This is a genomic window from Chloroflexus islandicus (assembly GCF_001650695.1).
GTDB lineage: Bacteria > Chloroflexota > Chloroflexia > Chloroflexales > Chloroflexaceae > Chloroflexus > Chloroflexus islandicus.
In genome coordinates, this window is the sequence record NZ_LWQS01000125.1 from 1 (window position 1) to 57,671 (window position 57,671).

At 60.4% G+C, this 57,671-nt stretch carries 42 protein-coding genes and 1 tRNA gene (1 of these 43 running past the window's edge); 23 read left to right on the top strand and 20 right to left on the bottom strand.

Features of this window, described 5'->3' with window-relative positions; all coding sequences use genetic code 11:
- Nucleotides 1–385 precede the first annotated feature (385 nt).
- The 6 genes from A6A03_RS19365 to A6A03_RS19390 all read left to right on the top strand — a co-directional run bounded on the left by A6A03_RS19365 (nucleotide 386) and on the right by A6A03_RS19390 (nucleotide 4,623).
- Nucleotides 386–1,033 carry a DedA family protein gene (locus A6A03_RS19365; protein WP_066791531.1) on the top strand — a complete coding sequence of 216 codons (648 nt, stop codon included), beginning with the start codon at nucleotides 386–388 and terminating at the stop codon, nucleotides 1,031–1,033.
- 22 nt (nucleotides 1,034–1,055) lie between these two features.
- Nucleotides 1,056–2,339, top strand: coding sequence for a sensor histidine kinase (locus A6A03_RS19370; protein ID WP_066791533.1), 1,284 nt, complete (start codon nucleotides 1,056–1,058; stop codon nucleotides 2,337–2,339).
- A gap of 4 nt (nucleotides 2,340–2,343) precedes the next feature.
- Nucleotides 2,344–2,892: an NUDIX hydrolase gene (locus A6A03_RS19375; protein ID WP_066791717.1), complete on the top strand. Its 549-nt coding sequence runs from the start codon at nucleotides 2,344–2,346 to the stop codon at nucleotides 2,890–2,892.
- Between the two features lie 73 nt (nucleotides 2,893–2,965).
- A complete protein-coding gene (trmB, locus tag A6A03_RS19380; RefSeq protein WP_066791719.1) occupies nucleotides 2,966–3,640 on the top strand; it encodes a tRNA (guanine(46)-N(7))-methyltransferase TrmB in 675 nt (224 codons plus the stop codon).
- A 45-nt stretch (nucleotides 3,641–3,685) separates the two neighbouring features.
- Complete coding sequence (locus A6A03_RS19385; protein WP_076798291.1) at nucleotides 3,686–3,946, top strand: YkgJ family cysteine cluster protein; 261 nt, start codon at nucleotides 3,686–3,688, stop codon at nucleotides 3,944–3,946.
- Between the two features lie 269 nt (nucleotides 3,947–4,215).
- On the top strand, nucleotides 4,216–4,623 hold the full coding sequence (locus A6A03_RS19390) for a hypothetical protein (protein ID WP_066791535.1): 408 nt from the start codon (nucleotides 4,216–4,218) through the stop codon (nucleotides 4,621–4,623).
- Nucleotides 4,624–4,720: 97 nt separating this feature from the next.
- Here the strand turns inward: A6A03_RS19390 and A6A03_RS19395 are convergent, their stop codons facing one another.
- Nucleotides 4,721–5,443 (bottom strand): LrgB family protein, encoded by a 723-nt coding sequence (locus A6A03_RS19395; RefSeq protein WP_066791536.1) that lies wholly within the window; start codon nucleotides 5,441–5,443, stop codon nucleotides 4,721–4,723.
- Complete coding sequence (locus A6A03_RS19400; protein ID WP_216636368.1) at nucleotides 5,436–5,792, bottom strand: CidA/LrgA family protein; 357 nt, start codon at nucleotides 5,790–5,792, stop codon at nucleotides 5,436–5,438. Before A6A03_RS19400 ends, A6A03_RS19395 begins: the two co-directional genes overlap by 8 nt.
- A gap of 713 nt (nucleotides 5,793–6,505) precedes the next feature.
- Between A6A03_RS19400 and der the strand changes: the two genes are divergently transcribed.
- From der to A6A03_RS19435, 7 genes are all read left to right on the top strand, one after another.
- Nucleotides 6,506–7,855 (top strand): ribosome biogenesis GTPase Der, encoded by a 1,350-nt coding sequence (der, locus tag A6A03_RS19405; protein WP_066791538.1) that lies wholly within the window; start codon nucleotides 6,506–6,508, stop codon nucleotides 7,853–7,855.
- Nucleotides 7,856–7,948: 93 nt separating this feature from the next.
- Complete coding sequence (gene glgX, locus A6A03_RS19410) at nucleotides 7,949–10,117, top strand: glycogen debranching protein GlgX (protein WP_066791540.1); 2,169 nt, start codon at nucleotides 7,949–7,951, stop codon at nucleotides 10,115–10,117.
- Nucleotides 10,118–10,223: 106 nt separating this feature from the next.
- On the top strand, nucleotides 10,224–10,511 hold the full coding sequence (locus A6A03_RS19415) for a hypothetical protein (RefSeq protein ID WP_245669067.1): 288 nt from the start codon (nucleotides 10,224–10,226) through the stop codon (nucleotides 10,509–10,511).
- A gap of 420 nt (nucleotides 10,512–10,931) precedes the next feature.
- Nucleotides 10,932–13,661, top strand: a complete 2,730-nt coding sequence (locus A6A03_RS19420) for a hybrid sensor histidine kinase/response regulator (protein WP_245669068.1) — start codon at nucleotides 10,932–10,934, stop codon at nucleotides 13,659–13,661.
- A gap of 96 nt (nucleotides 13,662–13,757) precedes the next feature.
- A complete protein-coding gene (locus tag A6A03_RS19425) occupies nucleotides 13,758–14,363 on the top strand; it encodes a DJ-1/PfpI family protein (RefSeq protein WP_066791543.1) in 606 nt (201 codons plus the stop codon).
- Between the two features lie 213 nt (nucleotides 14,364–14,576).
- The gene (locus A6A03_RS19430) at nucleotides 14,577–17,423 is read left to right on the top strand and encodes a VWA domain-containing protein (protein ID WP_066791544.1); all 2,847 of its coding nucleotides are present in this window, start codon (nucleotides 14,577–14,579) and stop codon (nucleotides 17,421–17,423) included.
- A gap of 5 nt (nucleotides 17,424–17,428) precedes the next feature.
- On the top strand, nucleotides 17,429–17,773 hold the full coding sequence (locus tag A6A03_RS19435; RefSeq protein ID WP_245669069.1) for a hypothetical protein: 345 nt from the start codon (nucleotides 17,429–17,431) through the stop codon (nucleotides 17,771–17,773).
- 54 nt (nucleotides 17,774–17,827) lie between these two features.
- Here the strand turns inward: A6A03_RS19435 and A6A03_RS19440 are convergent, their stop codons facing one another.
- From A6A03_RS19440 to A6A03_RS19465, 6 genes are all read right to left on the bottom strand, one after another.
- Nucleotides 17,828–19,879, bottom strand: coding sequence for a 3'-5' exonuclease (locus A6A03_RS19440; protein WP_066791547.1), 2,052 nt, complete (start codon nucleotides 19,877–19,879; stop codon nucleotides 17,828–17,830).
- Between the two features lie 299 nt (nucleotides 19,880–20,178).
- Nucleotides 20,179–21,339 (bottom strand): DUF5667 domain-containing protein, encoded by a 1,161-nt coding sequence (locus A6A03_RS19445; protein WP_066791549.1) that lies wholly within the window; start codon nucleotides 21,337–21,339, stop codon nucleotides 20,179–20,181.
- Nucleotides 21,339–21,878, bottom strand: coding sequence for an ECF subfamily RNA polymerase sigma factor, BldN family (locus A6A03_RS19450; protein ID WP_066791551.1), 540 nt, complete (start codon nucleotides 21,876–21,878; stop codon nucleotides 21,339–21,341). The genes A6A03_RS19445 and A6A03_RS19450 overlap by 1 nt, the downstream gene beginning before the upstream one ends.
- Before the next feature lie 122 nt (nucleotides 21,879–22,000).
- Nucleotides 22,001–22,966: a hypothetical protein gene (locus A6A03_RS19455; protein WP_066791552.1), complete on the bottom strand. Its 966-nt coding sequence runs from the start codon at nucleotides 22,964–22,966 to the stop codon at nucleotides 22,001–22,003.
- A gap of 281 nt (nucleotides 22,967–23,247) precedes the next feature.
- Nucleotides 23,248–24,390, bottom strand: a complete 1,143-nt coding sequence (locus A6A03_RS19460; RefSeq protein ID WP_066791553.1) for a DUF5667 domain-containing protein — start codon at nucleotides 24,388–24,390, stop codon at nucleotides 23,248–23,250.
- A 117-nt stretch (nucleotides 24,391–24,507) separates the two neighbouring features.
- Nucleotides 24,508–26,646, bottom strand: a complete 2,139-nt coding sequence (locus A6A03_RS19465; RefSeq protein ID WP_066791554.1) for a BMP family lipoprotein — start codon at nucleotides 26,644–26,646, stop codon at nucleotides 24,508–24,510.
- A gap of 316 nt (nucleotides 26,647–26,962) precedes the next feature.
- On the opposite strand from A6A03_RS19465, the gene A6A03_RS19470 reads away from it, so the two are divergent.
- Both A6A03_RS19470 and A6A03_RS19475 read left to right on the top strand, forming a co-directional pair.
- Entirely contained in the window at nucleotides 26,963–27,952 is a 990-nt protein-coding gene (locus A6A03_RS19470; protein ID WP_066791555.1) for an SPFH domain-containing protein, read from the top strand.
- Entirely contained in the window at nucleotides 27,949–28,860 is a 912-nt protein-coding gene (locus A6A03_RS19475) for an SPFH domain-containing protein (RefSeq protein ID WP_066791556.1), read from the top strand. The genes A6A03_RS19470 and A6A03_RS19475 overlap by 4 nt, the downstream gene beginning before the upstream one ends.
- Before the next feature lie 97 nt (nucleotides 28,861–28,957).
- Here the strand turns inward: A6A03_RS19475 and A6A03_RS19480 are convergent, their stop codons facing one another.
- Nucleotides 28,958–29,179, bottom strand: coding sequence for a type II toxin-antitoxin system prevent-host-death family antitoxin (locus A6A03_RS19480; RefSeq protein ID WP_066791558.1), 222 nt, complete (start codon nucleotides 29,177–29,179; stop codon nucleotides 28,958–28,960).
- Between the two features lie 332 nt (nucleotides 29,180–29,511).
- Between A6A03_RS19480 and A6A03_RS19485 the strand changes: the two genes are divergently transcribed.
- The 5 genes from A6A03_RS19485 (at nucleotide 29,512) to A6A03_RS19505 (ending at nucleotide 37,205) form a co-directional block, all read left to right on the top strand.
- A complete protein-coding gene (locus A6A03_RS19485) occupies nucleotides 29,512–29,943 on the top strand; it encodes an Hsp20/alpha crystallin family protein (RefSeq protein WP_066791560.1) in 432 nt (143 codons plus the stop codon).
- Nucleotides 29,944–30,117: 174 nt separating this feature from the next.
- Nucleotides 30,118–31,083: a thiamine pyrophosphate-dependent dehydrogenase E1 component subunit alpha gene (locus A6A03_RS19490; RefSeq protein WP_066791562.1), complete on the top strand. Its 966-nt coding sequence runs from the start codon at nucleotides 30,118–30,120 to the stop codon at nucleotides 31,081–31,083.
- Between the two features lie 20 nt (nucleotides 31,084–31,103).
- A complete protein-coding gene (locus A6A03_RS19495) occupies nucleotides 31,104–32,135 on the top strand; it encodes an alpha-ketoacid dehydrogenase subunit beta (protein WP_066791564.1) in 1,032 nt (343 codons plus the stop codon).
- Nucleotides 32,136–33,311: 1,176 nt separating this feature from the next.
- A complete protein-coding gene (gene mutS / locus A6A03_RS19500; protein ID WP_066791566.1) occupies nucleotides 33,312–36,251 on the top strand; it encodes a DNA mismatch repair protein MutS in 2,940 nt (979 codons plus the stop codon).
- Nucleotides 36,252–36,269: 18 nt separating this feature from the next.
- A complete protein-coding gene (locus tag A6A03_RS19505) occupies nucleotides 36,270–37,205 on the top strand; it encodes a bifunctional riboflavin kinase/FAD synthetase (RefSeq protein ID WP_066791568.1) in 936 nt (311 codons plus the stop codon).
- Nucleotides 37,206–37,294: 89 nt separating this feature from the next.
- Here the strand turns inward: A6A03_RS19505 and A6A03_RS19510 are convergent, their stop codons facing one another.
- The 5 genes from A6A03_RS19510 to A6A03_RS19530 all read right to left on the bottom strand — a co-directional run bounded on the left by A6A03_RS19510 (nucleotide 37,295) and on the right by A6A03_RS19530 (nucleotide 44,795).
- Nucleotides 37,295–38,053 carry a 3-hydroxybutyrate dehydrogenase gene (locus A6A03_RS19510; RefSeq protein ID WP_066791570.1) on the bottom strand — a complete coding sequence of 253 codons (759 nt, stop codon included), beginning with the start codon at nucleotides 38,051–38,053 and terminating at the stop codon, nucleotides 37,295–37,297.
- Nucleotides 38,054–38,135: 82 nt separating this feature from the next.
- The gene (locus A6A03_RS19515) at nucleotides 38,136–38,792 is read right to left on the bottom strand and encodes an adenylate kinase family protein (RefSeq protein WP_066791572.1); all 657 of its coding nucleotides are present in this window, start codon (nucleotides 38,790–38,792) and stop codon (nucleotides 38,136–38,138) included.
- 9 nt (nucleotides 38,793–38,801) lie between these two features.
- Nucleotides 38,802–41,366 (bottom strand): protein kinase domain-containing protein, encoded by a 2,565-nt coding sequence (locus A6A03_RS19520; protein ID WP_066791574.1) that lies wholly within the window; start codon nucleotides 41,364–41,366, stop codon nucleotides 38,802–38,804.
- A gap of 58 nt (nucleotides 41,367–41,424) precedes the next feature.
- Nucleotides 41,425–42,246 carry a lamin tail domain-containing protein gene (locus A6A03_RS19525; RefSeq protein ID WP_066791581.1) on the bottom strand — a complete coding sequence of 274 codons (822 nt, stop codon included), beginning with the start codon at nucleotides 42,244–42,246 and terminating at the stop codon, nucleotides 41,425–41,427.
- A 56-nt stretch (nucleotides 42,247–42,302) separates the two neighbouring features.
- Nucleotides 42,303–44,795, bottom strand: coding sequence for a mannose-1-phosphate guanyltransferase (locus A6A03_RS19530; protein WP_066791583.1), 2,493 nt, complete (start codon nucleotides 44,793–44,795; stop codon nucleotides 42,303–42,305).
- Between the two features lie 159 nt (nucleotides 44,796–44,954).
- Between A6A03_RS19530 and A6A03_RS19535 the strand changes: the two genes are divergently transcribed.
- Nucleotides 44,955–45,038, top strand: a tRNA-Leu gene (locus A6A03_RS19535).
- Nucleotides 45,039–45,051: 13 nt separating this feature from the next.
- Here the strand turns inward: A6A03_RS19535 and A6A03_RS19540 are convergent.
- The 4 genes from A6A03_RS19540 to A6A03_RS19560 all read right to left on the bottom strand — a co-directional run bounded on the left by A6A03_RS19540 (nucleotide 45,052) and on the right by A6A03_RS19560 (nucleotide 53,537).
- A complete protein-coding gene (locus tag A6A03_RS19540; protein ID WP_066791585.1) occupies nucleotides 45,052–46,701 on the bottom strand; it encodes a S1 RNA-binding domain-containing protein in 1,650 nt (549 codons plus the stop codon).
- The gene (locus A6A03_RS19545) at nucleotides 46,698–48,206 is read right to left on the bottom strand and encodes an acyl-CoA synthetase (RefSeq protein WP_066791588.1); all 1,509 of its coding nucleotides are present in this window, start codon (nucleotides 48,204–48,206) and stop codon (nucleotides 46,698–46,700) included. Before A6A03_RS19545 ends, A6A03_RS19540 begins: the two co-directional genes overlap by 4 nt.
- Before the next feature lie 307 nt (nucleotides 48,207–48,513).
- Nucleotides 48,514–52,404 carry a pyruvate, phosphate dikinase gene (locus tag A6A03_RS20210; RefSeq protein ID WP_082909020.1) on the bottom strand — a complete coding sequence of 1,297 codons (3,891 nt, stop codon included), beginning with the start codon at nucleotides 52,402–52,404 and terminating at the stop codon, nucleotides 48,514–48,516.
- A 293-nt stretch (nucleotides 52,405–52,697) separates the two neighbouring features.
- The gene (locus tag A6A03_RS19560) at nucleotides 52,698–53,537 is read right to left on the bottom strand and encodes a pyruvate, water dikinase regulatory protein (RefSeq protein WP_066791590.1); all 840 of its coding nucleotides are present in this window, start codon (nucleotides 53,535–53,537) and stop codon (nucleotides 52,698–52,700) included.
- Nucleotides 53,538–53,655: 118 nt separating this feature from the next.
- On the opposite strand from A6A03_RS19560, the gene A6A03_RS19565 reads away from it, so the two are divergent.
- Nucleotides 53,656–55,017 (top strand): alpha/beta fold hydrolase, encoded by a 1,362-nt coding sequence (locus A6A03_RS19565; protein ID WP_066791592.1) that lies wholly within the window; start codon nucleotides 53,656–53,658, stop codon nucleotides 55,015–55,017.
- A 94-nt stretch (nucleotides 55,018–55,111) separates the two neighbouring features.
- Complete coding sequence (locus A6A03_RS19570; RefSeq protein WP_066791594.1) at nucleotides 55,112–55,522, top strand: DUF3054 domain-containing protein; 411 nt, start codon at nucleotides 55,112–55,114, stop codon at nucleotides 55,520–55,522.
- A 152-nt stretch (nucleotides 55,523–55,674) separates the two neighbouring features.
- Here the strand turns inward: A6A03_RS19570 and A6A03_RS19575 are convergent, their stop codons facing one another.
- Together A6A03_RS19575 and aceB are read right to left on the bottom strand one after the other, a co-directional pair.
- Entirely contained in the window at nucleotides 55,675–56,598 is a 924-nt protein-coding gene (locus A6A03_RS19575; protein ID WP_066791596.1) for an NAD-dependent epimerase/dehydratase family protein, read from the bottom strand.
- A gap of 232 nt (nucleotides 56,599–56,830) precedes the next feature.
- Nucleotides 56,831–57,671, bottom strand: partial view of a malate synthase A gene (aceB, locus tag A6A03_RS19580; protein ID WP_066791598.1) — the 3' portion only. 758 nt of this gene lie beyond the right edge of the window; only the last 841 of its 1,599 coding nucleotides appear in the window; its start codon lies off the right edge, out of view; it ends in the stop codon at nucleotides 56,831–56,833.

Genomic DNA, 57,671 nt, shown 5'->3' on the forward strand with positions numbered 1-57,671 from the left:
CGAATCATGGTGGAATTGCTCTCTCCATACCATGATACGAGGTAGGCTGGCTCACCTCAAAAACCTACCCCCGAAAGACCCCCCGGCCCCCTCTCCCACCTTTCGGCGGGAGAGGGGGAGCTGCGTGGTTTGCGGGAAAGGCGTAGGAACGCGAGAGACAGCAGCGCCCCTCTCCCGCGCTAGCGCGGGAGAGGGGCTGGGGGTGAGGGCCGCCCCTCCCCTAGCGAGGGAGGGGTTGGGGGTGGGGGCAACCCAAAAACCCTCTGCGCCTTTGCCCCCTCTGCGTCTTTGCCTCGTTTCCTACTTGACGCCGGCCCAGCGATCCTCTACCATACCTGAAGCGCAGCTTGGCGCACTAGCACACAGCCATACGGAGAACGTCTGCATGGGTCGCATCCTCGAACAGCTTGGCCTTTGGATTGAAAGCATTATCATGGCCATCGGCTATCCCGGCATTACGCTGGTGATGCTAGCCGAAAACCTCTTCCCCCCAATCCCCTCTGAATTAGTCATGCCCTTCGCCGGCTTCTTGGTCGGGCGCGGCGAGATGAATCTCTTTTTGGCGATTGGCGCCGGCACGCTCGGTTCAGTCTTAGGCGCGATTGTGCTCTACTATATCGGGATGCTGGCCGGCGAGCCGCTCGTGCGGCCCTTCTTCCGCAATTATGGCCGGTTCTTCCTGCTGTCTGAGCAGGATCTTGATAAGGCGCTGCATGCCTTCACCACCCACGGCGATGTGATCGTGCTCGGCGGGCGCGTGATCCCGATCATTCGCAGCTTGATCTCGCTACCGGCAGGGATGAACCGCATGCCGATGGGGCGGTTTTTGCTCTTCACCACGATCGGTTCGACCATCTGGACGTCGCTGCTCACCATTGGCGGCGTGATCTTGGGCGCCAACTGGGAATTCGTGATCGAGATTGTTGACCAGTACCAGAAACTGGTGCTGGTGGTGTTGGCGATTGCCGCTGTGGTCTTTGTCGTGCAGCGGTTGCGCGGCTTGCGCGGCATGGCGCTCAGCCGCAGCGAATGATGAGGCTGATGAAGCTGCCTATATGACGCACGATGCTCACCTTTCAGTCACTGAGCCGTATATCGCCTTGAGCCAGTTCTCGCCGCTGACGGTGACTGAACGGGGATTGTGTGGCGTGCTCGCCCAATGGTTGCCCCCACCCACGTGGTTGATCATCGGGCCGGTGGCATGGCCGGTAGCAGGTGGGGCGGCGCGTCCGGCGCCGATCTGGCTATTGCCGGCGAGCCGGACGGCGCTAGCAGAGCTGCCAGTGTTAGGCGAATGGGTGGGGATGGACGGGTGCTGGGAACCGCTGATTGCGCGCGGCAGCGTGTGTGGCGGCCTCGTTGTGCCGGATGCGACGCCGGTCGCGCCAGCGTTGCTCGATCAACTGGCGCCATGGGTTGATGTCATCTATACCCGGCGGTGCGCAGCGCGACAGGTGATTTGGCAATCCATGCTCTTGCAGATCAAGGCCCGCTACGCTGCCGGCGAAGAGCGCAGCGCGTTGCTGGCTGAGGTGTTCAAGGCATGTCTTGGTCTTACCTTCCAACCGGCGACTGATGCGCAGGCATTGACCAGAGACGCGCTGAACATCATTGGCCGCTCACGCCCGCTCTGGCCCGATGAGGCCGCATTTATCGAGCTGGCGTTAGCTGTCACCCATCCGGCCATCCAGCAAGCACGGGTGCTCGGTTTGGCGGCAGCAGGCATTGCCCACGATATCAATAATCTCTTGACGGTCATTTTAGGACGCGCGCAATTGCTCGAACTTGATGTGGTCGGGGATCAAGTCGCCGATTTGTGGATGATCGAGAGCGCGGCCGAGATTGGCGCGGCTAGTGCGCGCCGGTTGCAACGCTTCGCGCAACTTGAGCAATTGCCGGCCCAGCCGGTGGATTTGGCCGCGATTGCGCGCGCGGCGGTCACGATCGCCGAACGTGACATACTACGGCGTGACAATATCGCGCTTATTGCTGAGATCGCTGAACAGCCGCTGGCTGCCGGCGAAGCGAGCTTGCTGCATACCGCGTTGATCCATCTGATCGCTGCCTCAGTGCAGGCAGTGCCGCATGGTGGGGTGATTCGCGTGACCAGCGGCGCCGATGAACGCTTCGTTTGGATCGAGATCGCCGATCCCGGTCTGCCACCCAATACCGATCTGCAAACCGTCTCAGCCCAAACGCAGCGCGCCCATACGATCGAGCTAGCCATTGCCCGCCAGACGGCGCGCGTTCACCACGGCCATCTGCGGATCATGGCCGATCCGGCTGGCGGGACTGTCACCCAGTTGTTGATACCTCGTCTACATGAAAGAGATGGATAGCTTTATGCCGGCGTGGCATGTGCGCGAACGAGAAGTCTTGCTCCATCATCCGCCGTTTCTCACCGTTGAGCGGCATCATGTGGTGTTGCCCGATGGCCGTGAGATCCCGAATTGGCAATGGGTGATGACGCCGGAATATGTGAATGTGGCGGCTATCACTGCCGACCATCGCTTTGTGCTCTTCCGCCAAGAGAAGTATGCTGTCGAGGGATTGTCGCTGGCGCCAGTGGGAGGTTATCTCGAACCGGGTGAGGATCCGTTGCTGGCGGCGCAGCGCGAATTGCGTGAAGAGAGCGGCTATGCTGCATCTGAGTGGGAACATCTGGGCCGTTATACCGTTGATGGCAACCGCGGCGCTGGTGTGGCCCATCTCTACCTTGCTTGGGGAGCGACCTTTGTCGGCAAGGGTGAGAGCGATGATCTCGAAGCGCAGGAATTGGTTTTGCTGACGGTGGATGAAGTGCGGCAGGCATTGGCTGCCGGTGAGTTTAAAGTGTTGGCGTGGGCGACTGTCATAGCGCTCGCCTTGTTGCGTTTGCAAGATCAGCTATGATGTGAAGGTAAACTGCGTATTGGAAGCGTATATTTCATATACGCCTGCGCAGTTTGCTATCTGCCAATCACCTATGGGTCGCGGTCGTTATCCTGCTCGGTTAAAAGTCACTGCGCCGCCGCCAGAGTTGGCGGAGCGGTATTATCGTTCGTGGCCGGCGCACGCGCTGTACCATACGCCGGAACGCTTTCCGCCGCTGAGCGCCGAAGGCTTGTTTGGGCGCAGCGCACCGTTGACGCTTGAGTTCGGGTGCGCTACCGGCGAGTATCTGTGCGCACTGGCGGCAGCGCAGCCGGACGCGTGTTTCGTTGGCGTCGATATTGTGGCCAAACCGCTCTACCGGGCGGTGGAACGGGCCACGATGCTGAATCTCGCCAATATTCTCTTTCTTCACGCCGATGCGCGGCTGCTCTACCAGCGCATTCCTGATGCGGCGTTGGCAACGATCATTCTCCATTTCCCGCCACCACTGCTGCGCAACCGGCAACGGAACCAGTTGCTCGTCTCGCCGCAGATGCTGGCATGCGCTGCCCGCGCGCTTGTACCCAGCGGCTATCTCAGCTTTCTTACCGACCACCCCGACCTGTTCGCACTGATGCAAGAGCTGCTGTCCAATTTCCCGGCGTTACGCGCGCGACCGGCCTCGCCAAGCGAGTTGGCCGTCTTTGAGTCGCACTATCACCGGCGTTGGGCAGCGCGCGGGCGTGAGATCAGCGGGTTCCGGATCGAACGGATCGCGGAGGGGTGACATTCTTGCCCTGAAACGATACGCTCTGGCTGAGGGGAGCATGCGATGGAATGTCGGGTTGGGTGCGGCGCCTGTTGCATCGCTCCTTCGATCTCGTCACCGATCCCGGGTATGCCGCATGGCAAACCGGCGGGAGTGCGCTGTGTCCAGTTAACGGCAGACAATCGCTGCGCGCTGTACGGCAAACCAGAACGTCCGGCAGTGTGCGTCCGGCTGCGACCGCACCCTGAGATGTGCGGCACAAGCGCTGATGAAGCGATGCGGTTGCTCAACGCGCTCGAACTCGCCACCCAACCTGAGAAATGACTGAAATGTAAGCTCGCAGTGGTGAAACCTGCAACTCTGCCGCGCCGATTTGCGTTATTATTGCAGGAACAAAAATCGCTGCGGCCCCCCCACATGGAAAGGATCTTGTAACAAAATTGGGGTATCATACATGTGGGGGACAGGCAGGCGATCAACGCACACCGCAGTGCGCGCTCCCACTCTCATGGACTCTGTTTAGGGGTGTCGAAGCGGGCCGGTCCCGTGCCAAGGGGCACATACCGGATCGACACTCGGGAAAGGAAGCCGCAGTGACTGACTTCGATCTAGACCGTTTGAGCATACCTGAGCTCGAACGACTGCGGGACGCGATTAACCAGCGCCTGCTGCAACTGCGCTACGGTACGCCGCGTTCGCTGCCCGAACTGTTGCGCATGTTGGAGGAGGTCAAGGTCGTCCTGAGCGATCAGGGCAAGGAGTGGCGCTCGCTTGAGCGTTGGCAATGGATGGATGGCCAGATTCGCTTCTGGCTGAACCCGGCCGATCAGGTGCATTACCGTGCCGGCTGGTATACAATTGACGAACTGATCCTCTGGTCGCAGGATCGTGGCCCGGTGCTCGTCCCGCAGGAGGAAGAGGAAGAAGATTTAGAGAGTTGGACGGAGATTAACGGCGTGCGCATCCGTTGGTTGCCCGACGGCACGATGGAGCGCCTGTAGCGGCAGGGTTCAAACCTGCCGCCACTTCGCCGCCAACATGCCGGTGAGCGCCAGCTCGCTGCATCAGGGTGCATGCTGCCGTTCGTCCGTCTTACCCTTATAAACCCAGCCAGCGCGCCAGCAACGGCGCGAGCAGTGAGGTCATTGCGCCGTTTAATCCCATCGCGAGACCAGCCAGCGCGCCGGCCTCGCTGCTGAATTGCAACGAGCGCGCGGTGCCAAGGCCGTGCGAAGCCAACCCCAGCGCAAAGCCGCGCTCGCTGTCGTCGCGCACGCCAACGAGGCCGAGTAACTCCCAGCCAAACAGCGCCCCCATCATGCCGGTAACGATCACGATCACTGCCGTTAGCGACGGCAGGCCGCCTAATTGCTCGGCGATGCCCATCGCGATCGGGGTGGTGATCGATTTCGGCGCCAGCGAGCGTAATGTTTGCTCGGAAAGCCCCACCAGTCTCCCGGCAAGCACCGCCGCTGTGATGCCGGTCGCCGAACCAACGACGAGACCGGCTAACGCCGGCCAGAAGATGCGGCGCAACGTGCGCTCTGACTCATACAATGGAATGGCCAGCGCCACCGTTGCTGGTCCCAACAGAAAATGCACAAATTGCGCGCCGTCGAAATAGGTAGCGTAAGGGGTGCCGGTCAGCAGCAAAATACTGACCAGCGCGATAATCGAGAGCAGCACCGGATTGAGTAGCGGCGGCGAACCAAACCGGCGGCTGATCAGTGTCATTGCCCGATAGACGGCGATGGTCGCCGTTAACCAGAGCAATGGCGTTTGGGCAAGGTAGACCCAGATCGAGAAAATGCGATCATCCATCGTGTGCCATCACTTTCTCCGGCGCAGCCAGTGGACGGTGAGACCGGTTATCAGTAACGTTATTGACGTCGAAACCACAATTGCCGCCAACAAAGGCGCTCCTTCGCGGGCCAGCAAGGGCAGGTGAACCATCACCCCCCACGCCTGCCGGCACAAACAGGAGCGGGAGGTTGGCTAAAATGCCGTGGGCCGTATTGCTGAGCGCTTCGGGCGGCCCGCCGCGCCAGCGCAAGATGGCAAAGAGCAGCAGCATGCCGACCACCGGCCCGGGCACCGGCAGGTTGAGGCCGCGGCTTACCACTTCGCCGATCAGTTGGAAGAGCAGAATGCCGAGGAGTGCGTCAATCATGAGATGTCCTCTCCACACAGCGCGATAGCCTCTATGCCACACCTTTGCTGTCATTGCTAAGTGTATCTGAAGTGGCGCAACTCTTTGTTGCTCCACCGAGACCGTCTAACAAAGACGCGCAGAAACGCAGAGGATGATCAACGCAACGACGCGCGGGGCGTAACGTGGTCAGAAATGATTATCGACCGCTGCGCCCTCGGCGGTCGATAGGCCTCCACCCCAGCCCTCCCACTCCGGGGTGAGGGGCGGACAGAACATCTGTCCGGTACCCGGCCCTAAAGGGCCGGGCTATGGTTACGAAGCCCGCTGCGCGGGCTGATGCCCCCACCCCTTGCCCCTCCCCCGCTGGGGGAGGGGTGATGGGAAGCGCAGAACCAGCTTTTGAGGCATCGCACTGCGATCAATCGTTGTGCTCAAACAAACGTTCTGTCCGTCCCTCAGCCCCGCTGGGGGCAGAGTTGTCCACCTCCCCCCAGCGCAGGGCGTAGGGAGGGGCCGTCCGGCTTATGCGCAAAGGGGGCCAAGCCGCAGCAGATGATCACCGCAAAGGGCGCAAAGGGGTGAAAAATGCTGATCATCCTCTGTGACCTCCGCGATCGCTGCGGTAAAAAACATAACCGCCCTGCTCAACCGCAACCTGCTGCCAGCCTGCGCCCAATACCTACTATAATAGAACCCAGAGGACGCATGACGTTCGGCGTCCGGGAGGAGTTATGACAAAACCGATTGTGGCCATCGTGGGCCGCCCGAATGTTGGTAAATCAACCTTCTTCAACCGCTTGATCGGCGAGCGGCGCGCGATCATTGAAGATATTCCCGGTACGACCCGTGACCGCTTGTACGGCGATACCTTTTGGAACGGGCGTGAGTTTACGGTGGTCGATACCGCCGGCATTCTGTTTGGCGATGACGATCCAACGCTGCCTGAAGCAGAGATCAATCGCCGCACGCGCGCGCAAGCCGAACACGCGATCGCCGAGGCCGACGCCATCATTTTTATGGTTGATGGCCGTGATGGTCTGACCGCGGCTGATGCTGAAGTTGCCGATATTTTGCGCACCACCGCCAAACCGGTGGTGTTGGCCGTGAATAAGTGCGATAGCCAAGAGCGTATGCTCGATGCGGTTGAGTTTTATGCGCTCAATCTCGGCGATCCAATCCCGATGAGCGCCTTTCACGGCTTAGGCACCGGCGATGTGCTCGACCGGCTGACCGAGCATTTCCCGCCGCAGACGTTTGATCAAGCGGAGGAGCGCCATCTGCGGGTGGCGATTGTGGGCCGGCCCAACGTCGGCAAGTCCTCGCTGCTCAACCGGTTGCTTGGCCAAGAGCGCAGTGTGGTCAGCCCCATCCCCGGCACTACCCGCGATCCGATTGACACTACGATCACCTATCACGGCGAGCCGATCACGCTGATTGACACCGCCGGCATTCGTCGCGCCGGCAAGATCGAACGCGGGATCGAGAAGTATAGCGTCCTGCGCACGCTGCGCGCGATCGAACGGTGCGATGTGGCGCTGGTGCTGATTGATGCGACCGAAGGTATTACGGCCCAAGACACCCATATTGCCGGGATGGTGGTCGAAGCGAACAAAGGCATCATCCTTGTGGTCAACAAATGGGATGCGGTCGTCAAAGATTCGCACACGTACTACGAATTTGAAGAGCGGGTGCGCGAAGCCTTTAAGTTCGTCGATTATGCGCCAATCGTCTTCGTGTCGGCGCTCACCGGCCAGCGCGTTAGCCATCTGCTCGACTATGCCCGTGAAGTGTATGCGCAACGCCAGAAGCGGGTGCCGACCAGCGAGTTGAATACCTTTTTGCGAGAAGCGGTGTTGCAACAACCGCCGATGGCAGTCAAGAAGGGCGCGCATTTGCGTTTGTACTATGCAGTACAACCGCAAACCGAACCGCCGGTCTTTCTCTTTTTCGCTAACGACGGCGAGTTGGTGCATTGGTCGTATGCCCGTTACCTTGAAAACCGGCTGCGCGAACGGTATGGGTTTCAGGGTACGCCAATTGTTATCGTCTTCCGTTCAAGGGAACGGAAAGAGAACGACTAATCACACTCGCGCAGTTCTTTCGCAAGGCAGCGTGCAGGAGGCTGTTGGTGGCCGGCTTGCTCGTTGCCTGTTTGTTTTACGGAGGTTGTGATCATGCATATCACCGATGTCTGGCCGGGCCGTCCGTATCCACTCGGCGCGACGTGGGACGGTGAGGGGGTAAATTTCGCCCTCTTTTCGGCCTATGCCACTCAGGTTGAGTTATGCCTCTTCGATAGCCCAACTGCGCCGCGTGAGGCGGTGCGGGTGATCCTTCCCGAACGCACCGATGATGTCTGGCATGCCTATATTCCCGGTTTGCGCCCCGGCCAGCTTTATGGCTACCGGGTCTATGGCCCTTACACGCCGCAACAGGGTCATCGGTTCAATCCGTATAAATTACTGATCGATCCCTATGCGCGCGCCCTATATGGCGAATTGCGTTGGGATAAGGCCAACTACGGTTATCGCGTTGACAGCCCTTACGGCGATCTGACGATTGGCAAGCGCGATAGTGCGCCGTATGTGCCTCGCTCAGTCGTGATCGATCCGCACTTTGATTGGGGTGATGATCGGCCACCTGATATTCCGTTGGCCGACTCAGTGATCTACGAGCTGCACGTCAAGGGGTTTACCAAACTGCACCCGGAAGTGCCGGAAGCCTTGCGCGGCACCTACGCCGGCCTTGCCTCGCCTTCGATCATCGCGTACCTCAAAGCGTTAGGGGTCACGGCAGTCGAACTCTTGCCGGTGCAGGCTTTCATTACCGATCAGTTTCTGGCCGATCGCGGCCTGACCAACTATTGGGGATACCAGCCTATCAACTACTTTAGCCCGGAACCGCGCTATGCCAGCCAGCGTGCTCCGCAGGCGCAAGTGAATGAGTTTAAGCACATGGTCAAAGCGTTGCACGCCGCCGGGATCGAAGTGATTATCGATGTCGTCTATAACCATACCGGCGAGGGCAACCATCTCGGCCCCACCCTGAGTTTCCGCGGGATTGATAATGCGTCGTATTACCGGTTAGTGCCCGATCAGCCGCGTTACTACCTCGACGATACCGGCACCGGCAACAGCCTCAATATGAATAACCAGCGCGCCTTGCAGATGGTGCTCGACTCATTGCGCTACTGGGTGACCGAGATGCATGTCGATGGGTTCCGGTTTGATTTGGCACGCACGTTGGCCCGTGGCCCCGCCGGTTCGGATCAGCCAAGTCCTTTCTTTGCCATGGTGCGGCAAGACCCGGTGCTCGCGCGCGTCAAACTGATCGCCGAACCGTGGGATGTCGGTTTTGATGGCTATTGGGTGGGGCGTTTTCCGTCACCGTGGGCCGAGTGGAATGGCCGCTACCGCGATACGGTTCGCCGCTTCTGGAAGGGCGATGCTGGGCAAGCCGCCGAGTTCGCTTCGCGCTTTATGGGGTCGATGGATCTCTACCAGCACAACGGTCGCCGGCCCTATCACTCGATCAACTTTGTCACCGCTCACGATGGCTTCACCCTGCGCGATCTCGTTTCCTACAACGAGAAACACAACGAGGCCAACGGCGAAGCGAACCGTGATGGAGATACCCATAACAACTCGTGGAATTGCGGCGTAGAGGGGCCAACCGCTGATCCTGACATCCGCGCGTTGCGGTTGCGCCAGATGATGAATTTCATCGCCACCCTGTTCTTATCGCAAGGCACGCCAATGCTCTTGGCGGGTGACGAACGCGGGCGCACGCAGCAGGGTAACAACAACGCCTACTGTCAAGACAACCCGATTTCGTGGGTGGATTGGCAGCCTGATGCGGAGGCGAAACTCCTGCTAGACTTCACCCAGCGCGTGATCGCCTTCCGCCGCGCGCATCCAGTCTTGCGCCGGCGCCATTTCTTCGCCGGCAGTCTCGGCAATGCCGAGTACGACGTTGAGTGGCTCAGTCCTGATGGCCAAGAGGTGAGCGCCGAGTTGTGGCAGCAACCTGATCTGCGTTGTATTGGTCTCTTGCTCAATGGGGCGGTGATTGACGATCGCACCGAACGGGGCGAACCGATGCGCGATGATGTGTTACTGGTGCTGATTAACGCCGGTGATGAAGCGGTGCCATTCATCTTGCCCGATTGGCCTGACGATGCCGAATGGAACGTCGTGATCGATACCGTCCAACCCAACCTGCACGATCCGCTGCGGGTGACCGATCAGATGTATCACATTCAGCCGCGATCCTTGGCGGTTCTGGTCGAACGGATCGAAAACGAACCGCCGCTCCATATTGATCTGACAGGATTGGCCAAGTAGCACACCGCTAGCTCTGGTACGTTTTAACGTTTTGGTAACAATTTCGTATGACCCATCAGTTATAGTGCGAGAAAGCAGGCATTACAGACATTCGTAGGAGCCACTCATGCGCACTCGTCTGAAGTTGAAACCCGGCCAACGTGGAACCAAGAAGTTGCAGGCAATGTATGGCGATCGCCTCGTCTGCGTGCGTTATCGCTACGATGCCGAACAGGGTCGTCGTCTCAAAACGATTGAGCTGATCGTGGAAGAGAAAGAATGGTCGCCCCGTGATCGGTATGAATCGGTAGAAGCGGGTTTCGATCACATGGCGGCGGATCAGCTGGCATCAGCAACTAGGCTGGTAGAGACGTCGGGTAGCTGCGTCTCTACATTGACAGACACTGCTCTCTGAAGAGCGATGATAGTGATGAGGACGACGCTGGCGTCGCCCTCGCAGTATTTATGGCGCAACCATTGCCAATCCAACCGTTTATGCGATGGTTAAGGTATGCTCATGCGCACCGGGGGTGATACAGAAACGATGCGCCTCCATGCAGGCTCTGCGATGATTGAGGTGTCTGCGCACCTTTGCTATGATTTAAGACGCAGCCAATCGTTATACCTGCGAAGTTGCGCTATAAAAGCAAGGCTAAGAATGGTATGATGGAATAAGGTCTCTTGACGGTACGTCTTGACGAATTATATGGGATGGGCACGCACCAACCGCACCTTGTCGCTGGTTGCAGCGACGGTGCGGGGTTAGTGGTGATTACGTCGTTGCCCTGCCGATGATCACCATCGGTATCGCTAGAGATTTAGCATGGAGCGCTCGGTGACGCAGTCTCACTTTGATGAACCCACCCAATCAGCCGACCTCTTCCAACAGATGGCTGATTTACAGGCGGAACTAGCCCGGTTGCGCGAGCAAAACCGTTTTCTGCTAGCTGCGGTTAACGAAATGGCAAGCGGGATGGTTGTCACCGATGCCGGACCCGATTATCCCATTATCTTTGCCAACCGGGCGTTCAGTGCCATCACCGGTTATGGGCCGGACGAAATTCTTGGCCGTAATTGTCGCTTTTTGCAAGGGCCGCAGACTGATTGGGCGGTGGTGGCGCGGATTCGCGAAGCGATCGCCGCTGCGCGTCCGATCCATACCCGCTTGCTCAATTATCGCAAAGATGGCCAACCCTTTTGGAGTCAACTCGCGATCAGTCCAGTGCGGGATGAGACCGAGCAGGTGGTCGCGTTTGTCGGCTTGCAGACCGATGTCACTGCGCAAGTCACGGTTGAACAGGCGCTGGCCGAACGCGAACGGTTGCTGCGCGCCGTTGGCAAGATGGCGAGTGTCGGTGGGTGGGAATTCGATCTGACGACGCGGCAGATGGTGTGGTCGGAAGAGATGTTCGCTATCCACGAGTTACCGGTGGGTGAGCCACCTTCGCCGGAAGCGGCATTGTGGTTCTATCCGCCAGAGGTTCATCACCTGATCGATCAAGCCTTTCAACATTGTCTTGCCACTGGCGAGCCATGGGATCTAGAAATGCCCTTCCGCACTGCGCGCGGCAATTTGCGCTGGATCCGCTCGATTGGCCAGCCGGTCTGGGACGCAGGGCGGATTGTCAAACTGCGCGGCACCTTCCAAGACATCACCCGCAGTAAAGAGACCGAGCTGGCCTTGCGCGCCAGCGAGCAGCGCTACCGTATGCTGGCCGATCTGTTGCCGGGGACGATCGTATTGATGTTCGACACCGATCTGCGCCTCACCCTTGTTGCCGGCGCGGAATTAACCCGGTTTGGCGTTAACACTGCGCAGCTTGAGGGGCAATTGTTGCCGGATATCTTGCCCGAACCGCACCGCTCTGAGCTGTTGCCGCTGTGTTATGAGGTGTTGGCCGGCACTCCCTACCATATTGACTATGTCTTTAACCGTGAAGTGTTCGATACGGCCCTGTTACCGGTTGAGATTACACCGGGTCAGATCATCGGCGGCTTGATCGTGGGCCGCAATAGTACCGTCGAACGGCAAATCGCGGTTGATCTCTTACGCGCAAAAGAGGCGGCTGAACAAGCTGAACGAGCGCGTTCCGCCTTCCTCGCCTCGATCAGCCATGAAATCCGTACGCCGCTCAATGCCGTCATTGCCAGCGCCGAATTGCTCTTGACCAGCGCCTTGCCGGAAACGCAGCGCTCGTTGGCCTTGACAATCCGGGTTGGCGGCGAGGCATTGCTCGCGATTGTCAATAATGTGCTTGATCTGTCCAAAATGGAGGCGGGGCGGCTTGAGATTGTCGCTGAACCGGTTGATTTGCGGGCAATTGTTGACGCAGTGATAACCCTGTTCCGTCGTGACGCCGAGTGGAAGGGATTAGCGTTTAACGCCGCGATTGATCCGGCATTGCCATCGTTGGTGATGGCTGACGGCACGCGCTTGCGCCAGATCTTGATTAATCTTGTCAGTAATGCAATCAAGTTTACCGATCGAGGCAGCGTGTTAGTCAAGGTTGATATGGCTGATCCCAATCCCGATCGTCCGCAGGTGACGATCGCTGTGCGTGATACCGGGATCGGCATCGCCGCTGAGCAATTACCGCGCCTCTTCCAGCCGTTTACCCAACTTGACGTGGAACGCGCGCGGCGGGGTGGCGCTGGTCTTGGCTTAGCCATTAGCGCCAAATTAGCACATGTGATGGGTGGTGAGCTGAGTGTGGCCAGCCAGCCGGGCCAAGGATCGACGTTTACCTTGCGGCTGCCGGTGCAGTGGTTTGCTGCACCAGAGGCAGCCCCAGCGCCGGAGGAGACTTCAACGCCCGAACTCTCCGCTTCGTTACAGGTGTTGGTCGCTGAAGATAATGAGATCAATCAGCAAGTAGCGCTGCATCTGTTGTGCGTCTTGGGCCATCACGTCACGATTGTCGCGAATGGCCGCGAGGCAGTGCAGGCCGTTCAGCACTATCCGTTTGACGTGGTGCTGATGGATCTGCAAATGCCAGAGATGGACGGCGAAGAAGCGACCCGCCAGATCCGCGCGCTCGGTGATCAGATCCGGCAGCCGCGGATCATCGCCCTCACCGCGTACGCCTTTGCCGGGATGCGCGAGCGGTGTTTGGCCGCAGGGATGGATGGCTTTCTCAACAAGCCGGTGCGGTTGCAAGATTTGCGCCAAGCCTTGCAGCCGCACATTCAAACGATGATGCCTATTACGGGTGCGAGTCCGGCCGTTCGTGATCAAGTGATCGATTGGAAAATCTTTAGCGAACTACTGGCGGCGCTTGGCGAGGATCAAGTTGAGATGGCCGCCAAGGCGCGCGAGTTGATCCGGCGCGAGTTTCAGCAGCAACTCGAACAGTTAGCTTCCTCGATCGCCTATGCTGATACCGAACAGACCCGGCGAATTGCGCATCGCCTCAAGGGAGGCGCACGCCAAGTCGGCGCGGTGCGGGTGGCAGCGGCGGCGCAGGCGCTTGAGCAGGCCGCTGCAAGCCAGATGCCGCTCGATCCGTTGTTGAGCGCCTTGCAACACGCAGTCGCCGAGACGCTGCGCTTGCTCGAAGCTGGTTGACAGTTACGCCACACCGTGTTACCGTAGAATCATCCTAGCTGGCAACATAGCGACAGGGTGGTCGTATTCGTCTAACCATTCAGAGAGGAGCAGGCTATGGCAAAGAAAATCCTCTTCCTCGTCGGCGACTATGTCGAAGATTACGAAGTGATGGTGCCGTTTCAGGCGCTCGCCGCGCTTGGCTATCAGGTGCATGCCGTTTGCCCGGGCAAGAAGGCCGGTGAATTCGTCCGCACTGCGGTGCATGACTTTGAAGGTGATCAGACCTACAGCGAGAAGCGGGGTCACAACTTCACCCTGAATAAGAACTTCGATGACGTGAATGAGCACGAGTACGATGCGCTGGTCATTCCCGGCGGGCGGGCGCCGGAGTATATCCGGCTTAATCCGCGCGTGCTCGAAATTGCGCGCCACTTCTTTACTGCCAACAAGCCGGTAGCGGCGATTTGCCACGGCTTGCAGGTTTTGGCAGCCGCTGGCGTGCTGAATGGTCGCCGTTGCACGGCCTATGCGGCGGTTGGCCCCGATCTGCCGCTGATTGGCGCTGAATATCACGAGTTGCCCGCCGATCAAGCCATTACGGATGGTAATCTGGTGACAGCGCCGGCGTGGCCGGCCCACCCGGCATGGATTGCCCAGTTCCTCAAGGTGCTCGGCGCCAAGATTGAAATTGAACCGCAAGCCGAGACGGTTGCGGCATAAGTGATTACGAAGAGGCAGCAGAGGGGCACAGGAGGGGCACAGCGACGCTGTGCCCCTCCTGTGCCCCTCCGCTGTGCCTGCGATAAACGGAACTTTTCCGGCGAGGTCGCCGTCTTAAAAAAAAAGTGCTGCTCATGCCTTGTCACCGCTGGGTATTCTCGGTACAATGCCAGTACGATCACGTACCAATGTCTCACCGGCCAACGGTTGCCTATGCCATATATCTCCTTTATCTATCCTGAAGCGCTCTGGTTGCTCATTGTACCGATCGGCATGGTCGCGCTCGCCTTACTCGCGCCGCGCCGGCTATCACCGTTCCGGTTCTGGGGCAGTCTGATCGTGCGCACCTTGGTCGCTGTGTCCCTGATCTTTGCCTTCGCCGGTATTCAATTGGTACGCCCGGTCGATCGGTTGACGACGGTCTTCTTGCTCGATGGCAGCGACTCGATGCCGGCCTCGACCCGCGCGCAAGCCGAGGCGTTCATTCGCGCCGCCTTGCAAGAGATGCCGGCAGACGATCAAGCGGCGATTATCGTCTTTGGCGATAATGCGCTGGTCGAACGCGCCCCGGATAGTGATCGCCGGTTGGGCCGGATTACCTCGATCCCCATCGCGAATCGCACCAATATCGAGTCGGCTATTCAGCTTGGGATGGCGCTCTTCCCCGCCGATGCGCAAAAACGGTTGGTGTTGCTCTCTGATGGCGGTGAAAATAGCGGGCGGGCGATTGACGCGGCGCGGTTAGCGGCTAGCCGTGGCATTCCGATCGATATTGTCGATTTGACGTTGGTTGACGCTGATGCCGAGGCGTTGGTGGCCAGCGTGGAAGCGCCCAATAGCGTGCGTGACGGCCAAGAGGCGCTGATTGTGGCGACCGTCGAGAGTAACGTCGCCCAACCCGCTACGGTGCGCCTGATTGATGATACGGGTGTGGTAGCCGAACGCGCGCTTGAATTGTCGCCCGGCGCCACCCGCGTCGAGTTTGTGGTGCCGGTTGAGGGTAGCGGTTTCCGGCGCTACCGGGTGCAAGTGGAAGCCGCTCGCGACGGCAGAGTGCAAAATAATGAGGCTGCGGCTTTGATTAAGGTGCAAGGCCCGCCGCGCGTCTTGTTGATTGCGCGTAACGCTGCCGACGCCCGCCCGTTGGCGACAGCGTTGGTTGCTGCTGATATGGTGGCCGAGGTGATCTCGCCGGAAGCAGCACCGCGTTCGCTGGCTGACCTCAGCGCCTACGATGCGCTCGTGCTGGTAAATACGCCGGCTCGCACCTTGCCGATTGGTTTGATGCAGGCTATCCCCGGTTATGTGCGTGATTTAGGGCGCGGTTTGCTTATGATCGGCGGCGAAGATAGCTTTGGCGTCGGCGGCTATGGCCGCACCGCCGTCGAAGAGGCGCTCCCGGTGTATATGGATGTCCGCAACCGTGAAATGCGGCCCGATCTGGCGATCGTCTTTGTGATCGATAAGTCGGGATCGATGGATGCTTGTCATTGCGCCGATCCTGATCGCAATGCGCCGATAACGTCGTCGTCCGACCGTAAAATCGATATTGCCAAAGATGCGATTGCACAGGCAACGGCGCTCTTGAGCCTGCAAGATACAGTTGGTGTGGTGACGTTCGATGGCGCTGCCTTCCCAACCTTTGCCGCCACGCGTGGCGCGACGGTCGAACAGGTGATGGATGCGGTAGCGGGGGTCGAACCGCGCGGCCCCACCAATATCCGGGCCGGTTTGTTGCGCGCCGAAGAGATGCTGCAACAAGTTGACGCCCGCATCAAGCACATGATTCTGCTGACCGATGGCTGGGGCAGCGGCGGTGATCAGCTTGATATCGCCTCCCGGCTGCGCGAACAGGGGATTACGCTGACCGTTGTCGCCGCTGGAAGCGGCTCGGCCAACTACTTGCAACAGTTGGCAGCAGAGGGCGGCGGTCGCTATTATCCGGCGGCTGATATGGCTGATGTGCCGCAAATTTTTGTCCAAGAGACGATTACAACCATCGGGAACTATATCGTTGAGCAGCCGTTTGTTCCGGTACGCTACGGCAGCAGCCCGATTCTGGCCGGTATTAGCACCATTCCGCCGCTCTATGGCTACAATGGCAGCACGCTCAAAGATACCGCCCAATTACTGCTGGCTACCGAAGATCAGCAGCCGATTTTGGCTACGTGGCAGTTTGGCCTTGGCCGGAGCGCAGCGTGGTTGAGCGATGCTAAAGGCAAGTGGGCGCGGGATTGGATCGCGTGGGATGGGTTTCCCCGCTTTGCCGCCCAATTGATCGAAGATCTGACGCCGCGGGGCGGGCAGGATGTCCGCGCTGAGGTGACGGTCGCTGGCGGTGAGACGATCGTTCGCCTTGCGACGGCGGCAAGCCAGAATGATTTGACCGTTACCGCTACGCTGATCGGTGGTGATGGATCGCGGCGCGAGGTGCGGTTGACACAGGTCGCCCCCAACCAGTATCAGGCGCGGCTCGAAAGTCCTGTTCCCGGCACCTATTTAGTGCAGATTGCCGGCGCGCGCGGTGATCGAGTGGTGATTCAAGAAACTGCTGGGATGGTCGTGCCGTATTCTTCCGAGTATCGCAGCGCACAGGCCAACCCCGGCTTATTAGCCGAGCTGGCGAATACAACCAAGGGCCGGTTTGTGACGGAGCCAGCCGAGGTGTTTACGCGCCTGAATCAGGTCTTTTCGGCGCAAGAGATCGCTTTTCCGCTGCTGTTATTAGCGTTGATTTTGCTGCCGATTGATATTGCCCTCCGTCGATTGATGGTGCGTCGCAGCGATTTTGGCCCGCTCGGTACGCTGGCCGGACGTTTGCGACCCGCTGGCGCAGCGCCGGTTGCGCCTGATCCGGTGTTGGGCCGCTTGCGCGCTGCCCGTGATCAGGCGCGGCGCCAGATGGCTGGTGAACGCACGCCGTTGCCGCCAGCCCCGCCGCCAGCCCCGCCATCGGCCCCGCCGCCGGCTGCCGCTGCTGAGGGTGATGAGGCGCTGGCTCGCCTGCGCGCAGCCAAAGAACGTGCCCGCAAGCGAATTACCGGCGAAGGAGACGAGTGATGGGTATGGCGACGAATGGAATGGCTGCCGAACCGGTGCGAGCTTGGTTGGGTCGCTTGGCGATTGCCATCCTGATCGGAACACTCGCCGGGGTCGTTGCCTACCTCACCGCGCGGGCCATCGGTTCGGCGTGGCTCTTACTCAATCAGCAAGCCTTGATCGACGCCACCCGGCAGGCGTTGCAGGAAGGCGTGATGGGGTTGGCTAATACCAATCTCCGCGCTTTGCGCTTGGCCGCCGAAGCGCAACAACGCTTTATCGCCGAACTGAGCGGCTGGATCGGGCTAGGCGCATTTTTGCTGGCCGCGATCGTCGCCTTTGTCCGGCTTGAACTGCACAGCGGCAAATAATGCCGCTGTGATTGCCTCTTCAGCACGTATTATTGGGCTTGGCAATACCGCCGGTCATGGCTCGATCCGCTGCCAGAGCATGGCCGGCAACGCTTGCACAAATGATGATGGTTGATCGGCGCTTGCGCAGACCAACAATTCCCGCATCGCGCGCGAACAGCCAACGTAGAACAGGCGGCGCTCTTGCGCAATCGCCTCCTCCCGCTCTTCTGGCGGCAAGTGGTCGAAGTTATGCGGGAGATATTCTTGCGCGAGCCGGAGCACGGCGACAAAGGGAAATTCAAGCCCTTTCGCTGAATGCAGGGTCATCACTTTGACAACCGGTTTACGGATGTCAATCTGCTTCTTCTCCATAAACTCCGCCGGTAGGCCAAGCTGGTTGAGCTGAGCGCAAATCTGTTGCGCCACTTGCTTGCTGTGGCACAGCACGGCTCCGGTGTGCGCCGGCAAGCGCCACCGGCGCGCTGCCGCGGCGAAGAAATCGCGAATCGCCATCGCTTCTTCCGTGATGTCGCGGCAAAACTGAATGCTCGGCAGATTGCCGTTGTGAATTGCGGCAACGGGTTCATCGGCGCCGCCAAGAATAGAGGCGCAGGCGGCAGCAATCTGGGCCGTATTCCGGTAATTGCGCCGCAACACAAAACTTCGCCCGCGCATTTGGAGCGCACTATCGATCTGCTGCCATGAAAAGCCGCGTTGGTACAGCGATTGGCCGGCATCGGCAGTGATATAGATTGACTGCGGTGATTCGACGCACGCCAGCAGGTAACGCAGCGCCACCGGCGAAAGGTCTTGCGCTTCATCAATCACGATGGCGCGGTAGGGTCGGGCTGGCTGGTGGCGGGCCAATTCCAACGCTTGCCGCCGCACATTGCCCCATGTCGTCCATCCTTGTTGGCGCAAGAGCTGTGACCACGTCTCGTATACCGACCACACGGCTTCGCGCAGTGAGGCGCGCAGCGGCAGTTTGCGCCCGATCCGTGGCTGGTTTGCATATTCTTCATACGTGGTCAGGCCCCAGTGTTCGATCACACTGGTAAACTCGTCGAGCAGGTATTCGACCCCTAGCGCTTGCAACGCTTCCCGGCGGTGTTGGCGTTCAGCTTCGTTGTCGCCGGCCATTGGCGCTATTGCTAACGCTTTGTGCAAAACGTTCAGCAACTCTCCTTCCGGAGCGAAGCGGGGTGCGCCATACGCGCGGGCGTATTGGCGAACAATGACACTATCGACCGTATTGACTTCGACCCCCTGTGCTTCCAGATCACCTTGGAGGAGCCGTTCCAACAGTTGGGTAGAGTACGAGATCAGGGCATTGGTAAAGGTCGTAAATAGCACTGGCGTTTGCCCGCTTGCCACCAATCGTTGAACGCGGTACAGCGCAACGATTGATTTGCCGGTGCCCGGCCCGCCGCGTACCAACACCGGCTTATCGAGCGGCGTTTCGACCAGCCGCTGCTGATCGGGATCGAGCATCAGCAAGAAGTCGGTCAATTCGCCTGCCACAAACCGGTCAAGGTCTTCGGCATCGTTGAGCAGAAATTGCGGCTGTTGCAAGATGTCATCGACACTGCGCGGGTACAGAATATCGAGCACCCGTTCCATGATCGCTTGCGGTACGGGCGCATTCAAGAGATCATCTTCAGTGCGCACGGCGAGTAAGGCTGGCCAGTATTGTTCTGGGATGCGCCACTGGTGCAGATCGGCAGGAGTGACTTCGCGGGTCAGCGGTTGTGACGTTGCAATGGCTGGCTCGCTTGGTGGTGGTTCAGGCGGCGCTGGTACGCGCAGGAAGCTCACGTCTGGCGGCGCTTCTTCTGGCAGATCAATCTGACCAAAATCGTGTTGGTAGGTTTGATCATCGCGTTTGCGAATCGCAATCAGCTTGACCCATCCCGCATCAAAGGTGTAAATCAGACGATAATCGCCAATTCTGACCCGATACAGCGGCGGGACGCGATTCTTAAGCTTTTTGGCATCGCCTTGGGCTGAAATCGGATCGCGTTCAAGCACTTTGACTTTCTGTGTGACTGCTTTTTGGATTCTTACGGGCAGACCAAGGAGTTCATTGAAAAAGGTTGGTGGGGTAATGATTTGATATTTGGTCATGCGTATCGCCCTCGCCGATCAACATTCGCTTCCTAGATGTCACTTGTTCACTTGTTTAGAATTGCGCCTCTTTATTTAGATATAAGCAAGGTGATTGCTGAACATGTCCTAAACAACCGGTCTATACAAGAGGCTAGTCCGCAGGTTATTACCAACTGATTTGTGCCTTCAACATGTTGTAGTTGAGTCTAATACTCACATCATAGCATCCTTGCTGCTCGTTGAAAAGAAGTAAATAACAACCGCGCACTAGATATCTAGCACGCGGTTGCTCGATGTTGCATAGATATGATTAACAACTAGTCGTCATCATCATCATCATCATCATCATCATCATCGCCGCCGCTGCCGCCGCTGCCGCCGCTATCGTCGCTGCCACGGCCACTATTATCATCGTCACTAGGCTTAGGCGAGGGGGTGACGGTCTCGTCGCGCCGGTCGTCGTCATCGCGTGGTCGTGGCGAGGGGGTGACGGTCTCATCGCGCCGGTCGTCGTCATCGCGTGGTCGTGGCGAGGGGGTGACGGTCTCGTCGCGCCGGTCGTCGTCGCGTGGTCGCGGCGAAGGGGTGATCGTTGGGCGAGCTGGTGATGGCGGTATTGCAGTTGCCGTCGGCAGTTGCGGTGGTGGGAGCGTTGCTGTGGGATTGTTCGTAGGCGTTTGGGTTGGTTGCGGCGTAGCAGTTGCTACCGGTGACGGAATAGCAGTGCGGGTTGCGGTTGGCGGTAGCGTTGTGGGCAATGGTGCGGTCGGTTCACGGTTTGGCTCGTTACGAACATCGTTGCTGTCATTGTTGCCATCCCGGCCCACAATGATAACAGTCGCCTGTACGCCGTTGGCGGCATTTGTCGTATACCCGATCACGACCACGTTGGCGCCGGGTGCTGGCTCGCCCCGAATTTGGGTCGTGCTATCGATGATCACCGGAATATCACCAATGGCCCAACGGTTGGGCGTTACCTCCTTGAGAGTGCCGCTAAACTCAACCTCTGCTGCACGGCGGCGCTGGATCAACGCAATCACTTCTTCACGGCGACGCTCGGCAAAGCGCATATTCAGTTGTTCGCGATTGCCGCTGAAGGTGAGCTGCACTCGTTCCACCGAGCGTTTGACACCGTAGAGCGGATCGCCGGGTAATGCCGCATCGGCAGCCCATACCAGCCCGCCACCGGCGAAGACAAAAATCACCAGAAGGCTGGCCGCGATCAAGGCAAAACGCTGCCAGAGGATACGCCAGCTTTGGCGTGGCGTGGCTGCTTGTTGGAGAAATGCGCGTCGCGACGCAATGCGCGCTTCAGGTTGAGGATTGGCGGCAAGTTCAAAGAGTGATGCAGCAGTCAGAAGCATTGGGCGCAGCCGAGCAGCCTCATGCGGATAGCGTGCCAGAATCTGCTCAACCGGCTCTCCTGCTGCAAGGGCATCAATGCAATCATTAAGCAGATTTTCGAATGATGTGTCCATCAGTCCACCATCCCCGGCGCCATCTGCCGTGCTAAAGCTGCGATCGCACGCATTTGCAATTGTTTGACCGCTCCTTCGGTTTTGCCAAGGATACGGGCGACCTCTTGAATAGGCATACTTTGACCAAACCGTAGTGCCAATACCTGCTGTTGATCTTCGGTCAGATTGGTGATAGCTCGCCGCAACTCTTCACTCATCGCGGCGTGTTCGGCTACTTCAGCAGGTAGCGGCGCGTGGCTTACAATGTCTTCGTCGAGCGGCGCACTAGGCGCTCGATAGCTGCGACGAAAGTGGTCGTTAACCACATGCGATGCGACCCCAAACAGCCAACCGCGCAAATTGCTCTGTGGCGCCTTGCGTTGGCGTAGCGCGTTGAGAAACCGTGTAAAGACCTCGCTTACCAGATCTTCGCATGTATGGCGGTCACCTATCCGGAATGAAACGTAGCGGAAGAGTGGTTGATAGTAGGCGTCGTGAATCGCCGCTAACGCATCGGTATCCAGTTCATAGGCCCGGCGGAGCTCTGCGTCGTCGAGCACGGGAACTCCTTTGGTTGTTGCAGCTCAGCAAGGGTGAATATGGTTATAACACATTCACCCTTGCGACACATCAATTATGACCTCAGTGCGTGGTTTGTAAATGCTTGGCCATAGCGGATGGTCTAGTTGTCGTCATCGTCGTCATCGTCGTCATCGTCGTCATCGTCGTCATCGCTGCTGCCGCGCCCGCGGTCGTCATCTGAACGCGAGGGGGTTGGGGTCATAGTTGGCGCTGATGGTGGCGTAGCTGTCGGTGCTACAGTAGGGGTGCTCGCTGGCGGCGGTGTGCTTGTCGATGTAGGGGTTGGATTACGATTATCGTCACGGTCGCCGCCGCGGTTGTCGGGTTGGGTATCGTCGCTGCCGCGCCCGCGGCCATCGTCACGGTCGCCGCCGCGGTCATCGGGTTGGGTATCATCGCTGCCGCGCCCGCGGCCATCGTCACGGTCGCCGCCGCGGTCGTCGGGTTGGGTGTCGTCGCTGCCGCGCCCGCGGCCATCGTCACGGTCGCCGCCACGGTCGTCGGGTTGGGTGTCATCGCTGCCGCGCCCGCGGCCATCGTCACGGTCGCCGCCACGGTCGTCGGGTTGGGTGTCATCGCTGCCGCGCCCGCGGTCATCGTCACGGTCGCCGCCGCGGTCGTCGGGTTGGGTGTCATCGCTGCCGCGCCCGCGGCCATCGTCACGGTCGCCGCCGCGGTCATCGGGTTGGGTATTGTCGCTGCCGCGCCCGCGGCCATCGTCACGGTCGCCGCCGCGGTCGTCGGGTTGGGTGTCATCGCTGCCGCGCCCGCGGCCATCGTCACGGTCGCCGCCGCGGTCGTCGGGTTGGGTGTCATCGCTGCCGCGTCCGCGGCCATCGTCACGGTCGCCGCCGCGGTCGTCGGGTTGGGTATCGTCGCTGCCGCGCCCGCGGTCATCGTTTACCGCCATTGCTGTGCTCTGCACTGTTGGTTCACGTTGTGCACGTGAAAATAGTGGCGTTGCATCCAACCAGTGGGCTGCTGCATTCCCGCCAAGGACGATCACAAGTGCGAGGCTTACTGCCAATGCAATCGGTAGCAGCCGAGTGTAGCGTTGCAGGTTCATGCGTTCCTCCTTGTTTGGTCATTGCTCAACGCTTACACTCTCCTAGTCGTATGGTGGGGAAGAAAGTTACGGTTGGGAGGAATTTTTGTTGATGATCGCAGAAATGCCTCCCGCTATCAGATGACTGAAGGGCGCGGGAGGCAATCTCGCACTGGAATATATCTTCTTTTCAGCTATTGGCAAGCCTGCGGAAGCAAGATGCCAAAGGCTGCTGCTCGGTTGCAGAAGGTATACCGTTGTTGTGAAGAAGAGACAACGCTTGCTAACGTTGTGGGCGACGTTTAATCACCATTGCTGCTCCGGTTGCCGCGGCCCGGTTCAGCGGTCGGCGTAAGGTTGGGGCCACCCCGACCGCCATCGCCGCGGCCCGGTTCGGCGGTCGGAGAGGGGTTCGGGCCGCCTGCGCCGCCATCGCCACGGCCCGGTTCGGTGGTCGGGGAGGGATTCGGGCCGCCTGCGCCGCCATCGCCACGGCCCGGTTCGGTGGTCGGGGAGGGGTTCGGGCCGCCCGCACCACCGTCGCCGTGGCCCGGTTCAGCGGTCGGAGAGGGGTTCGGGCCGCCTGCGCCGCCATCGCCGTGGCCCGGTTCAGCGGTCGGGGAGGGGTTCGGGCCGCCCACACCGCCATCACCGCGCCCCGGTTCAGCGGTCGGAGAGGGGTTCGGGCCGCCCACACCGCCGTCGCCGCGGCCCGGTTCAGCGGTCGAGGAGGGGTTCGGGCCGCCCGCGCCATCGCCGCGGCCCGGTTCAGCGGTCGGGGTGGAACGTGGCCCAACCTCCCCATCCCGATTCCCAGTCCCGCCCGGTTTCGCCGTCGGGGTCGCGGATGGAAGTGGAGATGCAGGCAAGGGTGCAGTGGCAGGGGTAGATGTCGCCCATTCGGTTGGCGTAGGAACGATCAGCGTGGCGGTAGCGGTAGGATCCGGTGGCAGCGGCGTTGCCGAGGGCGCCATCGTTACGGTAGTCGTTGGCGTCGCTAATGAAGCTGTTGGCGTGGGGGCAAGCGTCGCATGAGCAGGTTCACCTGCATGGTTCGCGGGATCATTCGCGCCAAGCACGATGATGACCTCAGCCTGCACGGCATCATTGGCGGTACGACCGTGGATAAGCAATGCAGCGCCGAGCGCTGGCTGGCCCTGAATGCGAGTCGTTTCGCTGATCATCACCGGAATGCCGCTAACCTGCCAACGTTCTGCGCTCATCAACTCAAGCGTACCGTGAAACTCGACCTCTGTGGCGCGGGATTGCGCCAGCAGCACCTGTACCTCGTAGCGACGGCGCGCGGCAAAGCTTGTTTTCAATTGTTCACTGTGGCCGCTCAGCGTGAGTTGCACCTGTTCGATGGAACGTTTGACGGGGTAGAGCGGTTCTCCCGGCAAGGCTGTATCAGCCGCCCATGTTAAGCCGCTGCCAGCGAACAGCATCAGGAGCACAACACTGGCCGCTTAGGCGCGAATTGCTGTATGATTGCCGGCGAGATATTGCGGAAGCAATACCTCGCCGGCGGTTATCGAGCGCTTGATGATGAACGGAGGTCGCGGTTAGGGCTGGAACGGCTGCGGAGCCGGGATCGTCGCCGGATCGAGATCACCGCTGACCGGATCGACGCCGGTGGTCAGTTCACCCTTGGTCAGCGCGGCCAAAATCTCCTCCATGCGGCGCTTAACCGCATCAGGCACCTCATTGGCCGTGTCGTGGTAATCGGCGTAGCCGATACCGCCGTTGGCAGCCTCGTACATGGCAATGCCATTGCCCTTGAAGGTACCGTTGACGACCGCCTTGATCTGGTCGTAGACGGCCACGTCAACCCGCTTCAACGCCGAGGTCAGCAACCGGTTAGCGCCGGGGGCAGTGCCACGGGCAAACGTCGTAAAGTACTCGTCTTGATCGACGCCAATCACGTAGACACCGCGGGCAGCAGCCTCTTTGATCGCACCGGAACCGGTGGGGCCGCCCGCACCCATAATCACATCAGCGCCTTCGCCAATCATCTGCTGGGCCGTGCTGGCGCCGAGGGCCGGGTCAATGAAGGTGGGCAGATAGACGCCGAGCAGGTTGATGTTGGGGTTGACATAGCGCGCGCCGTTGTCGAAGGCGTTCTTAAAGCGCTTGACCGGTGGGATCTCTTGGCCGGCGACCACGCCGACGGTGCCGGTCTTGGTCATCATACCGGCCAGTGCGCCAACCAAGAAACCGGCCTGATCCTCGCGGAACTGCAAGCCGACCAGATTGTCGGTGACGGTACCCGGCTCATAGAACTGGTCAACGCCGATGAAGATGATGTCGGGGTGCTCGGCGGCGAACTTCTTGGTCGCATCGGCGATCAAGAAGCCGACGGTGATGATGACGTCGAAGCCCTCGTCGATGAAAGTCTGGATATTCTTATCGTAATCGGCTTGAGCCTGCGTCTCGATGTACTTGTACTCGAGCCCAAACTCTTGCGCCGCCCGCAACGCGCCGAGGTGGGCCGACTCGTTAAACGTGCCGTCGTTCACCTTGCCCAAGTCCGTCACCAGTGCAATTCGGGGCAGCTTGACATCAGAGGAGCGGAAGGGTTGTGGTGTGGGAATGGTGGCCGGATCAACATCACCGCTGACCGGATCAACGCCGGTGGTGAGGGTGCCGTTGGTCAGCGCGGCGAGGATCTGCTCCATGCGCACCTTGACCTCGGCAGGAACGACGTTGGCGGTGTCGTGGTAGTCGGCATAGCCGATACCGCCGTTGGCGGCCTCGTACATCGCGATGCCGTTGCCCTTAAAGGTGCCGTTGACGACGGCCTTGATCTGGTCGTAGACGGCCACGTCAACCCGCTTGATCGCCGAGGAGAGGATCTTGTCAGCGCCGGGAGCCGAGCCGTTGGCAAAGGTGGTCACATACTCGTCTTGGTCAACGCCGATGACGAACACGCCACGGGCGGCGGCCTCTTTGATCGCGCCGGAACCGGTTGGGCCACCCGCGCCAAAGATCACATCAGCGCCATCGCCGATCATCTGCTGGGCCGTGCTAGCGCCGAGGGCAGGATCGATAAAGGTCGGCAGATAGACGCCGAGCAGGTTGATGTCGGGATTGACATAGCGCGCGCCGTTGTCGAAGGCGTTCTTAAAGCGCTTGACTGGCGGGATCTCCACGCCGGCCACCACGCCCACGGTGCCGGTCTTGGTCATCATGCCGGCCAGCGCGCCGGCCAAGAAGCCGGCCTGATCCTCGCGGAACTGCAAGCCGACCAGATTGTCGGTGACGGTGCCCGGCTCGTAGAACTGGTCAACGCCGATGAAGATGATGTCGGGGTGCTCGGCGGCGAACTTCTTGGTCGCATCGGCGATCAAGAAGCCGACGGTGACGATCACATCAAAGCCCTCATCGACGAAGGTCTGAATGTTCTTCTCGTAATCGGCTTGGGCCTGCGTCTCGATATACTTGTACTCGAGCCCAAACTCTTGCGCCGCCCGCAACGCGCCGAGGTGGGCAAACTCGTTAAACGTCCCGTCGTTCACCTTGCCCAGATCCGTTACCAGTGCGATCCGGGGCTTGCCAGAATCTGTGGGGGCCGTCGTGGGAGCGGCGGTCGGCGCCGCAGGCGCCGGCGTCGCAGTGGGCTGGGCCGCAGGCTGGCCACAGGCCGCCAGCATCGGCACGAGTAGCGTGAAGAGCGCTACCAGCGTCAGCAGAGTCTTGCGCATGTCTTCTTCTCCTGATCTACGACGATCGGATCCGTTCAGAAGTGCCATGTGGGCGAGCATGGCCCTTCTGTTGTGACGCACCAAATGGTACGCCTCGCAATCTGTGAGTCGGCGCGATTATAGCACATGTAGCGCAACTTTTTCAGCGGTATCCCGTATGTTATACTGAAGTCGCTACACGAAGGATAGAAGCTATGTCACAATGCTGCTGCCTCAGAATAGTGCCGGTTGGATACGGTGAATCGTCGTGAGTTCACGGTTGTTACGCCGTGAACTCGTTTTGTTTCTATGGCGGATATGTGCGTGAGGAGGGGCTATGGCCATTCCAGTAGGGATTGCACTGGGGTTATTAGCGTGGTTTATCGTTCGGTACATTGCGTTGAGTTTCTACACCGTCGATCAGAACGAACGAGCCGTCAAGACCATCTTTGGCCGGGCCGAACGCTTGCCGGGGCCGCCAGTTGATGATCCGTTTCTCGAGTATATGCGGCCCGATGAGCGCGAGCGCTATCGCTATCCGCAAGTGCGGGTGATCCCTCCCGGCGGCCCGTACTTTAAGTGGCCGTGGGAGCGGGTCTATAAGGTGTCGATCGCGACCCAAACCATCAACATGGCGCTCGATTTGGAAGATCCAACCGCTAATCAGGGTGGCAGGGTGCTGGAAGCGGTCACGAAAGACCAGCTCAACGTCGGCTTGAAGGGCCAGATCCGCTACCGCGTGTCGGAACGGCATCTCTACGCCTATTTGTTTGGCGTCAAAAATCCGGTCGTGCATGTGATGGGCTATTTTATCTCGATCCTGCGCGAACGGATCGCCAACTTTGCTGCGCCGGCGACCGAAACCGGGCAGTTGAATGCGATGCCAACCGAAGGCTCTGAAGTGACCGGCGTCTCGATCAACGATCTGCGCAAGAATTTGCGCGATCTCAACGAGCTGATGGATCGCGAGTGCTTGTCGTCGGCGGCGCGGTATGGGATCATTCTCGATGCCTCGCTGATCACTGAAATCGATGCGCCGTCGGAAGTCGAGTCGGCAATGGCGGCGATTAACACCGCCCATAATCAAGTGTCGTCGGACATTAGCCTTGCGCAAGCCGCTGCCGACCAAAAGATCGTCCAGTCGAAACGGGCGGTCGAGATCGAGACGCTCAAAGCGCAGGCCGAAGTGGAGCCATTGCTCGCATTGGCCGAGCAGTTGCGGGCCTTGAAAGCAAGCGGCTCTGACGCGCTGCCGGCCTATTTGCGCAATGTCCGGCTTGGTCTGTATCAGCAGGCCGAGCGCGTGATTATGGAGGTGGAACAATGAATTTCTTGTTCTCCACGATTGTCGTCGCGTCGATCACCTTCGTCGCGGCGTTTATTCTCGCGCCGACCTTCTTCGGCTTGTTGCGCTTGTTTGGCTTCTACACCATCGTTCACGAAGGCACCTGCCACGTCTATACCCTGTTCGGCAGCGTAGTCGGCGTCTTGCGCGAGCCGGGGTTGGTGATTTTGCCGTTCCATCTGGGGCTCAACGCGTTTCTCATCGGCTTCTTTGGCCGGCGGTACGTGATCGACATGCGGCTCGATCAGCGCTATCTGCGCAGCCAGCCGGTCAATTCGGAAGAGGGTGCGCCGATGGGGATCGGTGTGTGGTACGAGATGGCGGTGGTTGATCCGGTGGCCTATCTGTTCAAGAACGTCGATCCGCAAGGCTCGCTGGCGGCGAATGTGAGCAATGCGGTGGTGCGTACGCTCAGCAATATGCCGTTGGCGCAGATGCTGGAAAACCGGCACGCGATGAGCCAAGCGGTGCGGGCCGAGGTGTCGCCAAAAGCGGCTGAGTGGGGCTACCGGCTGGGGTCGGTCTACATCCGTAAAGTTCACTTCCGCGACATCAATATGATCCGGCAGATCGAGGCCAAGGTGGTTAACCGGCTGCGCCAAGTGACGTCGGCGATCTTGCAAGACGGCGCCAACCGGGTGAATATCATCACGAGCACTGCCGAACGGCAAGCGGCGATCGAGTTTGCCCGCGCTAAAGCGGTGCGTCCGCAAATCCTCGGTCAGGCGCTGGCGCGCATCGGCTCTGATCCAGAAGTGCGCGACGCACTGTTTACCATTCTCGAGCTGCAAAATCTAGCTGAAAGCAAAGCGCGGGTGACACTGGTGCCGTCGCAAACCGATAATCGGATCATGCCGGCTTTAATGGCTGCTCAAGACGGACGCCGGTAGGGTCGCTGCGTCGCGGCCACTATTAAGCTATGACGCGGGGGCGATACGATGCCCCCGCGCCATGCTTGTTTTGCCAACAGCGTATTCGTCTCATTCATCACCCATTCTGTTCTCGGGCCTGTTCGGCCTGCATCGCCATCGCCCGCAGTTGTTCAAATAGCTCAATATTAAGCAATACCGCCGATGGATACCCTTTCTGGGTGATCACCACCGGCTGCCCACTCACCTTGGCTCGTCGAATGAGCGCCGCAAGGCTGGCCGCAGCCTGCGAGATCGGTACTACACCTCCCTGCAAGTCGATATTAATTGACCGTGCCATGTTCACACCCCTTTGGATTAGTGCCGGTGATAGTGTAATTGCATTGTATCACGTTTGATACAAGCTGTATAGATCAGATTTATACTGTCTTTGTTCATTATTGTGCATAAAAACAGTGGCCATAGGTGTGTTTGTGCTGCCATGATTACCCAAGGCATCTGGTCAATTTCCGGTTAAACCGCTCGGCCTTACGAATCGTTGCGGCAAATGTAGACACTGCTTTAACACTCTGCCAACGTCATTCTAACAATACCTTGCTATTGTATAGCCAAGCTCGAAATGAGAGCACGACTGATGAACAGAAATAACACGATGATGCAAGGAGGACGGCTATGACGAACATCACCCGCTGGGATCCCTTCCGCGAGATGACCCAACTGCTCGACGATACCTTCTTCACCGGTTTCACCGGTGTGATGCCGCGCAACGGCAGCTTGGTGCCGGCGCTCGACTTGAGCGAGACCGCTGATGCCTATCACGTTGAGATGGCGGTGCCCGGCATGACCGCTGATCAACTCAACATCACCTTCGAGAACAATGTGCTGACGATCAGCGGTGAGATTACGCAGAGCAGCGATCGCAAGGATCGCCAATATCACGTCACCGAGCGCCGCTATGGCCGCTTCAGCCGCAGCATCCGCCTGCCCAATCAGATCCATCCGGATCGGATTGAGGCCCGGCTTGAAAATGGCGTGCTGACGGTGACGGTACCGAAGGCCGAAGAGATCAAGCCGCGCAAGATTGCGGTGAACGTCGCTCAATAGTCGTCGCGCCACGCATCACCGGTTTGAGCGTAGGGACATTGCCAAGCAATGTCCCTACAGTTTTTTGTACACCTGCCTTTCTTCATCGAGTACAATACCTCATATACCCCACAAGTTGGCGGAATCACGGCAAGGACGCCGGCTGAGCGATGCCTTCACCGGCAAGGAGACGGCATGAACGAGATTGATGATGAATTGCTGCAACAAGCCCACTATTGGATGCGCCTAACTCGCGCGCTCGATGATCGCGGCACCTTTCTCCACAAGCAGAGCAAAATCGTTGGCGGTTACTTTTCGCAGATCGGTCACGAAGCCCTCAGTGTGGCTGCGGCGCTGAGCCTCGGCCCCAAGGATATCATCGCGCCAATGCACCGTGATCTTGGCGCGTATCTGGTGCGCGGCCTGACCCCGCGCCGGATTTTGGCCCAGTGGCTGGGCCGTGAGACGGGAGTGACCCGCGGGCGCGACGCGAATCTGCACGGGATGGGTGATCTCAGCTTGGGGATTATCGGCTTTATTAGCCATTTGCCCGCCTCGACCGGCGTGATTACCGGCGTGGCCCACGGCATCAAACTGAAAGGCGAGCCGCGGGTGGCGATGTGCTTTTTCGGCGATGGCAGCGCCTCGCAGGGGCTGGCCCACGAGGCGATGAATTGGGCGAGCGTGTTTAAGCTGCCGATGGTTATTATCTGCGAAAATAACCAGTACGCCTATTCGACCCCCCTCAGCCGCCAGATGGCGATCGAGCATATTGCGCAACGGGCTGCCGGCTACAATATGCCGGGGGTGATTGTTGACGGCAACGACTTTGCTGCGGTGTACCACGCCACGAAAGAGGCGGTCGAGCGGGCGCGATCCGGCGGCGGGCCAACCTTGATTGAATGCAAGACGATGCGCATGCGCGGCCATGCCATTCACGACAATATGGCCTATGTGCCCAAAGAGTTGCTGGCCGAGTGGGAGGCGCGCGATCCGATCGCCCGCATCGAAGCTGAATTGCGCGCGCGCGGCTTGCTCGATGACGCCAAGCTGGCTGCGCTGCTGGCCCGGATCGAAGCCGAACTCGATGAAGCGCAGGCGTTTGCCGAGGCGTCGCCGTACCCTGACCCGGCAACCGTGACTGATGGCGTCTATGCCTAACGCGCTGGCAGGAGGAAGTTATGACGTGGGATCAAGGATTGCATAAAGCGACCACCGTATTGGCCGGCGAGCAGGGGACGCGCGAGCTGACCTATCTGGAGGCGATCCGGGCCGCCTTGCGCTACGAGATGCAGCGCGATCAGCGGGTGCTGGTGATGGGTGAAGATATCGGCGTCTATGGCGGCGCGTTTAAGGTGACGCAAGGCTTGATCGAGGAGTTTGGCGAGGATCGGGTGATCGATACCCCGATGACCGAGCTGGCGATGATCTACGCCGCGATCGGGATGTCGTTCGAGGGCTTTTTGCCGGTGGTCGAGATGCAGTTCGCTGACTTTATCTCGACCGGCTTCGATGCGATTGTGCAATTCGCCGCCACTAACCATTTTCGCTGGCGGCAACCAGTGCCGATCACCATCCGCGCCCCCGGCGGCGGCGGTCTGCGCGCCGGCCCGTTCCATTCCCAATCCAACGAAGCGTGGTTTGTCCATACTCCCGGCCTCAAGGTCGTTGCGCCGGCCACCCCTGCCGATGCCTATGGCCTGCTGCTCAGCGCCATCCGTGACCCCAACCCGGTCATCTACTACGAGACTAAATATCTCTACCGCTCGCTGAAGGGGATGGTGCCGGAAGGCGAGGCGTTAGTGCCAATTGGCCAAGCGGCGGTGCGGCGCAGCGGCGAAGAGTTGAGCATCATCGCCTACGGCGCCATGGTGCAAGAGGCGCTCAGCGCGGCGAACGAACTCGAACGCGCAGGGCATAGTGTTGAGGTGATCGATCTGCGCACGCTCAAGCCGCTCGACGAAGCGGCAATTGTGGCCACCGCGCGCAAGACCGGCAAAGTGCTGATCGTGCATGAAGCCAACCGCACGTGCGGCGTCGGCGCTGAAGTGGCCGCGATCATTGCCGAGCAAGCCTTCGAGTATCTCGATGGGCCGATCACCCGGCTAGCTGCCCCCGACACGCCGGTGCCCTACAGTCCGCCGCTTGAAGACGCTTACCGGCCCAACGCCGCCAAAATTCTCGCCGCCGCCCGCGAGTTGTTGGCGTATTAGGGGTTGGGGAGTGCAGGGAGGCATAGCCGCGCGGGCGCAGCGACCCCGGCCCTGAAGGGCCGGGCTAAGGTTACGAAGCCCGCTGCGCGGGCTAACGGCCCTTACCCCCCAACCCCCTCTCCCACCTGACAGCGGGAGAAGGGGAGCCGCTGAATTGGCGGCAACGACAGTGCAGCAGCGGAACGCAGCAGCGCCCCTCTCCCGCGTCGCGGGAGAGGGGACGGGGGTGAGGGTCTATTTACTGCCAGCGCCCGCAGCACGCTCCCCCTTCGGCGGCAAGGTTCCGCTTCCGTGCTCGCGGGGGATGGCTTCGCCGCGCGGGGGCAGCGCATCGCTCTGCCCCTACGCGCGGCGCGCAATGACAAGCGGGGAGCGGCGAGGCGCAGCGACCCCGGCCCTTCAGGGCCGGGCTAGGGGTACGAAGCCCGCTGCGCGGGCTGACGGCCCTCACCCCCCAACCCCCGCTCCCACCTGACGGCGGGAGCGGGGGAGCCGCTGAATTGGCGGCAACGACAGTGCAGCAGCGGAACGCAGCAGCGCCTCTCTCCCGCGACGCGGGAGAGGGGCTGGGGGTGAGGGTCTATTTACTGCCAGCGCCCGCAGCACGCTCCCCCTTCGGCGGCAAGGTTCCGCTTTCGTGCTCGCGGGGGATGGCTGCGCCGCGCGGGGGCAGCGCATCGCTCTGCCCCTACGCGCGGCGCGCACTGACAAGCGGGGAGCCGCGCGGGCGCAGCGACCCCGGCCCTGAAGGGCCGGGCTAGGGGTACGAAGCCCGCTGCGCGGGCTGACGGCCCTCACCCCCCAACCCCCGCTCCCACCGTCAGGTGGGAGCGGGGGAGCCGCTGAATTGGCGGCAACGACAGTGCAGCAGCGGAACGCAGCAGCGCCCCTCTCCCGCGTCGCGGGAGAGGGGATGGGGGTGAGGGTCTATTTACTGCCAGCGCCCGCAGCACGCTCCCCCTTCGGCGGCAAGGTTCCGCTTTCGTGCTCGCGGGGGATGGCTGCGCCGCGCGGGGGCAGCGCATCGCTCTGCCCCTACGCGCGGCGCGCAATGACACCGGCGTGCCCGCATCTTCGCATTCCGGCGGAATATGCTATCATAGCGCGGATGGTTATGATCGTCGCGCTAGGCGGAGTCATTGCCGCTCTAAGCTCCCGCACTACGATAAGAAACCCATGGCCGCTATCGAACTGCATGCGTGGTATCGCCAATATCGCAAACTCAAAGAAGAGGCTGCTGACGCCATTCTGCTCTTCCGCTTCGGCGATTTCTACGAAACCTTCGACGACGATGCCAAGCTGATCGCGGAATTGCTTGACGTAACATTGACGCGCAAAGAGTACGCGGTCGATAAGCGCGCCCCCAAAGATCAGCAGAAGCTCTATGCGCCAATGGCGGGGATGCCCTACCACGCCGTCGATCGCTATGTCAGCGAGTTGGTGGCGCGCGGCTACCGGGTGGCAATCGCCGAGCAGTTGAGTGAGACCGAGGCGATGCGCAATGATACCCGCCCGCGCTCGGTTTACGCTGCCGGGTTGACCCCGCTCGAAAGCAGCGGCAAGATGGTGCAGCGGGCCATTGTCCGCATCATTACGCCGGGTACGGTAATCGATCCGGCGATGTTGCCCGACCGCACTAACAACTATCTGGCTGCGGTGATTGTCGAAGCGGAAAAGGTGGGGTTGGCGTATGCCGATCTCTCGACTGGCGAGTTTGCTGCCGCCGAATTTACCGATGCTCGCGCGCTGATCCAGTTGCAAGCCGAATTAGCCCGTCTCCGTCCCGCCGAAGTGTTGGTGCCGGACGATGAGTCGTTGCGGTTGCCGCATTTGACCCCGGTGCAAGCCCGCCTTAGCCAAGATCTGGCCCCGCTGACCAAGGAAGAGCGCGAGGCGCTGTTGCCCCACGAGCGGGTGGCGCGCCGGCTTGACGGCGCTAGCGCGGCGAGTTGGACGCAGGGTGAAGTGACGGAGTGGCCAGCGTGGCGTTGGGAGTTGGCGACGGCGGCTGAGGCGCTGCGTGAGCAGTTGGCGGTGGCTTCGCTGGCAGTGTGCGGCCTCGATAACCGGCCCTTGGCGACACGCGCTGCTGGCGCGTTGATCCAGTATGCCCAGATGACCCAGCGCCAGCGCGTCAGCCAACTGCGCCATCTGCGTGTCTACCATACCGGCGCGTATATGCTGCTTGATCCGCAGACGCGGCGCAACCTTGAGTTGCTCGAAAGCAGCGGGCGGCAGGGGAATAAAGCGTCGCTGATTGGCGTGCTCGACCGGACTTGCACCGCGATGGGGGGCCGGTTGTTGCGGCGCTGGATTACCCAACCCTTGATTGTGCTCGAACCGCTGCAAGTGCGCCAGCATGCCGTGGCCCGGCTGGTGTTTGAGACGATGGCTCGCCTTGAGTTGCGTTCGGCGCTGGCCGAGCTGCCTGATATGGAGCGGGCGCTGAATCGGATCGCGCAAGGGATCGCGGTGGCGACGCCGCGCGATATGGTGCAGTTGCGGGCGGCGTTGCGTAAACTGCCTGCCGTGGCGCAAGCGGTTGAGCACCTCTTGCCCGATCTGCTCGCGCCAGAGATGGCCGGCGAACCGGCGCCGGCGCTCGATCTGTGCAGCGATGTCCTCGATTTGCTTGAACGGGCGCTTGATGAAGACCCGCCGGCCCTGCTCGGCGCATCGAACTATCTGCGCGCCGCCGAAGAGGGTGGCGAGCGTCCGCGCCGGGTGATCCGGCCCGGTTTCGATCAGCGGCTCGATGCGTTGATTAAAGCCAGCCGCCATGCCCAAGAGTTCATTGACCGCTTGGAGAGCAAAGAACGCGAGCGCACCGGCATTCGCTCGCTCAAGGTGAGCTACAACCAAGTCTTTGGCTACTATATCGAGATCTCGCGCGCAGTTGACCCCAAGCTCATCCCGGCGCACTACGAACGCAAACAGACGCTGGTCAACGCCGAGCGATATGTCACCGAAGAACTGAAATATTACGAGAGTCTGCTGAGCGATGCCCGCCTGAAACTGGTCGATCTCGAACGCGACATCTTCCAGCGCCTGTGCGACGAGATCCAGCAGCACCTCGACCGGCTGCGGGCAACGGCAGCGGCAGTGGCGCGGCTCGATGCGCTGGCGGCGCTGGCTGAAACAGCAGTGCGCGGGCGCTATGTGCAGCCGGTGCTACGCACCGATCGGGTTTTGCGCATCAAGCAAGGCCGCCATCCGGTGGTTGAGCGCACCCTCAGCGAGCCGTTTATCGGCAATGACATCGAGCTTGACGGCGACAACGTCCAGATTCTGATCATCACCGGCCCTAACATGGCCGGCAAGAGCACCTTCTTGCGCCAAGTGGCCTTGATCACGCTCATGGCGCAGATCGGCTCGTTTGTGCCGGCTGATGAAGCCGAAATTGGACTAGTCGATCGCATTTTCACCCGGATTGGCGCGCAAGACGACATTGCCACCGGCCAAAGCACCTTTATGGTCGAGATGACCGAAACCGCAGCCTTGCTGATGCAGAGCACGCCCCGCTCGCTGATCATTCTCGACGAAGTGGGGCGCGGCACCAGCACCTACGACGGGATGGCGATTGCGCGCGCTGTGGTGGAATACATCCATGACGATCCGCAGCTTGGTTGCCGGACGTTGTTTGCTACCCACTACCACGAGCTGACGGCGCTCGAAGGTGAGTTGGCGCGTGTCCGCAACTACCACATGGCGGCGATCGAGCGTGATGGGCGGGTGGTTTTTCTGCATGAACTGCGCCGCGGCGGCGCCGATCGTTCGTATGGCATTCACGTCGCTGAGCTGGCCGGCATTCCGGCGCGTGTGATCCGGCGCGCGAACGAATTGTTGGCTGAGCTGGAAGGGCGGGCGGCTGAACCAGTGGCGACGCGGCGCGATGTTGAGCCGGATGACATAACTGAGCCGCCGGCGCCGCGCCAGCCTGAACCGGCGCCGGCAGCGCCGGCCCGTCCGCCCGCGCCGAGTATGCAACTCTCGTTCTTTGATCTCGCGCCGCATCCGGTGGTAGAGTACATACGGAGGCTGCGGATCGAAGAGTTGACCCCATTAGAAGCGTTAAACCGGCTGGCCGAATTGCAGCGGCTGGCCGATCAGGGATAGAAACGGAGCAGGAAGTCTGTGCAGATCGCCCGCGACCTTACTCCCGGCTTGGCCAACCGGGCGACAGTGTTAACCATTGGCCGTTTCGATGGCGTCCATCTCGGCCATCAACAACTGATTCGCACCACGGTAGAACGGGCGCGCGCGCTTGACATGCTGAGCGCCGTGCTGACGTGGGAACCGCATCCGCGCGCAGTGTTGCAACCCGGCCAGCCGTTGCAACTGCTGAGTGATCTCGATGAGAAGATCGAGCAGATCCGGCGGCTCGAACCGGATCTGCTCATTATTGCCCCCTTTACCGAAGAGATTCGCCGCATGGCAGCCGCCGAGTATATGGCGCGGATTAGCGCGGCGCTGCCGGTGCGCGAGATCTGGGTGGGCGAAGATTTTGCTATGGGGCGTGGGCGCGAGGGTGACATCCCGCGCTTGATGGAGATCGGGCGCGAGTTGGGGTTTGCGGTTGGCGCGCTCAGCAAATACACCGTGGCCGGCATTCCGGTCAGCTCGTCGCGTATCCGCGAGCTGGTGCTGGCCGGCAATGTCGCCGGCGCAGGCGCTTTGTTGGGGCGGCCATTCGCGTTGCGCGGGATCGTGACCCATGGCGACGGGCGGGGACGCCAGATCGGCTTCCCTACTGCTAATGTCCAAGTCAGCTACGATATCGCTCTGCCGGCCAACGGCGTCTACGCCTGCCGGGCCTATCTCGCCACCGGTGAAGTGGTGCCGGCAGTGACCAACATCGGCATCCGCCCGACCTTCGACGGCACGCGGCGCGTCGTCGAAGCGTATTTGCTCGATTGGGAGGGCGACCTCTACGATCAACCGCTGCGTCTTGAGCTGCTGATGCGGTTGCGCAACGAACGCAAATTCAACGGTATTGACGAGTTGGTCGCCCAAATCCATCACGATGTGGCCGAAGCGCGGGCCGTGTTAGGCGTACCCGCACGGTCGTAGGGGCACTGCGCCGCAGTGCCCCTACGACCGCGCCGCAGTGCCCCTACGACCGCGCCGTAATGCCTAGGCATTGCACTGCAATGCCCCTACTACCGCGCCGTCCAACCGAGTGCGATTTCGTACACCGACCCAGTGATGGCGCCGGCGGCATCGGAACAGAGGAACGCCGCTAATCCGGCTACTTCAGACGGCTCAATCAGGCGCTTAATCGCTGCCGGTTCGAGCATCACCTTCTCGATCACCTGATCTTCGGGAATGCCGCGGGTACGGGCTTGATCGGCGATCTGTTTTTCGACCAGCGGCGTGCGCACGTAAGCCGGTGCAATCAGATTAACGGTAATCCCGTAGGGGCCACCCTCTAGTGCCGCGGTGCGGGTGAAACCGAGCAAGCCATGCTTCGCCGAGATATAGGCGCTCTTGAAGGGCGAGGCGCGCAGACTATGCACCGAACCGATATTCACAATTCGCCCGCGCCCATTGGCCTTCATGCTCGGCCAGACATACTTCGTAAGCCGGAAGGGGGCGGTTAACATCACCGCGATCATTGTCTCCCAGCGATCTTCGGGGAACTCTTCGATCGGATCAATGTGTTGAAAGCCGGCATTGTTGATCAGCGCATCCACCCGGCCATACGCATTGAGTGCCGCATCAACCGCTTGCCGGCAGCCGGCCTGCGTCGCGAGATCGACCCCCACAAAGACACCGCCGAGCCGCTCGGCGACCGCCTCGCCGGCTGGGCCGGGCAAATCAACGATCACGACCCGATAGCCATCGGCAGCAAACCGTTCCGCGCAGGCCAAGCCGATCCCGCTCGCTGCGCCGGTAATCAGCGCCACATGCCCGTTCATCGTTGAACCTCCTCTTCCACACGCCCGTTGCCGCTATTGTAGCATAGCGCGCGGTGAGGCTGCGGCGCTGGGTTGGGGAAGCTCAAAGCTGCAAGGCCGCGCGGATTGCCGCTACGATCGCCGGCGGCGGCTGATCGGCATTCACGTGATGCACCACCCCGCGCGCTGCATAAAAATCGAGCACGGGGGCGGTCGCTTGCTCGTAGAGCTGGAGGCGGGCGCGAATGACGTCGGGTTGATCGTCGTCGCGTTGCATCAACACACCGCCGCGGGCCAAACATTGGGCAACGGTCTCGGTATCGTCGATATGCAACGTTACATCGCGCCCATCGGGACTGCGGCAGACGCGGCGGCCACTGAGGCGATGAATGATCGTCGCTTCGCTGAGATCGAGCACAATCACGGCATCAACTTGCCGGCCTTGCTCGGCCAGCAGTGTTTCGAGCATCTGCGCTTGGGCCACGCTACGCGGATACCCGTCGAGCAGGCATGGCTGCGCCGGAGGGATCGCGTTCAGCCACGAGCGCATCAGCTCGGCCATCAGTGCGTCAGGCGCCAATTGCCCATGTTCGAGCAACGCCCCAATCTGTTGTCCGATTGGAGTTTGGGCCCGAATCTCGGCGCGCAATTGCTGGCCGGTGGCAATAATGGCCATCCCGGTCTCGCGCGCCAACTGAGTGGCGATGGTCGTTTTGCCCGCACCGGGCGGGCCGATTAAGAGAATCGTCGGTGCTGTCAAACTCGTGCGTTACTTTGATACGCGCGCAATGGCTTCATCAATGCCGCGATAGTTCGGGTTGAGGCGCTTGGTCTCTTGGAAAGCAGCTAATGCCTCTGCGCGCCGGCCCTGCATTTCGTAGGAACGACCTAAGCCAAAATAAGCGTCGGCATAGTTCGGATCAAGCTCAATCGCTTGCTTAAACATAGGCTCAGCTTCGATGTAGCGATTCGAGAAAAAAAGACTCCAGCCGAGACCATTGAAAATCTCTTCTTCTTGATCGTCGATTTGGCGGGCGCGTTCAAACGCCTCAATCGACTCACTGTACCGCTCTTGGTACTGCAAAATCCACCCCAATCCGTTATGGGCCAACACAAAATAGTCGTCGCGTCCGATCGACTGGCGATACGCCTCTTCTGCCTCTTGATACAAGGTGTCTTGGGTGGCTTGATCAGTGCTGTTAAAACCAGCGAACAGTTTGGCTTCACCCAGATAGCCGTAAGCGGTCGCCGAATGCGGATTGCTATCAATCGCTTGTTGTAAGTAGTCGATTGCATCGTTCCACCGGGTATCGTCAAAGGCGAGCCGGCCAAGCCCAAGTGAGGCAAGACTTTCGTTGGGATTCAGTTGGAGGGCCTTATCAAAGGCTTGGCGCGCCTCGCTAGTGTTGCCGTCAAAATAGGCTACCCAACCAAGACCGGCTTGGGCAGGGCTGAAGTTGGGGTCAAGTTCGAGCGCAGTATTGAATTCAGCCTGTGCTGTTGCGTTATCGTCAGCAGCCAGATAGATAGAGCCGAGTTCGTAGTGAAAGAAGGCCAATGCCGGATAGCTGTCAATTGCAGCTTCTAGGTTGGTAATCGCTTGCTCAAGCACATTCGGATCGTTACGCATCTGAAAATCTTGCCCGAAGGCCCAGCCGATCAGGGCGCGGGCGAAGGCGCGGTTGAGCGGATCGGCGGCGTCGAGCCGGTCTTCCGCATTGCCGATCGCAATAAAAGCGTCGTTCATGAGGCTATTGTTGCGGCTGTCTGCGGCATTAGAAGCTAGCGCTGCTGCGTATAACGCATAGCCAAGCGCAACCGAGTCGTCGGTAGCAATCGCTTCTTCGCCAGAGATACGCGCGTTCACCACGTCACCGAGCTGGAAGTAGGCGTAACCGCTGATGCTATGCCCAAGTGCCTGCGCTTGGGAGTTGGGAGAAGCCAACAACGGTTCAGTGGCGGCAATCGCATCTTCCCAGTTGCCCTGTGCCAACAAAGCGCCGGCCAGCCGGGCATGGGCAGTCATATTGTTGGCATCAGCGGCAATGGCCGAGCGGTACGCGCTGATCGCATCGGCTAAGCCGCCGGGGCGGGCTAGCGCCGCGTCACCATCGGCAATCAATTGGTCGGCTTTACTGGTGACGACCGCTGGTTCGCTAGGACGCGAAAAGACAAACGCAGCGATGCCACCGCCGATGATTAGCAGCACCATAATGATTCCCGCGATGATCCCAACCGGTGCGCTTTTGCGGGTGGTTTGGGCCGGTACCGTTGGTGCATTCAGCGGGTTAGGGGCAGGAACGGTTGGCGCGGCGCTGTAGGGTTGCGCGACCGGCGCTGCCGGCGACTGCACGTATACCGGCGGCGGGGTCGGCGGGGAGCCATAGGCAGGCGGCGGGGTCGGCGAGGAGCCATAGGCGGGCCAGTTGGGCGCGCCGCTCACTGCTGCCGGCATGCCTCGCTGCGGCGTCAGCGGGCGGCTCAGATCATGCTCGCTCATCCCAACCGCTTGCCGGAGCGCCGCCACCATTTCTGCCGCCGAAGCAAACCGCGCTTCCGGCTTGCGGGCCAGCGCGCGCATAATCACATCTTCCACCGCGGGCGGCAGATCGCCGCGCACGTCGCGGGGCGGAATCGGCGCATGCACAAGGCGCGCAGCCAGCATCGCCATCGGCGTTTCGGCTTTGAAGGGAAAAGCCCCGGTCAAGAGTTCGTAGAGCATCACCCCGAGCGCGTAAATATCGGTAGCTGGCCCAACATTCGGCAAGCCTTGCGCCTGTTCCGGTGACATGTATTCGGGCGTACCCATCACCGTACCGGCCATGGTCAGACCGCCGGTACTGCTGCCAGTGCCACGCGCCAAGCCGAAGTCGGTGAGGTAGATCCAGCCGTCATCGGTAATCATGACGTTTGAGGGCTTAATATCGCGGTGAATAATCCCTTGCCGGTGGGCGTAATCGAGCGCCTCTCCCACCTGCGCCAGAATTTGCGCCGCGCGGTTGACGGGCAACGCACCCTCTTGCTCAAGCAACTGCTTGAGCGTCCGCCCCTTAATAAACTTCATCGCGATGTAATGATAGCCGGCCACCTCACCGACCTCATAGATCGGCATAATATGCGGATGTTCAAGCCGGGCCGCGCTGCGCGCCTCTTGGCGAAAGCGAGCGATATAACTCTGATCGCTGGTCAGACTCGGCGGCAGAATCTTCAGCGCCACGATCCGATCGAGATCAGTCTGGCGCGCTTTATAAACGACCGCCATACCGCCGCGTCCCAACTCCGAGAGAATCTCAAACCGGCCGATGGTCTGGCCAACTAGTGACACGTCGCTCATAAGTATCGCTCGCTAGCGGGGTGAACGCCGCCACCCGCATTCTTTATTCCACCCAACATTATGCCCCGGCTGCATAAGTATAACGACTGATCAGGTTGCCATTTGCATCTCGCAGGATGGCAGTATCGCCGGTATTATTCCAAATCGGCCGGCGCGATCCCCAATAGAGGTTATTAGCATCGTTAACGCCAGCCTTCGTCCACAATTTCACTTCAGCGCCGCCGGCTAGGGTAAAGGCGGGGAAGGTATAGCTGTGTTTCGCGCCTTCGTCAATCAGCATCCACCCCGTGAGATCAACCGGTTCGTGGGAAGCGTTGGTAATCACCACAAATTCACCCTCAAGATCATTGCCGGGCGGATCGTACTCAATGTAGGTAATGCTGACATTGGGCGGTTCAGCCACCAGCCGTTCAATATCAATAATCGACTCGGACACCTCATCGGTCAATAGTTCGGCGACATCTTCTTCGATCGGTTCTTCGTCAATGGTTGGTTCCGGCGTGACCGTCACCGGCAGGCGCTCCTCTGCTGATGCAGTCGTCACCGCAAGGGACTGAGTGGTGGCCGGTTCGACCATGGCCTCTTCCGGGGTAATGATCACGGTCAGATGCTGTTCGGGTTCCGGTTGGCGGCGGCGGGCCGGCGGCGTCTCATCAATCCAGCGCTTAATCTCGTGTTCAGCGATGCGGGCGAAATCACCGGGCAGGCTAGCAAAGCCGTGACTCAGCTCGTAGAGCGCGCGTTCCATGTGGGTGCGGCTTTGGGCAGGCAGCAAGCCAAGCGGCAGCCGCAAGAGACCGTACCCAAACCGGCCAATCCGAACGGTGGTCGTCTCGATCGCGTCGTAAAGCGGATCATTGTTCCTTGAGCGGGTAGACATCGCACCCTCCTCGCATACGGCCAAGCCAGCGGTCACCAATCGATCGGCGTTATTCGTTATTGTAAACTCGTCACCAAACCAGCGTACTTATCGGTCAAGACCCGGGCATGCTCTTCGCTGCTGCCCTCGGCGATGACGTGGAAGAACGGCCCGTCGGGATCGGGCAAAATCAACACCCATTCCTGCCCCAGCTCGATCTTGATGCCATCGATCTGCTCGCCGTGGCGTTCGTGGTACTGCTGGTTGAGAATGCGCATCACCTTGCCTTTGCTCTCCCAGCGGCAAGGGACGCGCGTCTGCCAGAGGTAATAGGGCGGCAAATCGGCCAGCACCTCGCTGAGAGTGGTCTGGTTTAGGGTGAGCAGCTCCATCAGGCGGGCAATGGCGAACATCCCATCGGCAACGGGGTAGAAGTGGGGGAAGATATAGTTGCCGGTGCCATCACCGAGCAACAGCAGATCGGGCCGTTCGGCAGCCAGATTCATCAATGCGCCAAGATTAGCGCGGGTGCGAATGATGTTGCCGCCATAGCGGGCGGCAATCTGCTCGAAGGCGCGGGGGGCGGTGACCGGCACGGCCACAATGCCGCCGCCGTGGGCGCGCATCGCCAGCGCGGTCATCGCAGCCAGCGCGCGCAACCCATGCAGCCGCTGGCCGCGATCATCGATCAGAAAGATCTTTTCGCCGCCGGGGTCAAGACGCACACCGAATTGCGCGCCGACTACCGGCGTAATCTTGGTGAGCCGGGTCATCGCCGACTCAAAATCGGCGCTGGTCTGAAACACCATCCGCTCATCGAGGTTCACATTCAGCTCAACCGCATCTGCCCGCATACGGCGTAGAATCTCGGTCATCACCGTGCTGGTGCTGGTGTTCGCATAGTCGATGACGATCGGAAACCCTTTGCCAAACGCAGCCTCTTGGCCGAGTGCGCGCATAAAGGCGGTGCGGTAGCGCTCTTCGACATCTTCGCCGTAGAAGATGCGGCCAATCTCATCGAGATAGGCGCGCCGGTAATCTTCGCGGAAGAAGGTGCTCTCGATCTTGCGTTCGGTGGCGCTGTTGATGTCTAGTCCAAGATGGTTGAAAAACTTAATCTCGGCAACGCGATTATCAAATGGCGAGATCCGCACATGCACGCCGCCGGCGGCGCCGCTGGCGTGGGTGTAATAGCGGGCGAGCGGGATGGGTACATTGCGCAGATCGCAGACATTGACCCCCGCCGAAGGCAAACCGGCGACAATTGCCCGCTTGAGCATACGTGGCGTAAAGTGCGCATCGCGGTTAATCGTGACGGTTGCGCCGCGGGGCAAGGTTGCGCCGTAGGCTGCCCCCAGCCGGGCGCACATCTCAGGGGTGATCTCGATATTGACTAGCCCGGTGATGCCATAGCGGCCAAACAGCACGCGCCGGCCTTGGCTGCCCCAGATAATGCTTGACGTGACCGTTGCGCCTTCATCAACCTCTTTGGAAGGCCAAATCTTAACGTTGGGCTGCACCACCGCGCCAGCGCCGATCTGCACTCCATCGCCGATCACGGCCCCCTCGAAGATCATCGCACGCGAGCGAATATTGCACTGGCGCAGCACGATGGCGCCACGCAGTTCGGCCCGCTCGCCGATGTACGAATTGCGCCAAATGATCGAGCGATCGATATTAGCCCGCGAGTCAACGATCGTATAATCACGGATCACCGACGGCCCGTGAATGATCACGCCACCCTTAATCTTGGCTCCATGACCAAGATAGATCGGCCCGTGCAGTTGGGCGTCAGGCGCGATTTCGGCGTCGCGGTCAACCCAGACATCGCCGCCGATGTTGTGACCGATCCGTGGCAGATTGACTTTGCCTGACAGATAATCGCCGCAGGCGCGCATATACTCTTCAATTGTGCCCACGTCCGTCCAGTAGCCGTTGGCGATATAGCCGTGCAACCGGTCGCCGCGGTGGAGCATACGCGGAAAGACATCTTTCGACCAGTCGGTGACGCGACCGCGTTCGATGTAGCTAAAGATGTCGGGGTTGAAGACGTAGATGCCGGTGTTGACCGTATCGGAAAAGACCTCGCCCCAGCTCGGCTTTTCGAGCAACTGGCGAATCCGGCCTTGCTCGTCGGTAATGATTACCCCGTAGTCAAGCGGGTTGGCGACGCGAGTCAAGGTGACGGTGGCCGTGGCGCCAGAGGCAATATGATGCTCGATAATTTGAGTCAGGTTGAAATCGGTCAGGGCATCGCCAGAGATAACGAGGAACGGCTCAGTCAGCAGATGTTCGGCGTTCTTGACACTCCCGGCGGTGCCGAGCGGCACCTCTTCGAGCGAGTAGGTAATATTCACGCCGTAGGCGCTGCCGTCGCCGTAGTAGTCTTGGATCACGTTGGCGAGATACTGCACCGTAATGATAATATCGGTGATTCCGTGCAGTTTGAGCAACTCAATAATATGCTGCATCACCGGTCGATCGACCAGCGATACCATCGGCTTCGGGCGATTAATCGTGAGCGGTCGCAGGCGAGTGCCCTCGCCGCCGGCCATCACAACGGCTTTCATGGCGGCTCCTGCTGACTGTCGATACCGCGATGACGGTGCTACGCGGCGGAGGGGGCGTCATTCCACAATGATGCTACCTTGACCCCTTTAGTATATCATGTCACGAACCTGCCCGGCAACCGCTTGCGGGCAGCGCTATCTCGTGCTATACTCGCCAGCGGGGACGTGGCGGAATGGCAGACGCGCATGACTTAGGATCATGTGCCGCAAGGCGTGTGGGTTCAACTCCCATCGTCCCCACCACTGTGACCGCACATCACTGATGTGCGGCTTTTTGTTGCAATCCTTCGTGCAATCGCAGCGCGATCCGTCGTCGTTCGAGATCAATGTTCAAGATAGTGGCGCTGACGCGGCAGCCAAGCGGAAATCGTTCGCGCAACGGTCGCGGATCGGGTGGAATCTGGCTGGTATGGGCCAACCCCTGCACACCGGGGAAGACCTCAATAAAGACGCCGAAACCGGTGATTCCGGCGACTTTGCCATTAACCTGCATCCCCACGGCAAGCTGTTGGGTGATATGAGACCACGGATCGGGCGTGAGGCGGCGGATGCTTAGGTTGACGCGCATCCGCGTCTCATCGATGCCGGTGACGGCAGCCCGCACCGTTTGGCCGGGGTGAAGGGCGGTGCGCGCATCGCTAATCCAACCCCAGTCAATGTCGCGTACATGGACAAACCCCTCGACCCCGCCGAGATCAATGACTGCGCCGTAGCTGAGCACGCGCATGACGACGCCTTCCACCACGCTGGCGACGGTAAAACTCGCCATGCGTTGCCGGCGCTGCTGTAAGCGTTCGTGGCACGATGGCGGCAAGGAGAGTTCTAACGGCGACTCGGCGTGGTTTGACGGCGCTGTAGGGGCGCATTCGGCCAGCGCCGTCAAACAACGGGCAGCGTAACTGCGCAGCTCGGCGCTCGGATCGCTCTCGGCAATCTGTGCGATCAGCGGCAGACTTTCCCGATCCTGCCATTCCACCAAGACCTGCATCACTTTCATCAACAATGGCCGGCGGTTAGGCGCCGAGCGTTGCAACAAGGCCCGCAGTTCAGGGAGTGCGGCGCGATAGTTCGCCATGTGTAAGAAGCGAATCACCTCGTGTAAGAGGTGGCTGCCGTCTTCATTGAGCAGGGGGGCGATGGCTGGCGCTGCTTCCACCGCTTGGAGCTGGATCAGTGTGCGCACAGCTAAGGTGCGCAGGCCGACCACGTAACGAGCGATCTCGACCAGCAGCGGCACGGCGGTACGGGCGCGCAAGCGGGCGAGTGCTTGCATCGCTACGCTTGCTGCCCGGCTAGGAATGCGCGGTTGGGCGTCGTGCCACGCGGTGATGCAATCTTCCAGCAAACGCATCAAGCCGGGCACGGCCGCCGGGGCGTGGAGGATGCCGGCGGCTTCGGCAGCGGCGATGCGGATGGTGAGATGCGGACTATTGAGAAAGTTGGGCAGCGCCACCGCGAGCGTGGTGTCGCCAAGCCGGGCGAGTGCGACGATCGCTGCTGCCACAATCGGCGGTTCGGGGTCATCGAGACAGGCCGAGATCTGAGCGCGAGCCGCACTGATCTGGCGCCGGCCTAATGTGCGAATCGCGGCGGCGGCCACAAATGGTTTGGGATCATCAATTGCGGCCAGTAGCGCATCAATGACTGTTGCATTCAGCGGTTTACTGCTGTAGCCAATCGCTTCCGCTGCGACTTCGCGCACCATTGCCCGTCGATGGTTGAGCGCCGGCAAGGCCAGCTCCGGATCAACGTCCATCCTCACCAACCGGCTGGCGGCGCGCGCCCGCACCAGTTGGTCACGCGAATGGATCGCGCGCGCCAGCTCTTCGAGCTGATCGGTGATTAATTCGCTCAGGCGTTCACGGTCAAGTTCCGGATCGCCTTCGTAATCGTCGAGATCGCTCATAGCCCTTCCCCGGCGACGGGTGGATCGGTTGCCAGTAGGTGGCGTTGCACTTTGCCGAGCGCATTGCGTGGCAATGCCGAAACAAAGCGAATCGCGCGCGGGCGTTTGTAGGCGGCGAGATTGGCGCGGCAATGGTCGATCAACGCGGTAGCGGTGACGGTTGTATCCGGTTTGATGACGACGGCAGCGACCGGCACTTCGCCGAGATCGGGATCGGGTTGGCCATACACGGCGCATTCGGCCACGGCGGGATGCTGCGCTAACACCTCCTCGACTTCGCGGGGATAGATGTTGTAGCCGCCGCTGATGATTAAGTCACGGCTGCGTCCGGTGATGTGGAAGTAACCATCGGTGTCAACGAAGCCGAGATCGCCGGTGTTGAACCAACCGTCAGCGGTAAAGGCTGCCGCCGTCGCTGCCGGGTTGCGCCAGTAGCCTTGGAAGAGGTGCGGCCCGCGCACCTGAATCTCGCCGATCTGCCCAACCGGTAACGGCTGGCGGGTGTCGCGATCGACAATGCGCGCTTCTTGGCCGGGGAATGGCATGCCAACGCTGCCGGGCCGCCGTTCGCCGTCGTAGGGGTTGGTCAGGTTCATACCGGTCTCGGACATCCCGTACCGTTCGAGAATGGGCTGGCCGAAGAGGGCGGCAACATCGGCGAAGGTTTGCGGGCTGAGCGGGGCTGACCCCGATACAAAGAGTCGCACATGGTGCGGTGGCACACCGTGCCGGCGGGCCGCTTCAACTAATCGCACATACATCGTCGGCACGCCAAAAAAGAGCGTGATCGCCGGATCGGCCAGCCGTTGCAAGGCCACCTCCGCGTCAAACCGGGGATGCAATTCGAGACTGGCCCCGCTGCGGATGGTGCCATGCACGCCGACACCTAACCCATGCACGTGAAAGAGCGGCAGCATCAAGAGCAAACGATCGCGATCCGTCCAGCGCCATGCGGTGATGATGGCGTCACAGTTGGCGGCCAGACTGGCGTGGGTATGCACGGCCCCTTTCGCGCGCCCGGTGGTGCCGGAGGTGTAGGCGATCAACGCCATCTCAGCGGGATCGGGTGGCGTGCAGACGGTGAAATCGGCTGGCGGCGCGCCAAAAACGGTGGCGTCCGGTTTGATCAGGCGGGGTGGCGTTGCCGGCATTGCTTCGCGTAACAACGCCTCATTCTCATCCGTCGCCACCACAATCGCCGGTTCCGAATCGGCCAGCAAATGGCTCAGCTCGGCGTGGCGGTACTGCGGGTTGACCAGCACCACTGCCGCGCCGGCCAATTGCGCGCCAAAATAGGCCGCAATGAACGCTGGAGTATTGGGCAGCGCGAGCGCTACCCGATCGCCACGGGCAAGACCGAGAGACTGCAATCGCGTTGCCCAGCCGGCGGCGGCGGCGGCGAGCGCTGGGTAAGCGTATGGTTGCCCGTCAACAATGAGGCATGGTCGCTCAGGTTCGGCAGCGGCGCGACGCAAGAGGGTGGCAACGATTGGCAATGGCGGCATCAGAGACCTCATTATCTCGATCAGGCGGATTCCGGTCAGCGGGATGATGACTCGCCGCAATCAGGGTCACACCTACCATAATGCGGGTCGCAGACCCGCATCCACCGGAACCGGCACGTATGCAGTGCATGTGATTTCAGACCGTTACTGGTGATGTCGCTGGCTTTGGGAGAGCCGTTGCCTTGCAACGTCTCTCCCCGATTGGTCACAGGTATCGTTATTGCCTTGCATTATACCGAGGCAAAGAGAGACGGTGCATCGCACCGTCTCCACTGTTGGTTACAAGATCGCGACGAACGGCTACCAGCTACTTATCGCGCTTGGCTTCGCCGAGCGCTGCCTGCGCGGCGGCGAGGCGCGCGATCGGCACCCGGTACGGCGAACAACTGACGTAGTTGAGGCCAACCCGGTGGAAGAACTCGACGCTGGCCGGATCGCCGCCGTGCTCACCACAGATGCCGACCTTGAGGTTCGAGCGAGTCGAGCGACCGCGCTCGGTACCGATCTGCACCAACTGGCCGACACCGCGCTGGTCAATGGTTTGGAACGGATCGTCGGGAATCAGCTTCTTCTCGACGTAGGCCGGCAAGAAGCGCCCCGAGTCATCGCGTGAGAGACCCAGCGTGGTTTGGGTGAGGTCATTGGTGCCAAAGCTGAAGAACTCGGCCACCTGCGCGATCTCGTCGGCGACCAGCGCCGCGCGCGGCAGCTCGATCATCGTGCCGACGAGATACGGCACTTCAACCCCGCTCTCGGCGAAGACCTCGGCGGCGACGCGCCGTACGATCTCTTCTTGCAGCTTCAGCTCGCTGATAAAGCCGACCAGCGGGATCATCACTTCAGGATGGACATCGATGCCCTCAGACTTCACCTTGACCGCGGCCTTGAAGATAGCGCGGGCCTGCATCTCGGTGATTTCGGGGTAGAGGATGCCCAACCGGCAACCGCGGAAGCCGAGCATCGGGTTCGCTTCGCGCAAGCTCTCGACGCGCGCCTTGACCTTGTGCGGATCGACGCCGAGCTTGGCCGCCAACGCCTCGATCTCGTGATCGTCGTGGGGCAAGAACTCGTGCAGCGGCGGGTCGAGGGTGCGGATGGTCACCGGCAAGCCGGCCATCTCGCGGAACAAGCCCTCGAAGTCACCCTGCTGGAGCGGCTCGATCTTGGCGAGCGCGGCGCGCCGCTCCTCGACCGTATCGGCGAGGATCATCTCGCGCATCGCGTCGATCCGGTCGCCTTCAAAGAACATGTGCTCGGTGCGGCAGAGACCGATGCCTTCGGCGCCAAACTGGCGAGCCACCCGCGCATCACGCGGAATATCGGCGTTGGCGCGCACGCCGAGCTTGCGGAACTCATCGGCCCATTCCATCAAGGTCGCGAAATCACCCGACAACTCCGGTTCGACAGTCGGCATCTTGCCGGCAAAGACCTCGCCGCTGCCGCCATCGAGCGTAATCCAATCACCCTTGCGGATCGTTGTGCCGTTAACGGTCATAAGCTGGTCGGCGTAGCTGATGCGCAGATCGCCGGCGCCGGCCACGCAGGGCTTGCCCATGCCGCGCGCCACGACTGCGGCGTGCGAGTTCGAGATCAGTACCGGTGTCATCCGGCTCGAGAAGACGATGTAGTTCTTATCGAGATCATCGGCGGCATCAACCTCGAAGTTGTAGACCAGCGTTGGTTCGGCAGCGCCAACCGCACGCGCGCGGAACGAGCGCAGCGGCGCATCGAGCAGCGCCGCCACTTCGCGGGCGACAGCGCCGGTGCAGAGCGGCAACAGATCGCGCCGGATCTTCTCAACCCCAAACATAATGTTGCGCTTCACCGCCTCGCGCACCCGGCCCATATAGTTCACCGAGTCTTGCACATCGGCGAACATGGCCCGCATGCTCAAGCACTTATTCTCGTAACGGCGCGGCGGCAGCTCGGCATGCACCCGTTCGGTGAAGGCCAGAATCTCCTCTACCTGCTCGGTAATCTGGAGGAGATAATTATCGCGGTTGTTGATAATGTGCGGCACGATGCCCAACCGCAGACAGGCCAGCGCCAACCCGTCAAGCAGATCGTGCTTGCTGCTCGATACGCTAATCTGCAAGCGCACTGGGCTCGACTCCTCGGCATAGGCGCCGTCGCCATCGACAAAGCCGGCAAGGAAGTGGAGCAAAGCGGTGCGGTCGAGGCTCAGCACCCACTCCACTAGATGGTCGCGGATCTCGGCGAGGCGGGCAGCCGGTTCGCGGCGGAAGCTAATGCGGTCTTCAACCGTACCGCGGATGACGCGGCCATCCATCTCACCGTGAGAGGTGTGCTCGCGCAGATAGGTAAACGGCACGCCAAACGCTTCCTCGAAGCGGCGCTCAACCGCCGCGATGAAATCGGCTTTTTCCGGCGTCGCCTTCTGCACGAACGTGACCGAACCTTTGGTGTCGCGCAAATTGATCGACCCATCCGAGAGGATCGCACCGGCGACATAGGCCAACGCCGGGCTCGTGACCGTCTCGCTGAGTGCCGGGATCTGATCGACCACGGTCAAGAAATCCTCATCGGCCAGCACAGCGTCAAGGCGCTTCTTCACCAACTGGCGATTGTGGATCACATACATCTTGTGATCGGCGGTCAAGCGCAGTTGGTTATCGTCAGCGCGACCCGTTTGTGAGAGCGTGATCGGAATGACCTCAGCCGGACGGCGTCCGGCGGCGATGATCTGCCGCCACACCGGGCGCAGCGTGCGGCTGTCGAATGAGAGAATGCGCGGCGCGGCGCCCTGCTCGATCAAGGTAAACGCTGCTTCAGCCGTCAACAAGCCGCGATCGGTCAAGATGCGCGTCTCAGGCGCAACGCACGTCATTCCCCCACGCGCGGTCAAAATCGCCTGCGCCGCCACCATGCCGTGGAAATCTTCGGGAGCAGTCTCGACGCGCACCAAGATCACCTTCTCGCCGGTCTTGGCCAGCTCTTCGGCCTCGTCGGGATCAAAGACGGCCTTGCCGGAGGCGGCGCCGGGCGAAGCGGGCAAGCCAGTGGTGAGGGGTTGGGCTTGCTTGCGCGCTTCGGGGTCAATCATGGGGTGGAGCAACTGGTCAAGTGCGTGCGGGTCAACCCGCTGCACCGCCGTCGCCTTATCGATCAACCCTTCGCGCACCATATCGACCGCGATCTTGACTGCTGCCGCGCCGGTGCGCTTGCCAGTGCGGGTCTGCAACATCCACAACTTGCCGCGCTCGATGGTGAACTCGACATCTTGCATGTCTTTGTAGTGCCGTTCGAGCTGCTTGGCAATCTCGTGGAATTGGGCGTAGACTTCGGGCATCTCTTCGGCCAGCTTGCTGATCGGTTGCGGGGTGCGAATGCCGGCCACCACGTCTTCACCTTGAGCATTGACCAGATACTCGCCGAAGATTTCAGGTGCGCCAGTGCTGGGGTTGCGGGTAAAGGCCACGCCGGTCGCCGAGTCGTTGCCCATATTGCCGAAGACCATCGCCTGTACGTTGACGGCGGTGCCCAGATTGTCGGGAATCTTGTTCACGCGGCGATAATCAACCGCGCGCTTCCCATTCCACGAACGGAAGACGGCGGCGATCGCCTCACGCAACTGCTCGAAGGGGTCTTCGGGGAACTCAACCCCGACATCTTCCTTAATAATCGCCTTGAACTTCTCGGCCAGCGCGAGCAGTTCCTCGGTGGTCAAGTCAGTGTCTTGACGCTGACCGTGGCCCTTGGCCTCGTCCATCTCGTGCTCGAAGCGGTCGCCATCAACGCCAAGCACAATTTTGCCGAAGAGCTGGACAAAGCGGCGATAAGCATCGGCAGCGAAGCGGGGATTATCGGTCAGGCGGGCCAACCCTTCCAGCGTCTGCTTGTTGAGGCCAAGGTTGAGCACCGTATCCATCATGCCGGGCATCGAGAACTTCGCACCCGAACGTACCGATACGAGCAACGGATTGTTCGGATCGCCGAAGGTCTTGCCGGTTTGAGCTTCGATATCCTTCAACCCTGCCAGCACCTGCTCCCACATTCCTTCGGGGAACTGCTGGCCACTTTCGTAATAGGCGTTACAGGCTTCAGTGGTGATCGTAAACCCGGGCGGCACTGGTACGCCGGTGCGAGTCATCTCGGCCACACCCGCTCCCTTTCCGCCAAGGAGATCGCGCATCGAGGCATTTCCTTCGCGGAAGAGGTAAACCCACTTCTTAGACATAACCTGTTTCCTCCTTGAACAAGGCGGCTTGAGACAATGCCGTTATGCGCCTTAGCGCGTGAGAATGCGCTAACGGCGGGAATGATCACGATTGGACACGGTGAACCAACCGGTCGCTGCCGGCATCAAGAGCATGCGATTAAACGTGCAACTTATTGGCCCCATCGCACATCATTGTATGAAGCTGATATGACCGCAAACAATGGTAGATAACGCAACTATACTGCGCCGTCTCGCAACTGTCAAAAGCAATTGCCTTGCTTTACCGCAGTGCAGAGCATCTGCATTTGCCTCTACCCCGGCGTACTAAACCGGCGCGAAATCAAGGCAATAATCTCATCGGCGCTCTCTTCGATCGACTTATCAGTCACATTGAGCGCCGTCCAACCGTGTTGGCGGAAGATCCGGCGCGCCCATTCCACCTCGTCGATCGCAGCTTCAAGGTTGGTATAACTGCCGCCGAGATTAATGCCCATCCGCCGTTGGCGCCACCGCCGGCGAGCGGCGATCTGTTCGGCATCGACAATCAAACCGATGACGCGCCGGGGATCAACCCGAAACAGATCATCGGGCAACGGCACTTCCCGCACGAGCGGCACGTTAGCCACTTTCCAGCCCAACACCGCGAGATACATGCTCAGCGGCGTCTTGCCCACCCGGGAAACGCCGACCAGTACAATATCGGCGTGGCTCAGCTCGCGCGGTTTGTTGCCATCGTCATGGGCAACGGTGTACTCAATCGCTTCCAGCCGCTCGAAATAGGTCGAGCGGCGGGCTTGATACAATCCCGGCTTGCCCAGCGGCTCTTTTTGCAACACCGTTGCCAAACGTGACAAGACGCTGCCGACCAGATCGATCTCAGCGACTCCCATCTCGCGCGCCAGCCGCATCAATTCACGGCGGAGGGTTGGCTCCATCAACGTGTGCAAGATGGTGCCGTTCTGCTGCGCGGCTTGGGCGACGACTTCGGCAATCTGTTCCGGGTTGCGCACATTTGGCACAATGATTAACGGTACTTCCGCCCCCTCAAACTGTGAGAGCGTCAAGCGCGCCACCTGTTCACCGACCGCGCCAGCGCCGCCGGAGACAATGTAGAGGGGCGGGGCAGGATAGGAATGAGGCAATTCGTTCATTCGCAAACGTTCTGTAATACACGATGCGCCTGTGATCAGGCACAATTGACTATAGACGTTACCAGCCGTATGCTGGTATGATACCACACGAAACCGATGGCTCGCGGCGGATAATACTATGGAAGTCTTTTCAATCGATGGCGCGAAGATTCATGCGCTTGATGCCGGGCCGCGCCATGCCCAACTCGCAGTGCTGATCCACGGTTGGTCGAGTTCGTCGTTTGCGATGTCGCCGCTCATCCCACTGCTCAGCCGGCGCTTTCGCTGCGTGGCGATTGATCTGCCCGGCTACGGCGAATCACCGCCGTTGCGCGAACGGGCGACGATTGGGCGCTATGCTCAGATTGTTGGTCGCCTGATCACCGGTCTGAGCGATCATCCGGCAGTACTTGTCGGCCATTCGATGGGGGGCATGATCAGCGCAACGCTAGCCCTGCAAATCCCGCAATTGGTTGATCGCATGGTGTTGCTTTGCCCGACCATTTCGGGCCGGCTATCGTTCTGGATTAACACCTTTGTCTCGCCAATCACGATGATCGAGCGCTTCCCGATCTTTAGCCGCTTGCTTTCCGTGCTCGAACCATCAATGCTGTACGTGACCGATAGCCTGATGAAACCAGCCTCATTCGCCGAACGATCAGCGATCAGCGAAGCCGATTATCTGCGGTTGCGCGCTGATGCGCGCCGGCCCGGCCAAGGGCGCGTGCGGGCCGAATGTTTTGTTGCGATGCGCAATCAAGACCTCAGCGGGCGCTTGCGCGAGCTCGAGACACCGGCGCTGGTCATTTGGGGGGCGGAAGATAACACCGTGCCGCTCCGTGATGCTGGCGTCGTTGCTGACGAATGGCGCAATGCTGATCTGCGGATTGTGCCGAAGGCTGGCCACTGGCCGCATTTCGAGACGCCTGAGGTTACGATGCGGTATATCGCCAGTTACCTTGGCTTGCCCTCGCTGGTCAGCCAACCGGATGTCTTGGTGCAGCCAGCGGAAGTGACGGCGCAGGTGGCTGAATTTCTGGCTAATTCCCAGATTGGGAGCGGTCTCAACCTTGCCCAACGCACCCGGCTAGCGGCGCACCTCGAACGGCGGCGCTACCCACCCGGCGCGTTGATTGACCGCACAAACCAAGAATCGACCGATCTCTACCTCGTGCAGGATGGTTCGTTAGAGGTTTGGATCCCGCCGATCGATAATGATCCAGATAGCCAGCGCCTGCTCACGACGGTGGTGGTAGGCCAAATTACCGGCGAGATGTCATTGCTCGACGGTGGCCGGCGTAGTGCCGATCTGCGCGCCGGTGAAGAGGGGGTCACGATCTTGGCGTTGCGCCGCGAGCGGTTGCGTGCGCTGGCCGAGGATGATCCGGCCTTGGGGAACGCAGTCTTGTGGAATATTGCCAGCGCGCTGGCGTTGCGCTTGCGCTTGGCGAACTGGCAGCAGCAGGGTTTGGCGCGCGAATTGCAGGCGCTTAAGCGGTAAGGTTGAGAGGTCTTAACGCTGGAGCGCAACTGATTATGGTAACGTGTGTTAGATTAGCAGGATTCGCTGGTTTGTAAGCAAGAGTGATCCACGTATGGAAACAACAAATCGTCGCGTGATGACGGCATCGTGGCCGCAACTCGTCATCTTACTCGGCGGTGACGCAATGGTATTTGTGGTGTTCGCCTTGCTAGGGCGCAGTTCGCACGGTTTGGCTGATGAAAACCCGCTGGTGGCCGCAGTGCGGGTCGCGTTGCCCTTCTTTATCGGCTGGCTGCTGGTGGCGCCGTGGTTTGGCGTGTTTCGCCCGCAACCGCCGTTGCGCATGGCTAGCTTATCACTTGGAGCTTGGTTGATTGCGTTGCCGGTCGGGCTTGGCTTGCGTTGGCTGCAGCTCGGTCGTTCTAGCCCGTTTAGTTTTGCGCTAGTGACATTTCTGACCGTCGCGGCGTTGTTGCTGATCTGGCGCGGCGCGTACAGTTGGTGGCTGGCGCGGCGTGGATAGAATATTGCGGTTCTGGAGTGCGGCAGTGAAACTGCCGCATCTCCTCAGCGATCGCCACACTGCGAGGTTCTGGAGTGCGGCAGTAACACTGCCGCATCCCCAGCAGCGATCACTAAACTGCCGTTGCGGTTCGTACACCGCTCTACCGCCCCTCATGCGCCAACCGCCAACTCGAGCGGCAACCGCTCATCGATCCAGTAGCGCAAACTGGGATAGCGCAGCTCAATGCCCAGATCGTGGCGCATACGGGCATTGCTCAAGCGGACAGATGAAGTCAAGGCGCCAACGACCGAGCGGTCGAGGCCGGCGCGCAGGCCGACGTTGGGATCAAACGTGCGCGGCGGCAGCATACCGAGCCGGCGGCGCACCTCGCTGACAATCTCGATCAAGCGGAGCGGCTCATCGTCGCCGACATTATAAATTGCGCCAATCTGGCCAACTTCGGGGACCCGGATCAGCACTTCCAGCGCATCATCAATATGAATATGCGGCACAAAGTTGCGCCCGCTGCCATAAATCGTCAACTGGCCGCTAGCAATCGCCTCGAGCGGATCGCGGTCAGGGCCATACACTGTTGCCATACGTAAAATCATCGCTGGGAAGCGGTGAGCGCGCACGGCTTGCAAGATGGTCTGCTCGGCGGCGGCAAGGATCGTGCCGAGAGGATACGAGGGCGCGATGGGGCTGTCTTCATCCACCCAGTGCTCGCCGTGATCGCCATACGGGGCGACGTTAGAGGCCCAAATGTAGGTGCGCACCGTGCGCGCGCGCACCGACATCGCGATCAGATGCTGGTTGCCATCGACGTAGAGGGAACGGAGTAATGCCGAACCATCGATCGGCATGCGGTTGGTGAGGTTGTAGACGACCTCAATCTCATCGGTGACGCCATCAATGGTTTCGGGGCGGGTGAGGTCGCCGATCCAGACCGCCATACCGCGAGCGGCGAGGCGTTCAACCACCGGATCTTCGGCGCTGTAGACAAGACCGCGCACACGGTGGCCAGCAGCGAGGAGTCGCGCGGCCAGTCGCGAGCCGATGTATCCCGCTGCGCCGGCAATCAGATAATTCGTCATAGGTCACCTCGTCGTGTGGGGGCGGGTGACTGCCCTGACACCGCCCGACTGTTAAAGCAGGCTGCACATCGGCAAAAGCGGTGCTTGTCTGTGTAGGTGCAGCAGGTTACTGCTCATTGTAACACCCTCTGAGCGTAGTTGCCAGCGGAAATTTACCTGACAAACGGTGGGCAAATGGTGAATAGGGGGCGACGCATCCGTCACCCCCTCCAGCATTGCCTCCCATTCAAGATTACGGAATCCGTTCGTAGGCCGGCAAGGTCAAGAATTCGACAAAATTGGGGTCGGTCGTGATCTCATCAAACAGTTCGGCGGCCTCTTCGTAACGGCCATCGTCGTAAGCCGGCCCCAGAATCTCGCGCACTTTGGCCAGCTCTTCGGGCAACATCTGGCGGAAGAGTTCAACCGTCACCTTGCGGCCATCGTTGAGCACGCCCTTTGGACTGCGAATCCACTGCCAGATCTGGGCGCGCGAAATTTCGGCGGTGGCGGCGTCTTCCATCAGATTAAACACGGGCACGCAGCCGTTGCCAGCCAGCCATGCGCCGAGGTACTGGATGCCGACGTTGATATTCAACCGCATCCCCTGCTCGGTGATCGGTTCGCTGGGGCCAAACGCGAGCAGGTCAGCGGCAGTGACTTGCACATCGTCGCGCTGGCGGCTAATCTGGTTGGGGGTTGGCATCAGGCGGTCGAAGACCTCCATCGCCACCGGCACCAGACCGGGGTGAGCTACCCACGTGCCATCGTGGCCGTCGTTCGCCTCCCGCTCCTTATCGGCGCGCACCTTAGCCAGCGCCGCTTCATTCGCCACTGGGTCATTCTTGATCGGAATCTGCGCCGCCATACCACCCATCGCATGCGCGCCGCGGCGGTGGCAGGTCTTGATCGCCAGCAACGAGTACGAACGCATAAAGTGGGTCGTCATCGTCACCAACGCCCGGTCAGCAAGGCAGAAGTTGGGATCGTTGCGGAACTTCTTAATGCACGAGAAGATATAATCCCACCGTCCGCAGTTGAGGCCGGCAGAGTGCTCGCGCAGCTCGTAGAGGATTTCATCCATCTCAAATGCG

Bases quoted from the DNA above. Each gene is read 5' to 3' on its own strand.
- A6A03_RS19365 (WP_066791531.1), top strand. From the start codon at position 386: ATGGGTCGCATCCTCGAACAGCTTGGCCTTTGGATTGAAAGCATTATC.
- A6A03_RS19370 (WP_066791533.1), top strand. From the start codon at position 1,056: ATGACGCACGATGCTCACCTTTCAGTCACTGAGCCGTATATCGCCTTG.
- A6A03_RS19375 (WP_066791717.1), top strand. From the start codon at position 2,344: ATGCCGGCGTGGCATGTGCGCGAACGAGAAGTCTTGCTCCATCATCCG.
- trmB (WP_066791719.1), top strand. From the start codon at position 2,966: ATGGGTCGCGGTCGTTATCCTGCTCGGTTAAAAGTCACTGCGCCGCCG.
- A6A03_RS19385 (WP_076798291.1), top strand. From the start codon at position 3,686: ATGGAATGTCGGGTTGGGTGCGGCGCCTGTTGCATCGCTCCTTCGATC.
- A6A03_RS19395 (WP_066791536.1), bottom strand. From the start codon at position 5,443: ATGGATGATCGCATTTTCTCGATCTGGGTCTACCTTGCCCAAACGCCA.
- A6A03_RS19400 (WP_216636368.1), bottom strand. From the start codon at position 5,792: ATGATTGACGCACTCCTCGGCATTCTGCTCTTCCAACTGATCGGCGAA.
- der (WP_066791538.1), top strand. From the start codon at position 6,506: ATGACAAAACCGATTGTGGCCATCGTGGGCCGCCCGAATGTTGGTAAA.
- glgX (WP_066791540.1), top strand. From the start codon at position 7,949: ATGCATATCACCGATGTCTGGCCGGGCCGTCCGTATCCACTCGGCGCG.
- A6A03_RS19415 (WP_245669067.1), top strand. From the start codon at position 10,224: ATGCGCACTCGTCTGAAGTTGAAACCCGGCCAACGTGGAACCAAGAAG.
- A6A03_RS19425 (WP_066791543.1), top strand. From the start codon at position 13,758: ATGGCAAAGAAAATCCTCTTCCTCGTCGGCGACTATGTCGAAGATTAC.
- A6A03_RS19430 (WP_066791544.1), top strand. From the start codon at position 14,577: ATGCCATATATCTCCTTTATCTATCCTGAAGCGCTCTGGTTGCTCATT.
- A6A03_RS19435 (WP_245669069.1), top strand. From the start codon at position 17,429: ATGGCGACGAATGGAATGGCTGCCGAACCGGTGCGAGCTTGGTTGGGT.
- A6A03_RS19440 (WP_066791547.1), bottom strand. From the start codon at position 19,879: ATGACCAAATATCAAATCATTACCCCACCAACCTTTTTCAATGAACTC.
- A6A03_RS19445 (WP_066791549.1), bottom strand. From the start codon at position 21,339: ATGGACACATCATTCGAAAATCTGCTTAATGATTGCATTGATGCCCTT.
- A6A03_RS19455 (WP_066791552.1), bottom strand. From the start codon at position 22,966: ATGAACCTGCAACGCTACACTCGGCTGCTACCGATTGCATTGGCAGTA.
- A6A03_RS19460 (WP_066791553.1), bottom strand. From the start codon at position 24,390: ATGCTGTTCGCTGGCAGCGGCTTAACATGGGCGGCTGATACAGCCTTG.
- A6A03_RS19465 (WP_066791554.1), bottom strand. From the start codon at position 26,646: ATGCGCAAGACTCTGCTGACGCTGGTAGCGCTCTTCACGCTACTCGTG.
- A6A03_RS19470 (WP_066791555.1), top strand. From the start codon at position 26,963: ATGGCCATTCCAGTAGGGATTGCACTGGGGTTATTAGCGTGGTTTATC.
- A6A03_RS19475 (WP_066791556.1), top strand. From the start codon at position 27,949: ATGAATTTCTTGTTCTCCACGATTGTCGTCGCGTCGATCACCTTCGTC.
- A6A03_RS19480 (WP_066791558.1), bottom strand. From the start codon at position 29,179: ATGGCACGGTCAATTAATATCGACTTGCAGGGAGGTGTAGTACCGATC.
- A6A03_RS19485 (WP_066791560.1), top strand. From the start codon at position 29,512: ATGACGAACATCACCCGCTGGGATCCCTTCCGCGAGATGACCCAACTG.
- A6A03_RS19490 (WP_066791562.1), top strand. From the start codon at position 30,118: ATGAACGAGATTGATGATGAATTGCTGCAACAAGCCCACTATTGGATG.
- A6A03_RS19495 (WP_066791564.1), top strand. From the start codon at position 31,104: ATGACGTGGGATCAAGGATTGCATAAAGCGACCACCGTATTGGCCGGC.
- mutS (WP_066791566.1), top strand. From the start codon at position 33,312: ATGGCCGCTATCGAACTGCATGCGTGGTATCGCCAATATCGCAAACTC.
- A6A03_RS19510 (WP_066791570.1), bottom strand. From the start codon at position 38,053: ATGAACGGGCATGTGGCGCTGATTACCGGCGCAGCGAGCGGGATCGGC.
- A6A03_RS19520 (WP_066791574.1), bottom strand. From the start codon at position 41,366: ATGAGCGACGTGTCACTAGTTGGCCAGACCATCGGCCGGTTTGAGATT.
- A6A03_RS19525 (WP_066791581.1), bottom strand. From the start codon at position 42,246: ATGTCTACCCGCTCAAGGAACAATGATCCGCTTTACGACGCGATCGAG.
- A6A03_RS19530 (WP_066791583.1), bottom strand. From the start codon at position 44,795: ATGAAAGCCGTTGTGATGGCCGGCGGCGAGGGCACTCGCCTGCGACCG.
- A6A03_RS19540 (WP_066791585.1), bottom strand. From the start codon at position 46,701: ATGAGCGATCTCGACGATTACGAAGGCGATCCGGAACTTGACCGTGAA.
- A6A03_RS19545 (WP_066791588.1), bottom strand. From the start codon at position 48,206: ATGCCGCCATTGCCAATCGTTGCCACCCTCTTGCGTCGCGCCGCTGCC.
- A6A03_RS20210 (WP_082909020.1), bottom strand. From the start codon at position 52,404: ATGTCTAAGAAGTGGGTTTACCTCTTCCGCGAAGGAAATGCCTCGATG.
- A6A03_RS19560 (WP_066791590.1), bottom strand. From the start codon at position 53,537: ATGAACGAATTGCCTCATTCCTATCCTGCCCCGCCCCTCTACATTGTC.
- A6A03_RS19565 (WP_066791592.1), top strand. From the start codon at position 53,656: ATGGAAGTCTTTTCAATCGATGGCGCGAAGATTCATGCGCTTGATGCC.
- A6A03_RS19570 (WP_066791594.1), top strand. From the start codon at position 55,112: ATGGAAACAACAAATCGTCGCGTGATGACGGCATCGTGGCCGCAACTC.
- A6A03_RS19575 (WP_066791596.1), bottom strand. From the start codon at position 56,598: ATGACGAATTATCTGATTGCCGGCGCAGCGGGATACATCGGCTCGCGA.